The sequence below is a fragment of the Pseudomonas sp. zfem001 genome (genome assembly GCF_032621725.1).
GTDB lineage: Bacteria > Pseudomonadota > Gammaproteobacteria > Pseudomonadales > Pseudomonadaceae > Aquipseudomonas > Aquipseudomonas sediminis.
The window spans coordinates 109,797-167,296 of record NZ_JAVYJI010000004.1 but is presented as its reverse complement, the minus strand read 5'-3'; the positions used below and the strand labels follow the sequence as shown (position 1 = coordinate 167,296).

The 57,500-nt window shown below is 64.3% G+C and carries 50 protein-coding genes (2 of these 50 cut by a window edge); 27 read left to right on the top strand and 23 right to left on the bottom strand.

Going from position 1 to position 57,500, the window contains the following annotated elements; translation table 11 throughout:
• The 8 genes in view from RTH74_RS15135 to tagH are tightly spaced (at most 14 nt apart) and all read right to left on the bottom strand, a layout consistent with a single transcriptional unit that may run on beyond the window.
• Positions 1–1,348, bottom strand: the start of a protein-coding gene (locus tag RTH74_RS15135) for a serine/threonine-protein kinase (RefSeq protein WP_316915194.1). It extends 1,667 nt beyond the left edge of the window; only the first 1,348 of its 3,015 coding nucleotides appear in the window; its start codon is at positions 1,346–1,348; the stop codon falls past the left edge of the window.
• Positions 1,339–2,076: a protein phosphatase 2C domain-containing protein gene (locus RTH74_RS15130; RefSeq protein ID WP_316915193.1), complete on the bottom strand. Its 738-nt coding sequence runs from the start codon at positions 2,074–2,076 to the stop codon at positions 1,339–1,341. The genes RTH74_RS15135 and RTH74_RS15130 overlap by 10 nt, the downstream gene beginning before the upstream one ends.
• Positions 2,073–2,726, bottom strand: a complete 654-nt coding sequence (gene tagF, locus RTH74_RS15125) for a type VI secretion system-associated protein TagF (protein WP_316915192.1) — start codon at positions 2,724–2,726, stop codon at positions 2,073–2,075. Before tagF ends, RTH74_RS15130 begins: the two co-directional genes overlap by 4 nt.
• Positions 2,723–6,223, bottom strand: a complete 3,501-nt coding sequence (tssM, locus tag RTH74_RS15120; protein ID WP_316915191.1) for a type VI secretion system membrane subunit TssM — start codon at positions 6,221–6,223, stop codon at positions 2,723–2,725. Before tssM ends, tagF begins: the two co-directional genes overlap by 4 nt.
• Positions 6,220–7,551 carry a DotU family type VI secretion system protein gene (locus tag RTH74_RS15115; RefSeq protein WP_316915190.1) on the bottom strand — a complete coding sequence of 444 codons (1,332 nt, stop codon included), beginning with the start codon at positions 7,549–7,551 and terminating at the stop codon, positions 6,220–6,222. The genes tssM and RTH74_RS15115 overlap by 4 nt, the downstream gene beginning before the upstream one ends.
• A 3-nt stretch (positions 7,552–7,554) precedes the next feature.
• Positions 7,555–8,889, bottom strand: coding sequence for a type VI secretion system baseplate subunit TssK (gene tssK / locus RTH74_RS15110; RefSeq protein ID WP_316915189.1), 1,335 nt, complete (start codon positions 8,887–8,889; stop codon positions 7,555–7,557).
• Between the two features lie 11 nt (positions 8,890–8,900).
• Entirely contained in the window at positions 8,901–9,425 is a 525-nt protein-coding gene (gene tssJ, locus RTH74_RS15105; protein WP_316915188.1) for a type VI secretion system lipoprotein TssJ, read from the bottom strand.
• Between the two features lie 14 nt (positions 9,426–9,439).
• Entirely contained in the window at positions 9,440–10,846 is a 1,407-nt protein-coding gene (gene tagH / locus RTH74_RS15100) for a type VI secretion system-associated FHA domain protein TagH (RefSeq protein WP_316915187.1), read from the bottom strand.
• A 380-nt stretch (positions 10,847–11,226) separates the two neighbouring features.
• On the opposite strand from tagH, the gene tssA reads away from it, so the two are divergent.
• The 16 genes from tssA to RTH74_RS15020 all read left to right on the top strand — a co-directional run bounded on the left by tssA (position 11,227) and on the right by RTH74_RS15020 (position 30,243).
• Complete coding sequence (gene tssA / locus RTH74_RS15095; protein ID WP_316915186.1) at positions 11,227–12,237, top strand: type VI secretion system protein TssA; 1,011 nt, start codon at positions 11,227–11,229, stop codon at positions 12,235–12,237.
• 91 nt (positions 12,238–12,328) lie between these two features.
• On the top strand, positions 12,329–12,844 hold the full coding sequence (tssB, locus tag RTH74_RS15090) for a type VI secretion system contractile sheath small subunit (protein ID WP_125881424.1): 516 nt from the start codon (positions 12,329–12,331) through the stop codon (positions 12,842–12,844).
• A 14-nt stretch (positions 12,845–12,858) separates the two neighbouring features.
• Positions 12,859–14,352, top strand: coding sequence for a type VI secretion system contractile sheath large subunit (gene tssC / locus RTH74_RS15085; protein ID WP_316915185.1), 1,494 nt, complete (start codon positions 12,859–12,861; stop codon positions 14,350–14,352).
• A 123-nt stretch (positions 14,353–14,475) separates the two neighbouring features.
• On the top strand, positions 14,476–14,964 hold the full coding sequence (locus RTH74_RS15080) for an Hcp family type VI secretion system effector (RefSeq protein WP_125881426.1): 489 nt from the start codon (positions 14,476–14,478) through the stop codon (positions 14,962–14,964).
• An 80-nt stretch (positions 14,965–15,044) separates the two neighbouring features.
• Complete coding sequence (locus RTH74_RS15075; protein ID WP_316915184.1) at positions 15,045–15,503, top strand: T6SS effector amidase Tae4 family protein; 459 nt, start codon at positions 15,045–15,047, stop codon at positions 15,501–15,503.
• Positions 15,500–15,952 carry a hypothetical protein gene (locus tag RTH74_RS15070; RefSeq protein ID WP_316915183.1) on the top strand — a complete coding sequence of 151 codons (453 nt, stop codon included), beginning with the start codon at positions 15,500–15,502 and terminating at the stop codon, positions 15,950–15,952. Before RTH74_RS15075 ends, RTH74_RS15070 begins: the two co-directional genes overlap by 4 nt.
• An 8-nt stretch (positions 15,953–15,960) precedes the next feature.
• Complete coding sequence (gene tssE, locus RTH74_RS15065) at positions 15,961–16,476, top strand: type VI secretion system baseplate subunit TssE (RefSeq protein ID WP_316915182.1); 516 nt, start codon at positions 15,961–15,963, stop codon at positions 16,474–16,476.
• Positions 16,473–18,332: a type VI secretion system baseplate subunit TssF gene (gene tssF, locus RTH74_RS15060; RefSeq protein ID WP_316915181.1), complete on the top strand. Its 1,860-nt coding sequence runs from the start codon at positions 16,473–16,475 to the stop codon at positions 18,330–18,332. Before tssE ends, tssF begins: the two co-directional genes overlap by 4 nt.
• Complete coding sequence (tssG, locus tag RTH74_RS15055) at positions 18,296–19,348, top strand: type VI secretion system baseplate subunit TssG (RefSeq protein WP_316915180.1); 1,053 nt, start codon at positions 18,296–18,298, stop codon at positions 19,346–19,348. Before tssF ends, tssG begins: the two co-directional genes overlap by 37 nt.
• Positions 19,341–22,013: a type VI secretion system ATPase TssH gene (gene tssH, locus RTH74_RS15050; protein ID WP_316915179.1), complete on the top strand. Its 2,673-nt coding sequence runs from the start codon at positions 19,341–19,343 to the stop codon at positions 22,011–22,013. The genes tssG and tssH overlap by 8 nt, the downstream gene beginning before the upstream one ends.
• A gap of 58 nt (positions 22,014–22,071) precedes the next feature.
• Positions 22,072–24,012, top strand: coding sequence for a type VI secretion system tip protein VgrG (locus tag RTH74_RS15045; RefSeq protein ID WP_316915178.1), 1,941 nt, complete (start codon positions 22,072–22,074; stop codon positions 24,010–24,012).
• A complete protein-coding gene (locus tag RTH74_RS15040) occupies positions 24,012–24,440 on the top strand; it encodes a DcrB-related protein (protein ID WP_206418997.1) in 429 nt (142 codons plus the stop codon). Before RTH74_RS15045 ends, RTH74_RS15040 begins: the two co-directional genes overlap by 1 nt.
• A 6-nt stretch (positions 24,441–24,446) precedes the next feature.
• On the top strand, positions 24,447–28,886 hold the full coding sequence (locus tag RTH74_RS15035; protein ID WP_316915177.1) for an RHS repeat-associated core domain-containing protein: 4,440 nt from the start codon (positions 24,447–24,449) through the stop codon (positions 28,884–28,886).
• A 9-nt stretch (positions 28,887–28,895) separates the two neighbouring features.
• Complete coding sequence (locus RTH74_RS15030; RefSeq protein WP_099525045.1) at positions 28,896–29,345, top strand: hypothetical protein; 450 nt, start codon at positions 28,896–28,898, stop codon at positions 29,343–29,345.
• A 167-nt stretch (positions 29,346–29,512) separates the two neighbouring features.
• A complete protein-coding gene (locus tag RTH74_RS15025; protein WP_099525044.1) occupies positions 29,513–29,794 on the top strand; it encodes a hypothetical protein in 282 nt (93 codons plus the stop codon).
• 89 nt (positions 29,795–29,883) lie between these two features.
• The gene (locus tag RTH74_RS15020) at positions 29,884–30,243 is read left to right on the top strand and encodes a hypothetical protein (protein ID WP_316915176.1); all 360 of its coding nucleotides are present in this window, start codon (positions 29,884–29,886) and stop codon (positions 30,241–30,243) included.
• 301 nt (positions 30,244–30,544) lie between these two features.
• Here RTH74_RS15020 and RTH74_RS15015 read toward each other — a convergent pair whose 3' ends face one another.
• The 11 genes from RTH74_RS15015 to glyQ form a co-directional block, all read right to left on the bottom strand.
• Positions 30,545–31,696, bottom strand: a complete 1,152-nt coding sequence (locus tag RTH74_RS15015; protein WP_316915175.1) for a GGDEF domain-containing protein — start codon at positions 31,694–31,696, stop codon at positions 30,545–30,547.
• Between the two features lie 68 nt (positions 31,697–31,764).
• Positions 31,765–32,697, bottom strand: a complete 933-nt coding sequence (locus RTH74_RS15010) for a phosphatidate cytidylyltransferase (RefSeq protein ID WP_074938678.1) — start codon at positions 32,695–32,697, stop codon at positions 31,765–31,767.
• Position 32,698: 1 nt separating this feature from the next.
• Positions 32,699–33,322 carry a lysophospholipid acyltransferase family protein gene (locus tag RTH74_RS15005; protein WP_316915174.1) on the bottom strand — a complete coding sequence of 208 codons (624 nt, stop codon included), beginning with the start codon at positions 33,320–33,322 and terminating at the stop codon, positions 32,699–32,701.
• A gap of 9 nt (positions 33,323–33,331) precedes the next feature.
• Entirely contained in the window at positions 33,332–33,766 is a 435-nt protein-coding gene (locus RTH74_RS15000) for a hypothetical protein (RefSeq protein ID WP_316915173.1), read from the bottom strand.
• On the bottom strand, positions 33,756–35,093 hold the full coding sequence (locus RTH74_RS14995) for a phosphatase PAP2/dual specificity phosphatase family protein (RefSeq protein WP_316915172.1): 1,338 nt from the start codon (positions 35,091–35,093) through the stop codon (positions 33,756–33,758). The genes RTH74_RS15000 and RTH74_RS14995 overlap by 11 nt, the downstream gene beginning before the upstream one ends.
• Positions 35,093–36,847: a bifunctional alpha/beta hydrolase/class I SAM-dependent methyltransferase gene (locus tag RTH74_RS14990; RefSeq protein ID WP_316915171.1), complete on the bottom strand. Its 1,755-nt coding sequence runs from the start codon at positions 36,845–36,847 to the stop codon at positions 35,093–35,095. The genes RTH74_RS14995 and RTH74_RS14990 overlap by 1 nt, the downstream gene beginning before the upstream one ends.
• Before the next feature lie 26 nt (positions 36,848–36,873).
• The gene (locus RTH74_RS14985) at positions 36,874–37,479 is read right to left on the bottom strand and encodes a CDP-alcohol phosphatidyltransferase family protein (RefSeq protein ID WP_279922196.1); all 606 of its coding nucleotides are present in this window, start codon (positions 37,477–37,479) and stop codon (positions 36,874–36,876) included.
• Positions 37,480–37,724: 245 nt separating this feature from the next.
• Positions 37,725–38,492 carry a lysophospholipid acyltransferase family protein gene (locus RTH74_RS14980; RefSeq protein ID WP_316915170.1) on the bottom strand — a complete coding sequence of 256 codons (768 nt, stop codon included), beginning with the start codon at positions 38,490–38,492 and terminating at the stop codon, positions 37,725–37,727.
• Positions 38,493–38,505: 13 nt separating this feature from the next.
• On the bottom strand, positions 38,506–39,036 hold the full coding sequence (gene gmhB, locus RTH74_RS14975; RefSeq protein ID WP_045733571.1) for a D-glycero-beta-D-manno-heptose 1,7-bisphosphate 7-phosphatase: 531 nt from the start codon (positions 39,034–39,036) through the stop codon (positions 38,506–38,508).
• A 69-nt stretch (positions 39,037–39,105) separates the two neighbouring features.
• Positions 39,106–41,160: a glycine--tRNA ligase subunit beta gene (gene glyS, locus RTH74_RS14970; protein WP_316915169.1), complete on the bottom strand. Its 2,055-nt coding sequence runs from the start codon at positions 41,158–41,160 to the stop codon at positions 39,106–39,108.
• Positions 41,157–42,104, bottom strand: a complete 948-nt coding sequence (gene glyQ, locus RTH74_RS14965) for a glycine--tRNA ligase subunit alpha (protein ID WP_037001019.1) — start codon at positions 42,102–42,104, stop codon at positions 41,157–41,159. The genes glyS and glyQ overlap by 4 nt, the downstream gene beginning before the upstream one ends.
• A 172-nt stretch (positions 42,105–42,276) precedes the next feature.
• Between glyQ and RTH74_RS14960 the strand changes: the two genes are divergently transcribed.
• The 6 genes from RTH74_RS14960 to RTH74_RS14935 all read left to right on the top strand — a co-directional run bounded on the left by RTH74_RS14960 (position 42,277) and on the right by RTH74_RS14935 (position 48,835).
• Positions 42,277–42,831: a DNA-3-methyladenine glycosylase I gene (locus RTH74_RS14960; protein ID WP_079785066.1), complete on the top strand. Its 555-nt coding sequence runs from the start codon at positions 42,277–42,279 to the stop codon at positions 42,829–42,831.
• On the top strand, positions 42,828–43,439 hold the full coding sequence (locus tag RTH74_RS14955; RefSeq protein WP_099525034.1) for a pyridoxamine 5'-phosphate oxidase family protein: 612 nt from the start codon (positions 42,828–42,830) through the stop codon (positions 43,437–43,439). The genes RTH74_RS14960 and RTH74_RS14955 overlap by 4 nt, the downstream gene beginning before the upstream one ends.
• A gap of 101 nt (positions 43,440–43,540) precedes the next feature.
• The gene (locus tag RTH74_RS14950; RefSeq protein ID WP_099525033.1) at positions 43,541–44,428 is read left to right on the top strand and encodes a lysophospholipid acyltransferase; all 888 of its coding nucleotides are present in this window, start codon (positions 43,541–43,543) and stop codon (positions 44,426–44,428) included.
• A gap of 128 nt (positions 44,429–44,556) precedes the next feature.
• Positions 44,557–44,823: a PilZ domain-containing protein gene (locus tag RTH74_RS14945; protein ID WP_017676293.1), complete on the top strand. Its 267-nt coding sequence runs from the start codon at positions 44,557–44,559 to the stop codon at positions 44,821–44,823.
• A 120-nt stretch (positions 44,824–44,943) separates the two neighbouring features.
• On the top strand, positions 44,944–47,580 hold the full coding sequence (gene mprF / locus RTH74_RS14940) for a bifunctional lysylphosphatidylglycerol flippase/synthetase MprF (protein ID WP_316915168.1): 2,637 nt from the start codon (positions 44,944–44,946) through the stop codon (positions 47,578–47,580).
• Position 47,581: 1 nt separating this feature from the next.
• The gene (locus tag RTH74_RS14935) at positions 47,582–48,835 is read left to right on the top strand and encodes a virulence factor family protein (RefSeq protein ID WP_420713167.1); all 1,254 of its coding nucleotides are present in this window, start codon (positions 47,582–47,584) and stop codon (positions 48,833–48,835) included.
• 160 nt (positions 48,836–48,995) lie between these two features.
• Here the strand turns inward: RTH74_RS14935 and ehuA are convergent, their stop codons facing one another.
• The 4 genes from ehuA to ehuB all read right to left on the bottom strand — a co-directional run bounded on the left by ehuA (position 48,996) and on the right by ehuB (position 52,044).
• The gene (gene ehuA, locus RTH74_RS14930) at positions 48,996–49,775 is read right to left on the bottom strand and encodes an ectoine/hydroxyectoine ABC transporter ATP-binding protein EhuA (RefSeq protein WP_106734796.1); all 780 of its coding nucleotides are present in this window, start codon (positions 49,773–49,775) and stop codon (positions 48,996–48,998) included.
• 41 nt (positions 49,776–49,816) lie between these two features.
• Positions 49,817–50,479, bottom strand: coding sequence for an ectoine/hydroxyectoine ABC transporter permease subunit EhuD (gene ehuD / locus RTH74_RS14925; RefSeq protein ID WP_017676297.1), 663 nt, complete (start codon positions 50,477–50,479; stop codon positions 49,817–49,819).
• A complete protein-coding gene (gene ehuC, locus RTH74_RS14920; RefSeq protein ID WP_099525029.1) occupies positions 50,476–51,135 on the bottom strand; it encodes an ectoine/hydroxyectoine ABC transporter permease subunit EhuC in 660 nt (219 codons plus the stop codon). Before ehuC ends, ehuD begins: the two co-directional genes overlap by 4 nt.
• Positions 51,136–51,198: 63 nt before the next feature.
• Positions 51,199–52,044 (bottom strand): ectoine/hydroxyectoine ABC transporter substrate-binding protein EhuB, encoded by an 846-nt coding sequence (gene ehuB, locus RTH74_RS14915; protein ID WP_316915167.1) that lies wholly within the window; start codon positions 52,042–52,044, stop codon positions 51,199–51,201.
• Between the two features lie 246 nt (positions 52,045–52,290).
• Here ehuB and RTH74_RS14910 point away from each other — a divergent pair, with 246 nt between their 5' ends.
• The 5 genes from RTH74_RS14910 to doeB form a co-directional block, all read left to right on the top strand.
• Positions 52,291–53,688, top strand: a complete 1,398-nt coding sequence (locus RTH74_RS14910) for a PLP-dependent aminotransferase family protein (RefSeq protein WP_316915166.1) — start codon at positions 52,291–52,293, stop codon at positions 53,686–53,688.
• 269 nt (positions 53,689–53,957) lie between these two features.
• Positions 53,958–54,929 (top strand): hydroxyectoine utilization dehydratase EutB, encoded by a 972-nt coding sequence (gene eutB, locus RTH74_RS14905; protein WP_316915165.1) that lies wholly within the window; start codon positions 53,958–53,960, stop codon positions 54,927–54,929.
• Positions 54,930–54,938: 9 nt separating this feature from the next.
• Positions 54,939–55,916: an ectoine utilization protein EutC gene (gene eutC / locus RTH74_RS14900; protein WP_316915164.1), complete on the top strand. Its 978-nt coding sequence runs from the start codon at positions 54,939–54,941 to the stop codon at positions 55,914–55,916.
• Between the two features lie 57 nt (positions 55,917–55,973).
• Entirely contained in the window at positions 55,974–57,164 is a 1,191-nt protein-coding gene (gene doeA, locus RTH74_RS14895) for an ectoine hydrolase DoeA (RefSeq protein ID WP_316915163.1), read from the top strand.
• Between the two features lie 104 nt (positions 57,165–57,268).
• Positions 57,269–57,500, top strand: partial view of a N(2)-acetyl-L-2,4-diaminobutanoate deacetylase DoeB gene (gene doeB / locus RTH74_RS14890; protein ID WP_316915162.1) — the beginning only. The gene runs 770 nt beyond the window's last position; 232 of the gene's 1,002 nt are visible here — the first part of the coding sequence; the start codon lies at positions 57,269–57,271; its stop codon lies beyond the right edge, outside the window.

The following is a 57,500-nucleotide window of genomic DNA, read 5'->3' as shown; positions in this document are numbered from 1 at the left end:
CCGCGCCGACCTGCAACCAGGATTGGCCGTCCTGGTTGCGCCGGGCATACACGTAGAGCACCGAGAAGGCCGGCAGCGCTTCGCCTGTAGAAGCGCCCGGAGCACTCAGTAACTGTGCCCCAGGCTTGGCCAGGATGCGTTGGTAGAGGGTTGTCTTGCCCGGCATCAGCAGCGGTCGTTCGCCGGCCTCGCCCGTATCGGCTGCCAGTGGCTCGATAGCTGCGTCCTGCCCGGTGCTTTGCGGCGAGCTATCCGCAGCCACCACCGGGGAGGGCTGGGAGAGCCACCAGTAGGCGCCGCCGCCCAGGCCAAGCGCAGCAGCAACGGCTACTGCCAGCAGCGCCATGCGCGGACGCTTGCTGCTGGTGCTCGGTTGTGCCGCCGCACTGTTGGCAGTGGCAGCCGCTGCGGGTGCCACGGTGGGAGCCGATGCCGGCGTACTGCGTGGAATCTCGATGGAGACCGGTTGCAGTTCTCCCAATTCGCTGGCTGAAGGCGCACCCAGCGTGGCTTGGTGGGTGAACGCGGGACGGACCAGAGTGGCGTCCAGGTCCGGCGCTGGTTGGCTATCGAGTGCGGCCAGCAGCTCCGCTGCATTGCTGAAGCGTTCATCCGGATTCTTCGCCAGCAGCCGTTGCAGCAGCGTCTGATAGCGGCTGTGCTGTATCGGCAGTTCCGGTAGCGGCTGGGTCAGATGGGCCAGCGCCGTGGACAGCGCATCGGTGCCCATGTACGGCAGCTCGCCGACCAGAATTTCATAGAGCACCACGCCCAGCGCATAGAGGTCGGCGCGGCCGTCGATATCCAGCCCGCGCGCCTGCTCGGGGCTCATGTAATTGGGCGTGCCGACGGCGAAGCCGACCTGAGTGAACTGAGTCCGGTCATCGAGTGACTTGGCAATACCGAAGTCAGACAGCACAGCGGTACCGTCGGCGCGAAAGAGGATATTGGCCGGTTTCACGTCGCGGTGGATCAAGCCCTGGCTGTGGGCGTAGCCCAGCGCCGAGGCGATCTGGCGGATGTACTGCAGCCCTTGCTCGGGGCTAAGACCGGCGGCGATACGCTCGCCGAGGGTACCGTTGGGCAGGTACTCCATGGCCATGTAGTAATGCTCGCCGGCGTTGCCGATGTCATGCACGGTGACGATGTGCGGGTGCGCCAGGCGCGCCAGGGTTTTGCCCTCACGCAGGAAGCGCTCGCAGAACGAGGCATCGGCCGCCAGTGCCGGAGCCATGATCTTCAAGGCCACCTTGCGCTCGAGTGAGCGTTGCAGTGCCAGGTAGACGGTGGCCATGGCGCCTTCGCCAATCATCCTGTCGATGTCGAAACCGGGAATGTTCAGGTCCATGAGACGGGCTCGCTCGCCTTGATGACGATGGCAGTGATGTTGTCGGGTGCGCCGCGTGTCAGGCCCAGGTGAACCAGGCTGCGCACCACCTGATAGGGGTCGGTATGCGTCAGCACATCGCAGATCTCGTGATCTTCGGCCGTGCGAGTGAGACCGTCGCTGCACAGCAGCCAGGTGTCTCCGGGCTGGATGTCGAAGACGCTGCAGGCGAGCTCCAGCTGGTCCTGCACACCGATGGCGCGGGTGACGATGTTGGCGCGTGGATGCAGACGCGCCTCGGCTTTGCTGAGCAGGCCGCTGTCCTGCAGGTCCTGCACATAGCTGTGGTCACGCGAAACCGCCTGCAGCTCGCCTGCCCGCAGCCGGTAAAGGCGGCTGTCGCCGGCCCACAGGCAGAAGCCCCGGTTGCCGCGGGCGACCATCAGCACCACGGTACTGCCCATCATGGTCACACCGCGCAGGTGGGTTTGTTCGCGCACGGCAGAGTTGACCTGGCTCAGGCTGAGCCGCAGGGCATGCTCGTAGTCACTCAGGGTGTCGCTCGCCTTGATGTTGCGCAGGCTGTCGACGATCAGGCTGCTGACGTAATCGCCGGCCGCGTGCCCGCCCATGCCGTCGGCAACCACCCAGAGACCCGCTTCGGGGCGCTCCAGATAGGCATCTTCGTTGATCTGGCGCACCAGGCCGACATGACTGTAGGCCGCCGACTGGTAAAGCAGTGCATTCATTGCGCGACCACCTCCGGGCCCAGCAGATAAGCCGCGAAGGACTCGGTCGGTGGCAGCCCCTGACAACGGCGCAATCCGGCCGCGATGCGTTGCGAACCACGTCCCCACCACAGGCTGGCACCGCTGCAGGCCTGGGCAGCGAGTGCTGCCAGACGGCCCGGCGCATCGACCACCGGCCAATGCTGCAGGCCATGCGCCTGGTCGTATGCGGGCAGCGTCGTAGCCGGCAGGGGCTCGAGGCTCTGCACCGCTGTCTCGAAGTCTTCGAAGCGGGCGCCCTCTTCCAGGGTACTCAGCAGCAGGTCCTCGATCCGCTCGAACCATGCTTCGCTCGCTTGCAAGGCCTGTAGCGGTTGCCCGCCAGGCATGCGGCAGGCAACCGTCAGGGGGAAGTAGCGGCCGACGCGGTCGATGCTCGGCATCAGCACCCCGGCCATGGTCTCGCTGCCGCACACTCCAGGTGCCAGGGCGAAGCGCCACAGTGGGCTAGTCAGATAGGCATCCAGCCAGTTTTCGCCGAGTTGGCCCTGGCTGGTCTGCAGACCGGCCGACAGCCAGGCGTCCCAGCTGCGCTGGAAGTCCTTCGGCAGATTGCGTTCGATGAAGTCGCCGCGGCTGGCGACCTTGCCGTAAAAACCCATCATCGTCATAGCCGCTCCGGCAGGGTGAAGCCGGCCACTGCGCGACTCTTGAAAGGATTGAAGGCGCTGCTGGCGCGCAGTTCGTAGGCAACGCTGGAGCGATCCAGGCGTACGCGCAGGTTGAATCGATCCGGCGAGGCACCGCCAATCAGCTCGGACTGGTCGAGCAGGCGGAACCAGGCCCACGGCCCTTCCAGGGTCAGGGCCGAGCGTCCGCCCTCCACTGGTGGCGACACCGACAGGCGCACCACACCGATGCTGCTCGGGTTCGGCCATTGCACCGCCACCGGACGGCTCGGGCCGTGGTCGAAACCGATCAGCTGACCGTCGAGGTCGAGCTGCGACTGGCTGATAGTGGCATCCATGCTCACCGGCTTGAGGTCGAAGCGCACGCTGGGCTGCAGGCCGCCGCTGCGGAAGAATTCGTCGCGGATCAGCGCCGCGCGCTGGAAGGTCTGCAGCACGCCGGCGGAGATGCCCAGCTTCTGCGCCGCGCCAGGCTGCCAGCGCCAGTTGCGTGCCGAGGTATCGACGTAGGGCTGCAGGTACTTGCGGAAATAGTTGTCCATCACCCCGCCAACACCGAAAAACTGGCCGAAATCATCCAGCGTGGCGTCGCGCTGGCTGCCCGGTACCATCGGGTAACGACCGCTCAGCGACTGCCGCCAGACGTTGACCACGTCGCTCTGCCAGGCTGCATTGAGCTGGTTGCGCACCCCGCCCATCATGCTGTTGGTGCTGGCGGCGACGACCGAACCTACCAGGCCCTGAACCAGCTTCGGCTGGCGCGCGGCGGTCAGGTTGACCCTTGCTGCGGCAGCACTGGCCTGGTTCTTCGCCTCGCCGAGCAGCGCTTCGCCGCTGGCGCCGACCATGCTGCTGAGCTGCACGTAGAGCTCGTTGAGGTCCGCCAGCAGGCCATCGATGGCCATCGGCGCCGAAGGGTCCTGGCTGACCAGACTGTTGAGTTCAGCGAAATGACTGCTGACCGGATCGATCGCGCTCACCGCCGCCACGGCATTGCCGGCCGGAGTCTGGCCGAGCAGCGAGCCGAGCTTCTGCTTGAGCTGGTCGACACCCTCGTCGGCGGCCTTGGCCACACCTTCGGATTCGGGTGCTTGCTGCAGATCGGTTTCCCGCGCTACCGCGATCAGCAGTTGCTTGAGCGGCGAGGACGGCCCCGAGAGTATCCGCAGCACGTCCGCCGCCTGGGCGACGCTGGTGATCGGCACAAAGTCGAGGTCGGCCAGCAGCGCATCCCACTGTTGCACGTAATCGCGCATGTACAGCTGGCGTACATCGGCGGCCAGGTTCACCGCATCCTGGGTGCTGTCGAGCTGACGGCCCAGCACCCATTGTTCCTCGGCCACGACACTGGCCTGGCCGACACTGGCAAGCAGGAAAGCTTCGCGGTAGCCACGACGGGTGTAGAAACCGCTCAGCGGGTCACTCAGTGCCTTGCCACTCTTGCGTGTGAAGACCAGTGCGGCGTCGCGCCCGGCGGCCTCGCTGATGCGAAAGTCGCTGACCCCGGCTGGCAGCTTCTGCCGTTTGACTCGGTCATACACCCGCTGCGCCAGCGGCAGGCGTTGCAGCTGCATGCGCAGCTCGTCGATCAGACGCTGATCCAGGCGGGCATCCGGCGGGCGCCGCTCGAACAGCGCCTGCAGGTGTTCGTCGAGGGCTTGGCGTTGCTCGCCCGACAGGTCGCGCGGCAGGCTCTGATCCCAGTCCAGAGCGATCCATGCCTTGATGAATTCGGCGTCGTATTGCTCGCCGCCACCGAGCATCAGGTAGGCCTTGAGCCCTTCGTAGAGGTAGTCCGAGCCACCACCCGTGCGCAGCTGTTCCTCCACTCGGCTGAGCAGGCGTGGGGCGAAGGTGGCCACCAGCAAGCGGCGATAGACGCTGGCGGCCTGCTCTTCGAGCATGTCGCCCTGATACAGACCCAGACCTTTGGCCCAGTCCGGCGGGCTACCCGCCAGGTTGCGTACGGCGCTGAGCAGGGGCAGCACCGCCAGTACGTCACGTTGCGCCGGGCTGAGGCTGCGCACCTGCTGCTCCAGCGGCACGGTACGCGCGCCGACCTGGGCGATATGCTCACGGTTGGCGTTGAAGCTGAGCAGCCACAGCGTACTCACCACCAGTACCAGTGCCACGCTGGCGGCCAGCGAGCCGATGGCCAGCCATCTGCGACGGCGCTCGACCTTCTGGTCGACGCCGACCAGGCCGCGCTCGGCGAAGGCGACGCGGCTGAACAGGTGCTGGAGGAAATAGCTGCGGCCGCTGCCGCTCTGCCTGGCCAGGTGCTGGCGGTCGAGGTTCATGCTCTGCGCCATGGCGCCGATCAGGCGGTCGATCGGGCTGCCTTCCTGGGTGCCGCTGGTGAAGTACACACCGCGCAGCAGGCTGCGCTCCTCGTAGGCATTGGGTTTGAACACGCCGTTGAGAAACTCGCCGAGCAGGCTCTTGATCGCCGCGAACTGCTGCGGGAAACCGTAGATGAGGTCGCGTCGTGCCGGATCGCGTTCACGCTGCAGGCGTTCGACCAGGCGCTGGTTGAGGCGCTGTTCGAGGGCGACGAACTCGCTGTCGAAACGCTCCAGCGGGCCGCCGACGCTCTTGCCGTCATCCAGGGCGAAGGTAAAGCCCCAGACCTGGGCACGCTCCTCACGGCTGAGGTCGTCGAAGAACTCCATGAAGCCCGGCACCAGGTCGCACTTGGTGAGCATCACGTAGACCGGGAAACGCACGCCGAGCTGGGTATACAGCTCCTGCACCCGCGAGCGGATCGCCGCCACGTGTGCGGCGCGCTCGCTGTCGCTGCTTTGCAGCAGATCGGACAGGCTGATGGCGATGAAGGCGCCATCGATCGGGCGACGCGCACGCTGGGTCTTGAGCAGGTCGAGAAAACCGAGCCAGGCCGCTTTGTCCACCTGGGCGTGGCTGTCCTGAGTGGTATAGCGCCCGGCGGTGTCGAGCAGCACCGCTTCGTCGGTGAACCACCAGTCGCAGTTGCGCGTACCGCCCACACCGCGAATGGCGCCGGCGCCGAGTTGCGCCGCGAGCGGGAAGTTCAGGCCGGAGTTGACCAGTGCGGTGGTCTTGCCGGAGCCGGGTGGCCCGATGATCACGTACCACGGCAGTTGATACAGGTTGCGCCGCTCATCGCCGCCCAGGCGCGCCTTCTTCAGCAGCGTCAGGGCTTCGTCCATGCGCTGGCGCAGCGTCGCCAGCTCCTCGGCGGTGGCCACGCTGGCGGCGTCCGGCGCGGCCTGTGCTGCCAGGCCGTCGAGCACCTTGCGTTCCTGCTGGCGTTCGCGCAGCAGACAGAACAGGCGCCAGCCGAGCCACAGGGCGAACAGCAGTATGATCAGCGTCCAGCGCGTCCAGGCCGGCTGCAGTGCATTGAGCAGCGGACCGATGAACCAGATGATCAGGCTCAGGGCGATCAGCCCGAGCAGCGGGATGACCCAGCGGGTGATGAATCCGAACAGCGCCTTCACTCCACACCCTCCGCCAGCACGGTGATCTCTACCCGGCGATTCTTCGCCCGTCCTTCGGCCGTGGCATTGGATGCCAGCGGTTCGGTGTCGCTCAGGCCCTCGGCGCTGAAGCGCTCGGCCTGGCCGGTGCGCGCTGCGAGAATCTGCAGCACCTCTTCGGCGCGGGCACGCGACAGTGCCCAGTTGGAGGGGAAGCGCAGCGTGGCGATCGGCTGGTTGTCGCTGTGGCCGGTGATGCGCACCTGGCCCTTGACCTTGGCGACAGCCTCGGCGATGCGCAGCAGCAACGGCTGGAAGTCGTCACGGATGCTGGCGCTGCCGGAGCTGAACAGCTCGTCGCCGCGGATGGTCACCACCGAGCGGTCGACGCCATCCTCGACCGCTACGCGGTTGGCGCGGATGTCGTCGGCGAGGAAGGTGGCCAGGCGCGGGCGCTCCACTACACGCGGCTTCACCACGGCCGGTTCGATGCTCTGCACCGGTACTTCGCCCAGTGCGTGAATCTGCCGGAACACCGGTTCGGCATCGGCTGCCAGTTTCATCCGCAACACCAGCAGCACCAGCAGCAACAGCGCCAGAGCTACGGCCAGGCCGACCCAGGGCGGCAGCAGTCGTGACAAGCGATCCGGGGCCACGTTGACCCCGCGCCAGTGCGGTGACAGCTCGTGTTCGCGCTCGCCACGCACGCTGCGCAGGGTCGCGGCGGTGCGCTCGCGCAGCGCTTCCAGCTGGCTGCGACCGTCATGCATGACCCGATAGCGACCCTCGAAGCCGAGGCTGGTGCACAGGTACAGCAGTTCGAGCAGATCGAGCCGTTCACGTGGGCTTTGCAGGCAGTGTTCGAGCAGCTGGAACACCTTCTCGCCGCCCCAGGCCTCGTTGTGCACGGTGATCAGCAGGCTTTGCTTGCCCCACTCGCTGGTGCTGCCCCAGGGCGTGCTCAGCACGGCCTCGTCGAGCGCGGTGCACAGCGCGTAGCGGGCCAGTAGCACATCGTTGCGCGGCACACCGGCGGCCTCGGCACGTTGCTCGAATTGGCGCAGATAGCCAAGCAGTTGCGCACGCAGGCTGGCCGGTGCGGGATGGGCCAGGGTGCTGCGCAGTCGGGTGAGCATGCTCAACAGCGGGCCGGCGGCCTGCTCCAGTGGGTTCATGCCACGGGCCTGGCCTGCCGGCAGTGGCGCGGCAGGCATCTGCAGTGGGGCAGCCGGCGCCTCGGCGACGGGCTGCGGACCACGGCCGCCCGGGCGCGGCATGAACTGGGTGCGATCATTGTTCTGCGGCTGCGGTGCCGGCGGCTTGTTCAGCCAGTCATCTTGATCCGTCATGGATTAACCCCGTATCGCCCAGAAGGCCAGGTTCAGGCCGGGGTATTCACCCGCCACGTGGAAAGCGAAACCGCCGGAATGTGCCAATTGCTTCCAGTGCTCGCTGCCGCGGTCGAGCTCGTAGTAGGTCGAGCCGGCATGGAACGGAATCTGCCGCGGGGCCACTGGCAGCGGCAGCAGGTTGATGCCTGGCAACTGCAGGTTGACCAGATCGCGGATGTGCTCGACCGAGCCGACTTTGCTCTGCTGGCCGAAGCGGCCACGCAGGGTTTCGGCGGGCATGTCGGCGCGTACCACCAGGACGAAACTGGCGTTGTCCAGCAGGCTGCGGTCGGCCAGCATGGCCACGTGTACGCCATAGGCCTTTTCGACGATGGGAATGGGCACGGCCTTGCTGTCGATCAGCATCGACAGCGCTTCGCGCAGCGCCTGCATCACCGGAGTGAAGCTGGTCTGCAGGTCGTCGTGCAGGTAAGTCGGGAACTCCGAGGGGCGCCGGCCGGAGCTGGAGAAGGTGGCGAACTCACCAGCCAGGGCCAGCAGTTCGCTGTACAGGCGCTCCGGGTGCAAGGGTTGCAGTTGGGCCAGATGGGCGAACAGAGGCTGGGCGCGGTTGACCAGCTGCAGCAGCATGAAGTCGGCGATCTCCGAGGCGCCGCCGGCGCTGGAGGCCACCACGCGCCCGGCCAGGGCTTCGCCGCGCTGATGCAGCAAGCCCAGCAGCTCGCCGCGAAAGGCAGCCAGTGGCGCGCTGGCTGCTACGTCGAGCAGCGGCGGGATGTACTGTTCGTCCAGCACCAGGGCGCGGTCGGCGCGTTTCTCGCGCACGCGCGCTACGCCCAGCACGGCGTATTCCTGCAGGCCATCGGCGGCGGTCAACAGGCGCAGGGCGCGTTCGCCAACCATCACCGGCACACGGCTTTCGAAGGCTGCGTTGTCGTCGCGCACTTCGCGGACCTGGCCGCGATAGCGCGCGCCGCCAAGTGCTTCACCCGCTTCGACGGTGTCTCGCACACCCGCCCGGCGCAGCGGCAGGGCCAGATAGATCACGCCGTCGCGCAGGTCGTCGGGGATATCCAGCGGCTCCGGCGCCACGTCATCCTGGGGAATGTTGAACGGCGTGCCGTCAGGCAACAGGCCACGGGCGCTGACGATGGCCAGCTTGCCCTGTGTCAGCAGGCCGATATCCAGCTGCAGCTCGGCGAAACCCCAGCCGGCGGCTGACAGTGGGCGGCTGCGGGCATCGATCAGAGCCTCCAGGTAGCGATCATGTTGCTGGAAATGCTGGGTGCCGATGAACATACCTTCGGACCAGATCACACGGTTGTTCCAGGACATACGGGCTCCTGTTAGCGAGAGTCGAGGCGGGACGGCGCGGCGAGCTCTGCAGCGCTGGCGGCGTTGATCCCGAGGTCGATACGGTAATGGTTGAGCGCACCCTGCTTCGGCTCCAGGACCACGCGCCACTGCGCCCGGTCAATTTCGCGGTAGCCGACCAGCAGGCCGAGATGACGCGTTTCCGGGGCGAGCGTGCGTTTCAGTTCCCGGGTCTGGCCGGGATGGACCAGCCATTCGTCCTCGGCCACCAGCTCGCCGCCCAGGGTCGCTGCCGCGCGTTCGGCGAGGCTGAAGTAGTCGGTCCGGCTGAATGCGGCGGCGCTGCGCAGCTCCAGCAGGCGCACACGCACCGGGGCGCTGTAGCCTTCGACGGTAGGGTTCAGCTCATCGCCTGCCTGCAGCTGCAGCACGACGCTGGTCGATTCTTGCGTGGCGGCGCTGCCGTCCATCGCATCCTTGCTGCAGCCGCTGCCCAGCCCTGCCAGCACCAGGCCCAGCAGAGCGGGCCGAAGAAGTCGTTGTCGCACGTTGTTCATCCTTGCCCACGCCGTCAGGGGCGTCGTTGACGGGCGATATGTTGCTCATAGGCCCGGCCGAACTCGCGGCCGAACAGGTCCTGAAAATCGTCTTCGGCTTCGCGCGACAAGGTCGCGTACAGCTCCACGAACTGCTGCCAGCACTGAGCCTGGCGCGAGCCCGGCAGCAGGCTGGCCAGCCCGCCTCCCTTGCCCATGCGTGCTTCCAGTGCCTGCGGTTCGAAACGCGCCAGCAGGTGCCGGATGGCAGCCTGTACACCCGCCATGACGGCCAGTTGATGGGCGCGCAGGTCCTCGAAACCGTCCTGCACGGCCTGGTCCGCCGGCATGAACGCCGAGTTACCGCCACGCAGCAGCAGGAGCAGGGCTTCTTCGGCGTTGGGCGCGAACTTCAGCGGGTTGTTTTCCACCGGCTGAACCATGGTCTGCTGCAGGCGGAACTCGCCCTTGAGGCTGCTGCGCGCCCGCAGTACATCGATCAGGCCCTCGACCATCAGGCGGTAACTGCGCCCGATGCTTTCCATCTGCGCGGCTGCCTGCTGGGTATCCAGACGCAAGCGCTCCAGCGTCGCGCCGCGGAGGAAGGCCTGCAGCAGCAGGTCGTCGTTCCGAGCAGCCTGCGACGGGCTGGCGACAGGGGCAGGTGTGGGGGCTGCTGCTGGCGGAGGCGGTAAAGGTGCCGATTCGATCTGCGCCGGCTGCGGGGAAAGGTCCGCAGGTGGCGGTGCTGCCGGGGGTATCGCAGCCGGTGTGATGTTGTCGAGAAGGTCCCAGTCATCGGGGATCAGACCAGGTACGTCAGTTGGCTTCTGCTCGACGGGAGGGTTTTTGATCTCTGGCGGACGGAAGTCATGCTGCTGCGCCGGCACATGGTCGGCAACGGGCGCCGGGGCCGATGTGCTTGGGCCGAGAAAATCGAATAGATCGGGCAAAGTCTCGTGCGGAGCGACGCTCTGCAGGTGAGCGCTGGCCGAGGCATCGAAGGGGTTTGCTGGAGGGCTGAGCGGTACGGGCGGAGCGTCCTGATGACTGGCCATCAGGGCTTCGAAACTATTCCCGGAGGGAGCGGTTGAAAATGGTGCCGAACCTTCTGCAACGGAACTTTCCAGCGCTACCTGAATTTCGTATTCACCGATGCGAATAACTTCGCCGTGATTCAGAAGTTCGCTGTTACCGCGCTGCATGCGTATGCCGGCTTTGACCAGCTCCACGCCGTTGGTGCTGCTGTCGGTGATGTAGTAGCGACCATCCCTGTTCTGTACGAGGCAATGTTTCGATGAAACAAGGCGGGCTGGGTCCGGTAATACCCAGTCATTATCCGGGTTGCGGCCAATTGCCATCGAGCCATATTCCAGGGTTTTCTCGGGGCATTGGCCGGGGGTGATCTTGTGATAGCTGGTGATGGTCAAACGCAGCGCCATGTGGCCTCCCTGCCCGGCTTTCGTGACACCCGCAAAAATCATGAAAGCCTTTATTCATGGGGCTTTCAGGCCGAATGGAGCTCTGCTGGAAACTTCCGTCAAGCGAGCTCTGAATCGCGAGAACACGCGATCTTACCTTCCATTTCGTGATGCAAGTATGCACTTGGTCGCATAACTTACCGAAACTTTGTCATTGTTCACAAAGGTTCTTGGTGAGCGGATTCTACCTTGACTTTAAATATTTTTAAGTTAAAAAATGCGCGACGACATAGAAATTGTGTAGTGGCCAGTTAGTATTAAATAGTGACTGGCAAAGTGCTAGCTAGGACGAAGTTGCTGCACTTTTGTGACACAGTTCAAATCGATAAGGAGATCGAAACGTGGAGACTTCGTTGTTGCTCGCCGCTATTTCAGATGCTTCGCCATGCGGCGAAGATTTGGAATACGACAGTGACTTTCTCCAGCTCGAGCGTGATGCTCTGGGGCGCCCCGAACGTAGCATGGGTGATGCCATCCAGGCCGCCGAGCCACCCGAATGGCGCCAGTTGGAACAGGCCTGTCATGCCCTTCTGCAGCGCAGCAAAGATCTGCGAATCACCCGTTACCTGCTGCAGAGTCGCCTGGCTTTGCACGGGGTCGAAGGCCTTGCCGACAGCCTCGAACTGATCCTCGAACTGCTCTCGCGCTACTGGCCCGAGATTCATCCGCAGCTCGATGCCGATGACGACAACGACCCCACCGTACGCATCAACACCCTCTCTGCGCTGACCTGCGAAACCAATATCGGCCTGCTGCGCAGTGCTGTGCTGGTCCGTTCACGGGTATTCGGCAACATCACCGTGCGTGCGGCGCTGAATGCCGCCGGCCTGCACCTGGCCAGTAGCGAAAGCCTCAGTATCGAAGAACTCGGCGGTGCCCTGCAGGATGCCGACAGCGAAGCCTTGCAGCTCACTCATCAGGCACTGCAGCGTGCGCTGCACAGCTTGAACGCCATAGAACAACTGGTCAGCGAACAGGTCGGCTCCGCTCAAGGCGTGGATTTTCTTGCATTGCAGCAACCGCTCAAGCTTGCCTTGCAGGTGCTCGGCGGCAGCCCGGTGGAGGCCGCTGCAGGGGATCACTCGACAGACGCTGAAGCGGCGCAAGAGCAGCACCTCTCGGCGCCTGCCGCAGCACGTGCCAGCGGCGAAATCGCCAATCGCGACGATGTGCTCAGGAGCCTGGAGCGGATCCTCACCTACTACGCCCGCCACGAGCCATCCAGCCCGTTACCGGTGCTGCTCAACCGGGCTCGCAGCCTGGTCAACGCCGACTTCGCGACCATCGTGCGCAACCTGATTCCCGATGGCATGAGCCAGTTCGAAAACCTGCGCGGCCCCGACGAGTACTAGGCCGACCGGCCCAGGTATGCGGGATCACGCTTTACCGTAGACGGCCGGTGGCCGACACGCCGCGTCGCGTCAGGCGACCAGGAGAGAAAGCATGGCGAACAGCAGTTCTCAGAAATTCATCGCGCGTAACCGCGCGCCACGGGTACAGATCGAGTACGACGTCGAGCTGTACGGCGCCGAGAAGAAGGTGCAACTGCCGTTCGTCATGGGCGTCGTGTCCGACCTGACTGGCAAGCCGGCTGAGCCGTTGGCGCCAGTGGCCGAGCGCAAGTTCCTGGAGATCGACGTCGACAACTTCGACTCGCGTCTCAAGGCGATGAAGCCGCGTGTGGCCTTCAACGTACCCAACGAGCTGACCGGCGAAGGCAACCTGAGCATCGACATGACCTTCCAGAGCATGGACGACTTCAGCCCGGCCGCGGTGGCACGCCAGGTCGACGCCCTCAACCAGTTGCTGGAAGCCCGTACCCAGTTGGCCAACCTGCTGACCTACATGGACGGCAAGACCGGCGCCGAAGACATCATCATGAAGGCGATCAAGGACCCGGCACTGCTGCAGGCCCTGGCTAGCGCGCCGAAACCCCAGGACAACGAGCCCCAGGCCTGATTCGGAAGACGACCATGAGCGAACAGTTGCAACACGACCAGGCCGCACTGGCCAACACCGAGCAGACCAGCGAATTCGCTTCGCTGCTGATGCAGGAATTCAAACCCAAGACCGAGCGTGCCAAGGAGGCGGTGGAAACGGCCGTGCGTACCCTGGCCGAGCAGGCGCTGGCGCAGACCGATCTGATCTCCAACGATGCGATCAAGTCGATCGAGTCGATCATCGCGGCCATCGACGCCAAGCTCACCGCGCAGGTCAACCAGATCATCCACCACAACGATTTCCAGCAGGTGGAGAGTGCCTGGCGTGGCCTGCACTATCTGGTCAACAACACCGAGAGTGACGAGCAGCTCAAGATTCGCGTGCTCAACATCTCCAAGACGGAGTTGCACAAGACTCTGAAGAAATTCAAGGGCACCGCCTGGGACCAGAGCCCGGTGTTCAAGAAGCTCTACGAAGAGGAATACGGCCAGTTCGGTGGCGAGCCCTACGGCTGCCTGGTTGGCGACTACTACTTCGACCAGTCGCCGCCCGATGTCGAGCTGCTCGGCGAGCTGTCCAAGGTTTGCGCGGCGATGCACGCGCCGTTCATTTCCGCGGCCTCGCCCACCGTCATGGGCATGGGCTCCTGGCAGGAGCTGTCCAATCCGCGTGACCTGACCAAGATCTTCACCACGCCGGAATACGCCGGCTGGCGCTCGCTGCGCGAATCCGAGGATTCGCGCTACATCGGCCTGACCATGCCGCGCTTCCTGGCACGCCTGCCGTATGGCGCCAAGACCGATCCGGTGGAGGCCTTCGCTTTCGAGGAAAGCACCGACGGCGCCGACAGCAGCAAGTACACCTGGGCCAACGCCGCCTATGCCATGGCGGTGAACATCAACCGTTCGTTCAAGCACTACGGCTGGTGCTCGCGCATTCGTGGCGTGGAGTCGGGCGGTGAAGTGCCGAACCTGCCGGCGCACACCTTCCCCACCGACGACGGTGGCGTGGACATGAAGTGCCCGACCGAGATCGCCATCTCCGACCGTCGCGAGGCCGAGCTGGCCAAGAACGGCTTCATGCCGCTGCTGCACAAGAAGAACACCGACTTCGCCGCCTTCATCGGTGCGCAGTCGCTGCAAAAACCGGCCGAGTATGACGATCCGGACGCCACCGCCAACGCCAACCTGGCCGCGCGCCTGCCGTACCTGTTCGCCACCTGCCGCTTCGCGCATTACCTCAAGTGCATCGTTCGCGACAAGATCGGCTCGTTCAAGGAGCGCGACGAGATGCAGCTGTGGCTGCAGGACTGGATCCTCAAGTACGTCGACGGTGACCCCGCGCACTCCACCGAGACCACCAAGGCGCAGCATCCGCTCGCCGCTGCCGAAGTCGTGGTCGAGGAGGTCGAGGGCAACCCCGGCTACTACAACTCGAAGTTCTACCTGCGCCCTCACTATCAGCTCGAAGGGCTGACGGTGTCGCTGCGGCTGGTTTCCAAACTGCCGTCGGCCAAGGGCGCCTGAGCCCCGGCAGGCAAGCTGGCCTCACGCGGCTTCGCCGGGTGAGGTCTCTGCCTGATACATGGAAAGCCCCGGGCTTTTCGCATTTCCAGACCCTCGTGGCGATGACCACACCCAGGAGAAAACATGGCTGTCGATATCTTCATCAAAATCGGTGACATCAAGGGCGAGTCTCAGGACAAGACTCACAAGGACGAAATCGAAGTGCTCAACTGGAGCTGGGGCATGTCCCAGTCCGGCAACATGCACACCGGCACTGGCGGTGGCGCGGGCAAGGTCAGCATTCAGGACCTGTCGCTGACCAAGTACGTCGACAAGGCCAGCCCCAACCTGATGATGCATTGCTCCAGTGGCAAGCACGTACCGAAGGTCACCCTGACCGTGCGCAAGGCGGGCGGTGACTCCCAGGTCGAGTACCTGATCATCAACCTCGAAGAAGTACTGATCTCCTCGCTGAGCACGGGTGGCTCGGGCAGCGATGACCGTCTGATCGAGAACGTCACCCTGAACTTCGCCAAGGTCACGGTCGACTACCAGCCGCAGAAAGCCGATGGCACCAAGGACGGCGGCCCGATCAAGTACGGCTGGAACATCCGCTCTAACGTCAAGATCTGATGTCCTTCCGCCCCCGGCGCTTGCGTCGAGGGGCGGCAGCATTGGGACGACTCCGACTCACGCAGTAATGAGACCGTTTCATGGCCAAGCCTTCGTTTATCAATCTGTGGAACGAATATCTCAAGATCTGGGGCGAGTACTCAGACGGCAAGGTCTGTGATGGTCCATGGGAGAACCAGTGCGCCATTCGCATGAGCTACACGCTCAATGCCGACAAGACCATCCAGGTCAACAAGGCCACCTACACCGAACCCAAATGTGCTCACGCACACGCCAGGGGCGCTGAATCATTGGCCAACTGGTTGTGGAAGCATCACCTGGGCCGTCCGCTGATCATCGGGGGCAGTGCACAGGAGCGTCTCAAGCTGGCCGACAAGAGCGGACGGATCTTCTTCAAGGACTGCTTCCAGCAAGCCGGCCAGACCGTCGATGAGCGCACTGGCGATCATATCGATCTGTGGAAGCGCGGTCTCACCGCAGGCCGTTACGCTGATCCGAGGCACATGGCCCGGCAAATCTGGTTTTGGGAGCTGGCATGAGCAAGTGCCTTCGTACACCGTTACTGCTGCTCGGCGTGCTGACCAGCCTCTGTGCATGCGCCGAATCTACTCCACCGCCTGCCGCAGGTAATGCTGGCTACCCGGAGCAAGTGGAGCTTGCAGGGCAAACTTATAGATTGGAGAACGCCGGACAGGCCTGCGTATTGCGCAAGCCAGACCAGAGCGTGCTGCCGCTGGACATTGCCTCGCCGTGTCATTTCAGTGTTGGCGCGGATGGCCAGGCCCATGTCGAAACCTTCCAGAATGTGCCGATCGTCATGGTGCTGCATGTAGCCCCCGTGGCGGACAACAAGCTGGAGTGTCGTTCGCAATACAAGGCCATTCGACTGATCAAGGGCCAGTTGGAGCCATCGGTGCTGGCTCAGAGTGCCAGTTGCCTGCGCGGCGTCGGCGATCAGAAGAGCTACACCGCGATGTTCGACTGGTAAGCCTGCGCATGAGCAGCCCCATGACCCCGCGCGAGCGTCTGCAGCCATCGCTGCTCGACCGCCTGACCGACGATGAGCCCGGCAATCCGCAGGAAAGCGCGGACCGTCGCGTGCTCTCGCTGAACCAGCTCAAGGCCTCGGTGCTGCGCGATCTGACCTGGCTGTTCAACACCATCGCCCTGCTCGATGCCGACAGCACACGGCACACGCCAGCCGGCACTTCGGTAATCAACTATGGGCTGCCAGCGTTGGCCGGCAGCAGTGTGTCCGGGATCGACATCGCCGCCCTGGAGAATCTGATCCAGCGCGCCATCATCACCTTCGAGCCGCGCATCCTCGCCCACAGCGTGCGGGTGCGGGCGCATGTCGGTCACGAACAGATGAACCATAACGCCTTGAGTTTCGAGATTCAGGGTGACCTGTGGGCACAGCCGGTGGCCCTGCCCTTGTTGCTGCGCACCGAGCTGGACCTGGAGTCCGGCCATGTGCAGGTGCTGCCCGCCGAGCAGCGGAGACGCGCATGAATCCCCGTATGCTGGAGCTGTATAACCAGGAACTGCAGCACATCCGCGAAAGTGCCCAGGAGTTTGCCCGCGAATACCCGAAGATCGCCGGGCGTCTGACCCTGGCGGGAATGGAGTGCGCCGACCCCTATGTCGAGCGCCTGCTCGAAGGTTTCGCCTACCTGACCGCCCGTGTGCAATTGAAGCTCGATGCCGAGTACCCGACCTTCACGCATAACCTGTTGGAAGTCGCCTACCCGCATTATCTGGCACCGACGCCCTCGATGACCGTGGTGCAGTTGCATACCGATGCCAACGATGGCGCGCTCAACGGCAGCTTCAACCTGCCGCGCGACAGCGTACTACGCGCCACCCTCGGCAAGGACAGTCAGACTCCCTGCGAGTACCGCACGGCCCACCCGGTGACCCTGTGGCCGTTGCAGGTGGCGGATGCCGAATACATCAGCAACCCCGCTGCTGCGCTGGGCCGTTTGGCCGCCAGCGAGCCGCGGGCCAAGGCTGCGTTGCGTATCACCCTGCGCAGCGGTGCTGAAATGCCTTTCGCCAGCCTGGATCTGGACAATCTGCCGCTGTATCTCAACGGCCTGGATGAATTGCCGTTCCGTCTCTACGAACAACTGCTGGGCAACCGCGTCGCGGTGTTCGCCCGCCAGCCGGGGCGCGACTGGGTGGAAAGGCTGCCGACCGACGCCTTGCGCCCGTGCGGTTTCGATGATGCCGAGGCGGCCCTGCCGGTGGTGCCGCAGGCCTTCCAGGGTTATCGCCTGCTGCAGGAATACTTCGCCCTGCCGCAGCGCTTTTTGTTCGTCGACTTCTGCGGTTTGCGCCGTGCCGTACGCCAGTGCAGCGGCAACGAACTGGAGTTGATCGTGCTGTTCGATCGTTTGGACAGCCACCTGCAGAATCAGGTCGATGCCAACCAGTTCCTGCCGTTTTGCACCCCGGCGATCAACTTGTTCCCACGGCGCCTGGATCGCATCCACCTGAGTGACAAGGTGCACGAGCACCACGCCATCGCCGACCGCACGCGGCCGATGGATTTCGAGATCCACTCACTGCGTGGCGTCACCGGCCATGGCAGTGGCCCGGAGCAGCCCTTCCTGCCCTTCTATGCCGTACGCGACCCCGCTCGCTATGGTCGTGATCAGGCCTACTACATCGTGCGCCGTGAACCGCGCGTGCTGTCGGCCGAGCAGCGCCGCAGCGGCACGCGCTCCAGCTATGTCGGCAGCGAAACCTTCATCAGCCTGGTCGACAGCCACCAGGCGCCGTATCGGCATGATCTGCGTCAGCTGGGGCTCAGTGCCCTGTGCACCAACCGCGATCTGCCGTTGTTCATGACCGTTGGCATCGGCAAGAGCGATTTCACCCTGGCCGATAGCGCGCCGGTGCAGAGCGTGCGCTGCGTCGCGGGGCCGAGCCGGCCACGAGCCAGCCCGGCCCACGACAACCAGGCCTGGCGGCTGATCAGCCAGCTGTCACTCAACTACCTGTCACTGGCCGAGCAGGGCCAGGGCGCTGCTGCCCTGCGCGAGATGCTGCGTCTTTACGGCGATGTGCAGAACCCGGCGCTGCAACTGCAGATCGAAGGCCTGCGCGAAGTCAGTGCCAAACCCTGTACGCGGCGCCTGCCGATGCCCGGCCCGATCGTCTTCGGCCGTGGTCTGGAAATTACCTTGGAGTTCGACGAGAACGCCTTCCGCGGTACCGGGGTCTTCCTCCTCGGCGCGGTTTTCGAGCGTTTCCTGGCGCGCTACGTATCCCTCAACAGCTTTACCGAGACGGTGCTGCGTAGCACCGAGCGCGGCGAGATCATGCGATGGAAAGCCCGGCCCGGCCGTCGTCCGAACCTCTAGACACGCTTGCACAGATGCAGGCGCAGCCCTGGGAGTACGACTTCTTCCAGGCCCTGCGACGCATCGAGAACGAGCACCCGCATCTACCGCGCCTGGGCCGTTCCCGGCGCCTGGCGGACGATCCGCTGCGCCTCGGCCAGCGCCAGGAGGGCAGTTTCGCCCCAGCCACTCTGGCTGCCGTGACGCCTGCCGGCGATGAGCGCCCGGCGCGTCTGGAACAGTACTTCTTTGGCCTGGGCGGGCCCAACGGGCCGCTACCGTTGCACCTGACCGAGTACGTGCGCGAGCGCCAGCGCAACCACGCTGACAGTACCAGCAAGCACTTCCTCGATCTGTTCCATCATCGTCTGCTGACCCTGTTCTATCGCGCATGGGCCGAAGCCCGCCCGACCGTCAGCCACGACCGCCCTGACGACGACTACTGGTCGGCGCGGCTGGCCGCCTTCAGTGGTCGTGGCATGCCCAGCCTGCGTCAGCAGGGCCTGCTGGACGATACGGCGAAGCTGCATTTCAGTGGGCACCTGGCGGCGCAGACGCGTTACCCCGATGGCCTCAAGGCGATCCTCGCTGACTACTTCGGCGTGCCGGTGCAGATCGAGGAATACGCCGGCAGTTGGCTGAGCCTGCCTGAGCGCACCCGCCTGGGCGTGGAGTCCAGCCAGCTGGGCGTGGACTTCTGCCTGGGCAGCCAGGTCTGGGACCGCCAGCACAGCTTCCGTATCTGCTTCGGTCCGCTGACGCTCGAGCAGTACAACGCCATGCTGCCCGATGGCGAGTCCTTCGCCGCGTTGGTGGCCTGGGTCGCCGAGTACCAGGGCGACGAACTCGATTGGCAACTGAATCTGATCCTGCAGCGCGAGGAAGTCCCTGCGCTGCGCCTCAACGGCCAGGCTCGCCTGGGTTACACCACCTGGCTTGGCCAGCCACAGCATGACGCCAGGGATCTGGTGCTGGCCCGCCATCACGCCGCAGCGACTCCGCCGGCGGATCAATCAAGGAGAACTCCACATGGGTGAAATCAGTCGTACCGCGCTGTTCGGCAAGCTCAACAGCGTCGGCTACAAGGCCATCGAGGCCGCCACCGTGTTCTGCAAGCTGCGCGGCAACCCCTACGTCGAACTGGCGCACTGGTTTCACCAGCTCCTGCAACTGCAGGACTCCGATCTGCACCGCATCGTCCGTCAGTTCAGCCTGGAGCCGGCGCGTCTGGCGCGTGACCTGACCGACGCACTCGACCGCCTGCCGCGTGGCTCGACCTCAATCACCGACCTGTCCTCGCACGTCGAGGAAGCGGTCGAGCGTGGCTGGGTCTACGGCAGCCTGATGTTCGGCGAGCATCAGGTGCGTACCGGCTATCTGGTCATCGGCATCCTCAAGACGCCAAGCCTGCGCCAGGTGCTGCTGGGCCTGTCGAGCGAGTTCGCCAAGATCAAGGTGGAGACTCTCAGCGAACGTTTCGACGAATATGTCGGCGATTCGCCGGAGAATAACCTGGCTGCCAACGACGGTTTCGTCGCCGCCGCACCGGGCGAGGCCAGTGGCGCCATGGCGCCGGCGGCGATGGGCAAGCAGGAGGCGCTCAAGCGCTTCACCATCGACCTCACCGAGCAGGCGCGCAAGGGTGAGCTCGACCCCATCGTCGGTCGCGACGAGGAGATCCGTCAGCTGGTCGACATCCTCATGCGTCGCCGCCAGAACAACCCGATCCTTACCGGTGAAGCGGGTGTCGGCAAGACCGCCGTGGTCGAAGGCTTCGCCCTGCGCATCGCCGCCGGTGATGTGCCGCCCTCGCTCAAGGACGTTGAGCTGCGCAGCCTGGATGTCGGCCTGCTGCAGGCCGGTGCCAGCATGAAAGGCGAGTTCGAGCAGCGCCTGCGTCAGGTCATCGAAGACGTGCAGGCCTCGCCCAAGCCGATCATCCTGTTCATCGACGAAGCCCACACCCTGGTCGGCGCCGGTGGTGCGGCTGGCACCGGCGACGCGGCCAACCTGCTCAAGCCGGCGCTGGCGCGCGGCAGTCTGCGTACCGTGGCCGCTACTACCTGGGCCGAGTACAAGAAGCACATCGAGAAAGACCCGGCGCTGACCCGCCGCTTCCAGGTGGTGCAAGTGCCCGAGCCCTCCGAGGACAAGGCGCTGCTGATGATGCGTGGCGTTGCCTCGACCATGGAGAAGCACCATCAGGTGCAGATCCTCGACGAAGCCCTGGACGCCGCGGTCAAGCTCTCGCACCGCTACATCCCGGCGCGCCAACTGCCGGACAAGTCGGTTAGCCTGCTCGACACTGCCTGCGCTCGCGTAGCCATCAGCCTGCATGCCGTGCCGGCCGAGGTGGACGACAGCCGCCGGCGCATCGAAGCGCTGGAAACCGAACTGCAGATCATCGCCCGCGAGCACGCCATCGGCATCGACGTCAGCCTGCGCCAGGCCAACAGCGAGAGCCTGCTGGCCGCCGAGCGCGAGCGCCTGGCCGAGCTGGAAAGCCGCTGGGCCGAAGAGAAGCAACTGGTCGATGAACTGCTGGCCACCCGCGCCAGCCTGCGCGAAAGCGCTGGCGTGGTCGACCAGGACAGCGGTACCGATCACCAGGCCCTGCGCGCCCAGTTGGTCGACCTGCAGCAGCGGCTGAGCCAGCTGCAGGGCGAAGCCCCGCTGATCCTGCCAACCGTCGATTACCAGGCCGTGGCCTCGGTGGTGGCGGACTGGACCGGCATCCCGGTCGGGCGCATGGCGCGCAACGAGGTCGAGACCGTGCTCAACCTCGACAGTCTGTTGGCCAAACGCATCATCGGGCAGGACCACGCGCTGAAGATGATCGCCAAGCGCATCCAGACCTCCCGCGCCGGCCTCGACAACCCCAACAAGCCGATTGGCGTGTTCATGCTCGCCGGCACCTCCGGCGTCGGCAAGACCGAGACCGCGCTGGCGCTGGCCGAGGCGCTGTATGGCGGTGAGCAGAACCTGATCACCATCAACATGAGCGAATTCCAGGAAGCGCACACCGTCTCTACCCTCAAGGGCGCGCCGCCCGGCTACGTTGGCTACGGCGAGGGCGGCGTGCTGACCGAGGCGGTGCGCCGCCGGCCATACAGCGTCGTGCTGCTCGACGAGGTGGAAAAGGCTCACCCGGACGTGCACGAGATCTTCTTCCAGGTGTTCGACAAGGGCGTGATGGAAGACGGCGAAGGGCGCCTGATCGACTTCAAGAACACACTAATCCTGCTCACCACCAACGCCGGCACCGAACAGGTGGCGCAGCTGTGTCAGGACGCGGACAACCTGCCCGACCCGGAAAGCATCGCCCGCGATCTGCGCCAGCCGCTGCTGGAGATCTTCCCGCCGGCGCTGCTCGGCCGTCTGGTGACCATCCCCTATTACCCGCTCAGCGACACCATGCTCAAGGCCATCACCCGCCTGCAACTGGGGCGCATCAAGAAGCGCATCGAAAGCACCCACAAGGTGCCCTTCGACTACGACGAGGCGGTGGTCGACCTAGTGGTTTCGCGCTGCACCGAGAGCGAGAGTGGCGGCCGGCAGATCGACGCCATTCTCACCAACGGCATGCTGCCGGACATGAGCCGCGAGTTCCTCACCCGCATGATGGAAGGCAAACCGCTGGCCGGCGTGCGCATCAGCGTGGCCGACAACGACCTGAACTACAGCTTCGCCGACAACGCCTGAGCCCTAGCGCGGGTCGGCTAGTGCCGGCCCGCGTCATGGCAGGCTGGAACCCCGACCTATGCTATTCGCCCAATCCTCTCGCTTTGCCCGCATCACCAGCCCGCTTGGGCCGGACGTTCTGCTGTTGCGCTCGATGCACGGCAGCGACGAACTGGGCTGCCTGTTCGAGTACGAACTACAGTTGGTGTCCCACGATGCCAACCTCGATCTCAATCAGTTGCTCGGCAAGCCGCTGTCGCTCTCCGTACAGCAGCATGGCGACGGTGAACGGCATTTCCATGGCATCGTCGCCGCTTGCGGGCAGAGCGTCGACGGTGGCCAGTTCGCGGCTTATCGAGTCACCCTGCGGCCCTGGTTGTGGCTGCTCAGCCGCACCTCCGACTGCCGCATCTTCCAGCACATGAGCGTGCCGCAGATCATCAAGCAGGTGTTCCGTGACCTGGGTTTCTCCGACTTCGAAGACGCGTTGAGCCGTCCCTATCGCGAGTGGGAGTACTGCGTGCAGTACCGCGAAACCAGCTTCGATTTCGTCAGCCGGCTGATGGAAAAGGAGGGCATCTACTACTACTTCCGCCACGAGGCTGATCGTCACGTGCTGGTCCTGGCCGATGCCTACGGCGCCCATATGCCGGCCCCCGGTTACGCCAGCGTGCCCTACTACCCGCCGGACGGGCAGCACCGTGAGCGCGACCACATCAACGACTGGCAGCTGGCGCAGCACGTGCAGCCGGGCTCGATGGAGCTCAACGACTACGATTTCCAGCGCCCCAGCGCGCGCATCGACGTACGTTCGGTCATGCCGCGTCCGCACAGCGCCGGCGACTATCCGCTGTACGACTATCCCGGTACCTACGTGCAGAGCAGCGACGGCGAGCAGTACGCGCGCAATCGCATCGAGGCGCTGCAGAGCCTGCACGAGCGTGTCGAAGTTGGCGGCAGCGTGCGCGGCATCGCCTCGGGCAACCTGTTCAGCCTCACCGGCTTCGGCCGCGCCGACCAGAACCGCGAGTACCTGGTGGTCTGCGCGCGTTATCACGTCGCTCAGGAGTCCCTGGAGAGTGGCAGTGGCGGCGGTGGCCAGTTCGAGTGCCAACTCACCTGCACCGACGCGCAGCAGACCTTCCGCCCGCTGTGCGGCACGCCCAAGCCGATGGTGCAGGGGCCGCAGACCGCCGTGGTGGTCGGCCCCGCCGGCGAGGAGATCTGGACTGACCAGTACGGCCGGGTCAAGGTGCACTTCCACTGGGATCGCCACGACCAGTCCAACGAGAACAGCTCCTGCTGGATTCGCGTCTCGCAGAACTGGGCCGGCAAGAACTGGGGCCATATCCAGATTCCACGCATCGGCCAGGAGGTCATCGTCAGCTTCCTCGAAGGTGACCCCGACCAGCCGATCATCACCGGCCGGGTCTACAACGCCGAGCAGACCGTGCCCTACGATCTGCCCGCCAACGCCACCCAGAGCGGCATCAAGAGCCGCTCCAGCAAGGGCGGCACGCCGGCCAACTTCAACGAAATCCGCATGGAGGACAAGAAGGGCGCCGAACAGTTGTACATCCACGCCGAGCGCAACCAGGACATCGTCGTCGAGGTGAATGAAACCCACTCGGTGGGCAGCAATCGGGTCAAGAGCATCGGCATGAACGAGACCGTGACCATCGGCAACAACCGCTTGCGTGCGGTGAAGCTCGACGACGTGCTGCTGGTGGGCTCGACCAAGACCGACAGCATCAGCCAGAGCTACCTCATCGAGGTCGGTCAGAACCTGCGCCTGGTCTGCGGCAAGAGCATTCTAGAGCTCAACGCCAGCGGTCAGATCAACCTCAGCGGCGTGGCGATCAACTTCCACGCCAGCGGCGACGCCGAATTCAACACCGGCGGCGTGCTCAACCTGAACATCGGCGGCGGCCCTGGCGCCACCCCCGATGGCCAGGGTGACCAGGGCAGCATCGATGCGGCCGTCAAATCCCTGTTCGGGCAAGAGAAAGGAAACTCCTGATGAGCTACACCACCCAAGAGCTGAGCCTGCAACTGCCCGGCAAGGACCTGCAGGACAGCAGCATCAACATCCTGCGCCTCAACGATCTCGGCACCTCGCTGGTAATCACCCGTGGTGCCCTCGGCGATGGTGAAACCCTGCGCAGCCACTTCGAAGCTCAGGTCGCCAAGCTGGCGAAACAGGTCAAGGACCTGCGCTGCAGCGCCCTGCAGGATGTCCAGGTCGGCCCGGCCCAGGCGATTGTCGGCGTCGAGCTGCGCAGCCAGTTCAGCAAGGGGCCGGAGCAGGTCTACCAGTTCCAGCTTGGCGTGCTGCTGGCTGATGGGCGCCGCCTGCTTGCACTCAGCTACGTCAAGCCGACGCCGCTCGATGATGCCGACGCCGCGCACTGGGCGCAGATCAAGCACAGCCTCAGCCTCAACGGATGACCTGCGATGTCTGATGCGCTCTGGGCCGCCCGGCTCGGCGACGATCTGCTGCACACCACCTTGCTCGCCGACATCGTCGGCGGCGTGCTGGAGGTGGCGGCTTATGCCGCCATCACCGCGGTCGCCTGCGCCGCCATCGTTGCCGCCACCGGCCTGACCGTCCTCACCGGCGGTCTCGGTGGATTTGCCCTCGCTGCAGTAGTAGGTATCGCCGTGGGGGTCGGCATGAACAAAACCGGCTGGGACAAGGGTCTCACGACCCTCTGCGAAGGCCTGGGCAACGCCATCTCCCCGCCCAATGTTCAGGCCAAGATCGTTACCGGCGCCAACAAGACCAAAACCAACGGCCTGCCTTCCGCGCGCGCCGCTGGCAAGTTGGGCAGCGCCGCTGCGCCGGCCGGCACCGAGCTGGAGCAGCCGCCGCCCGCCGAGGAGCCTGAGCCGAGCTTCCTCGACATGGCCAAGAGCTTCTTCAGTGAGATGTGGCAGCCGACGGTTGCCCAGCCGGCACCTGGCGTCATCCCCTGCCCGCTGGATGCCATCGAGTGCAAGAAGCACTCGCCGATGCCCGTGCAATTGCTCGCCGAAGGCTCGATCAAGGTCAGCATCGAAGGCCAGCCGGCGGTGCGCAGCGGTGATCGCAGTACCTGCGAGGCCACGGTGGTGGAAAGCGGCAACATCTCACCGAACGTGCGCATCGGTGGCGATGCAGTGGTGGTGCAGCCGATCCGCAGCGGCAAGACGCCCGGCATCGGCCTGGCTCTGGCCGTGCTCATGGCGTTGCGTGGCAACCCGCGCAAGCTGTGCAGCAAGCTGCCCTGCCTGGTCGCCGGTTTTGCCGGCAACATGGCTATGGGTGGCGCGACCGCCTACGCCACCAACGCCATCTCCAACGCCCTCGGCTCGGCCAGCAGCGGTGCACCCAACCCGGTGCACGCCAGCACCGGGGCCAAGGTGCTCGGCGAAGACGACGACCTCGACTTCGTCCTGCCGGGGCTGATGCCCATCGAGTGGCAGCGCTTCTACAGCAGCTGCGACGAGCGCCGTGACGGTCTGCTGGGGGCTGGCTGGAGCCTGCCGTTCGAGATCGCCGTGCAGGTGCACGTCCACCCGGAGGGTGGCGAGGCGCTGACCTATATCGACGAGCAGGGCCGCCCCATCGAGATCGGCAGCCTGCCTCCGGGCGATGCCTGCTACAGCCCGGGTGAAGGTCTGAACTTTCGCCGCGATGAAAGCGGTGCGCTGCTGGTGGAAAGTGTCGATGGCCTCTACCGCCTGTTCGAGCCTCTGCCCGAAGCGCCGCATCGGTTGCGCCTGAGCAAGCTGGGCGATCGTAACGACAACCGCCTGCTGCTCGAATACGACGCCACTGGCCGGCTGCGTGCCGTGCGCGATGGCCACAACCTGCTGTGCATCGAGCTGATTGCCGACGCTCAGCACCCGCAGCGCCTGGGCCGGATCGAGCGCCTGTTTGCCGATGAGCGGCGCGAGGTACTGGTCGCCTACGCCTATGACGCACAAGGCGATCTCAGCGAAGTCCGCGACGACAAGGGCCAGTTGCTGCGTCGCTTCGTCTACGACAACGGCCGCCGTCTGATCGAGCATCAGCGTCCCACAGGCCTGCGCTGCTTCTACGAATGGGGCGAGTTTCAGGGTGCCGATGGCCGCGAATGGCGGGTGACACGGCACTGGACCGACGACGGCGACGAATACCAGCTGCATTACGATCTGGATGCGGGAATCACCCGGGTCACCGACGGCCTAGGTCGCACCAGCGAACGCCACTGGAACAGCCAGTACCAGATCACCCGCTATCGCGACGCCCTCGGCCAGCTCTGGTTGTTCGAATGGAATGACGAGCGCCAGTTGCTGGCCGCCGTCGCACCGGACGGTGCGCGTTGGCAATTCGCCTATGACGAGTCCGGCAACCTCTGCGAAACCCTCGACCCGCTGGGGCGTCGCGACTTCACCCAATGGCTCGGTCACTGGTCGCTGCCGGAGGCCGAGACCGACGCCGCCGGCAATGCCTGGCAGTACCGTTATGACAAGCGCGGCAACTGCGTCGCCGAGATCGACCCGCTGGGCCATGTCACCCGTTACCGCTACGACACCAGCGGCCTGCCAGTGGAGATCATCGACGCCAGCGGCAAGCGCAAGACCCTGCGCTGGAACACCCTCGGCCAGCTCACCGAGCAGGTCGACTGTTCCGGCTACCCCACACGCTTCGCCTACGACGAGCGCGGCAATCTGGTGCAGATCACCGACGCCCTCGGCGAGATCACCCGCCACCACTACGACAGCCAGGGACGCCTGTTGCAGACGCAACTCGCCGACGGCCGCTGTGAGGAGTTTCAACGCGACACCATTGGCCAGCTCAGCGCCTACCTCGATCCTGCCGGCAAGCCCGTGAACTACCGCTACGACCGCCGGGGCCAGGTGCGTCAGCGTATCGATGCCCTGGGCCGCAGCGTCGGCTTCGAATACGACGCCTATGGCCGTCTGCTCGCCCTGAGCAACGAGAACGACGAGCGCTACCGCTTCACCTGGGACGTGCTAGACCGCCTCACCGCCCAGCACGATCTCGATGACAGCGCCCGGCATTACCGCTATGACGCGCAAGGCAACCTCATCGCTCTGGCCTATACCCCGGCACCCCACGGTACCGGTCTGGGCAGCGTCCCCGAGACACTGCCGGCACCGATCATCCACCGCTTCGAGCGCGATGCCGTTGGCCGGCTGATCGCCAAGCTCACCGATGATGGCCGCACCGAGTACGCCTACGACCCGCTCGACCGCCTGACCGGCATCGACTTCAGCGCCGTCGACGGCCAGGTGCAGTCGCTGGCCTTCGCCTACGATGCCCTCGGCCAGTTGCTCAGCGAACAGAGCGCTGCTGGCGCCCTGCAGCATGCCTACGACGAACTCGGCAACCTGCTGGAAACGCAACTGCCTGACCAGCGCCGTATCCGCCGCCTGTACTACGGCAGCGGCCACCTGCAGTTGCTCAACCTGGATGATCAACTGGTCAGCCGCTTCGAGCGCGACCGCCTGCACCGCGAGGTGCTGCGCACTCAAGGACAGCTCGTCACCCGCAGCCAGTACGACCGCACCGGACGCCTCACTGCGCGCCTGCGTCGGCGCCTGGAGCAACCCGTGCAGCTGCCGGCCGAAGCCGAGCGGCGCTATGCCTACGACCCCAGCGACAACCTGATCGGCCGTCTCGACCGTGACCCGACCAGCCAGCGCGAACAGAAGCAGCAGCTGCACTACGATGCCAGCGGGCGCATCATCGCCAGCCAGGACCTGATTCGCGGCAATCTGGAAACCTACAGCTACGACGCCGCCGCCAACCTGTTGCACCCGGTCGGCGGTGATGCCGCCAGTGGCGGCTGGGTGCGCCATAACAAGCTGCTGACATACCAGGACAAGCGCTACCGCTACGACGCCTTTGGCCGCCTGGTGGAGAAACGCAGCGGTCGTCACCTGGTGCAGCGGCTGAGCTACGACGCTGAGAATCGCGTGCGGGAAGTCACCAACAACGACGGCAGCCGCGTGGTCATGCATTACGATCCGCTTGGCCGGCGTATCGGCAAAAGCCACTACGATGCCCACGGCGTACTGCTCGGCCAGACCGACTTCACCTGGGACGGCCTGCGCCTGCTCAGCGAAACCCGCAACGGCCGGCACAGCCTCTACCTCTACGACGAAGGCAGCTACGATCCGCTGGCGCGAGTCGATGGCCAGGGCGAACATGCCCGCTTGCGCTACTACCACACGGATCCGAACGGTTTACCGCAGCAACTCACCGAAGATGACGGCCGCTGCATCTGGCAGGCCCGTTATCAGGTCTGGGGCAACACCCTGGCCGAACAGCAGGAAAGCTTCTTTGTCGAAGAACAGAACCTGCGCTTCCAGGGCCAGTACCTGGACCGCGAAACCGGGCTGCACTACAACACCTTCAGATTCTACGATCCGGATATCGGTAGGTTTATCAGCCCGGATCCGATTGGGTTGGCGGGTGGGATCAACCTGTTTCAGTACGCGCCGGAGCCGTATGGGTGGGTGGATCCGTGGGGGTGGAAGTGCTGGAGTTCCTCAAGGCGTAGTTATTGGAAAAACGCGGCTAAAAATTCTCCGCCTGGAAAATTCTCTCCTCGAAACCTAAGCAGAATGCGGAGGGGGCTCGCTCCACGGATGGTCGTAAAAGTAAGGTACAAAGATACGTTGACGAATAGAGTCAAAGGTCGAGTTGGCCAAGAAAGAAACATTACGGTTCCTATTGAGCTAAATCACCAATATATCCCGCAGCGCTCAGGGTCGAGCACAGTTGCACATGAGGGCTGGAACCTTCAGCCGGCTACTCCCTGGGGGCACGCATCAATGGACCCTTATCGAAACCTTGGATGGGATCTGATAAAAATAATTACCCCTGTAAATAAATTTTAGGAGAAGGTTATGGAAAGAGAAGAATTCGAAGATGTCTTGAATGGTTTTCTAAATAAAGAAAAGAAGGCTTGCATTTTTACAGTGGGTGCAGAGGTGTTTGTAGAAGGTCTTTACTTGGAGATATTGCAAGATAAGCCAAAGAATCCAAAAAAGTGGTTAGCTGAGAAGCTACAAAGCAAATTTCTCTGTTTGTCAGAACCTCCAATTTGGAGAGGTGAGCCGGATTGGCCTTTTTATAAAGGTGAGCCGATGATTTTCATGACGCAGACATCTACCTCGCTGGAGAAAAATAAAGAGCTTGCAGAGTACTTTCCGATAGGTGATACCGTTTATGTGTTTTCAAGTAAAAACCCTCCAAAACCCCAAGAAGGTGAGTCATGGAATACGGTTTATAAAATAGTTATTCAGGACAATGAAGGTGGTTATACAGAAGAGGCTAATTACTGCGAGGGGATGTAGGTAAAATTTGTCGCGGCAACGAATACTGGAGTAGACCACGATTAGCTCCATAAAATTTGGAAAAGGAAAAGTGGGGCAGGGTTATTGTCGGCCACTGGTGGTGCGGGCCAGTAAATAAATCCCTTTGTCCACCCTGGTACCAACCTCATTTCCTTCGGAGCCTTCTAATGGAGCTACTGGAGCACGATTATCCTGGCGACGAGACCTGGCACAACTATGTTGACCTCTACCGAGAGGATTACAACGATGCCAAGGCTAGCGTCCTAGCCCAGCGCCTTGATGGTCATGATGACATCGCGGTGGTCATCTATGGGAAAAGGGGTCTAGAAGAAGGGCTATGGTATGTCGAGCAGCAGGTGCCGGCGCTTGATGGCCTACGTCCTGACGCGTGTCTCACCGATCCGATCTTGCTGAAGCGTCTAAAGACCGCGCTAATGCGCATGCCCTAGCGAAGAGTAAAAATGGGAAAGGGGGCAGATTTAATTTCTTCACACCTGTTGTGGGTAAATAAATCTGTCTGCGTTTTTATTAAGGAATCATGAGTAATCCTGTTAAAAAACGACTATTCGATGGCGTTGAAAGCGATTTCTACGTGTTCAGTTCAATATTGGATACGCCAGATTTTGGACCAGTGCACTTCGACAATCGGCAGGTCCAGTATTTATGGGAACTGGGTGAACGGCAGGCCGATGCGCTGGTAGGTCTGATTCCTGGCGCAAGAAAGCATCTGGATTTTCTAGGCGAAACGCCCGCGTACAAGCAAGGAAACCTTGCGCTCTACGTGCAGCGCGTTACTGGTCGAGACGACAACCACTCGGTACTCATCGTCGTAGCTGCAGGCGAATCGCAACCTGCGCGCTTCGTGGTCGATCTGTGTGGCGTGTTTGTGGACGAGTAATAGCGTCAGGCTCAAGTCATGGTCTTTTGCGATTACCGCTATGGCAAAAGGCTTACACGCCGAAGCGCAACGGACTTCTCCCGTCGCTTCCGTGGGCTGGTTAATCTATATACACCTACCGGGAACTGGATGTCCCGAGTCATGGAAGACAGACCGCGCCAAGACGGCAAACGACAGGATGTCGGAAGGTCTTAAAAAACCCGCTTCGGCGGGTTTTTTGTTGCCTGCAGGAAAGTCAGGCGACGCTGAACGCTGGTAGCCAGGCATGACACAGGTCTGCCCGTAAATCCGAGCCCTCCTGTCAGTCCGCCGTGGCCAGAACCTGCGTGTTACGCCCGGCATGCTTGGCGCGATAGAGCGCGGTGTCGGCCTTCAGCAGCATGCCGGTTATGTCCTCGGCGACTGGGCTGGTGCTGCCGTAAACACCGGCGCTGAAGCTCAAGTCGATGGTTTTTTCGTCGACCTGCGCCGGGTGCTGGGTCAGGGATTGGCGGAGCTGATCGACCAGCTCCAGTGCGCCGTTGGCGTCGGTGCCGGGCAGAATCAGCAGAAATTCCTCGCCACCATAGCGGCCGATGCTGTCGTTACGCCGCAGGCGCTGCTGAAGATGGTCCGCGCAGTGCCTGAGCACGCCATCGCCGACCAGGTGTCCGTGGCTGTCGTTGATCTGTTTGAAGTGATCCAGATCGAGCATGGCGATGGACAGCGGCGTGTGTTGGCGGCGGGCGCGCTCCAGCTCGTCGATGAGTCGTTCGAGTATCGCCAGGCGATTGGGCAGCCGGGTAAGCGTGTCGCGCAGAGCGGTCTGGCGCAGCTCCGATTCGATACGCTCGCGTGACAGCAGCACCAGGCCAAAGGAGAACATGATGATGGTGGCGGCGCCGAGGGCGACCGATACCGTCTGCTTCAGATTGCTGACGTCGTAGTGCATCTCCGCTGGCGCACCGCTGAGGATGACCGCCACGCGAATGCCCAGGCCGAACAGGCTGATGCCTGCGCCGATCATCAGGATGCGATGGGCGCGCCCACCCTGCACGGCATGGAGACGGCTCAAACGCAGGATCACTAGGCATTGAGTGAACAGCAACAGGCAGGCCACCAATTGGCGGGGTTCTTCGGTGTGGATCAGCAGGCTGAGCAAAGCGCCCAATAGCAGCGGGAAAGCGAAGGCCAGCCGCCATGGCGGGCGGCGGCCATGGATCAGCGGCAGGCTGACGGTGTAGAACGCCAGCGCGGTGGACAGCAAGCTGTTGGCCAGCACATAGGTCAGCCACATCGAGGCCAGCCCGAACAGGGTAAAGCCGATGTAGGCCAGCGCATGGGAGAGCATGCCCAGCCCAGTGGTGAGCATGCCGTCGCGATGACGCAATTGGCCAACCAGGATCAGACAGCTGCCCATGATCACGGCGACCAGCGCGACGGCTCCGAACAGTGTCTGGGTGTGGGCGACCATATCGGCCTTCTGGTTCTAGGGGGTTGCTTAACTCTAGTGCAATCCCCTGTCACATTGCTCGTGTTCGATCAGGCCCACCAGTAGCGCACCATATGGAAGAACACCGGTGCGGCGAAACATACCGAATCGAGGCGGTCGAGCATGCCGCCGTGGCCTTCGATCATGTGGCCCCAGTCCTTCACACCACGATCGCGCTTGATCGCTGACATCACCAGGCCGCCGGCGAAGCCGAGGATGCATACCAGCAGGGCGAACAGTGCGGCCTGCCAGAAGGCGAACGGCGTGATCCAGCACAGCATGGCGCCGATCAGCGTGGCCAGGGCTACGCCACCGACAAAGCCTTCCACGGTTTTCGAGGGCGAGAGATTCGGCGCGATCTTGTGTTTGCCGGCCAGCTTGCCGCAGACGTACTGCAGCACGTCGGAGAGCTGCACGACGATGATCAGCCAGGCGATCAGCAGCAGATTGCGCCCCTCGTAGCCGGGAATGTCCAGGGTCAGCAGCGCCGGTACCGAAGAGATGCAGTACACGGCGATCATCAACCCCCACTGCACCTTGGCCGCGCGCTCCAGATAGCGCGTGGTGTCGCCGCCCAGCGAGGCGAGGATCGGCAGCAGCAGGAACAGGTAGACCGGGATGAAGATAGCGAACAGGCCATACCAGCCCAGGGCGATCAGCAGGTATTGCATCGGCAGGGCGAAGTAGAAGGCGGCCACCAACGCCGGGTAGTCGCTGCGCCGGGTCGGCGTCAGCGTCATGAACTCGCGCAGCGCATAGAACGACACGAAGTAGAACAGCACGACGACGCCGACGTTGCCGAACAGGAAGGCGATGCCGATTACCAGCACCATCACCCACCAGGCGTTGATCCGCGCGTTGAGGTTGTCGATCACCGGGTTGGGCTGATCGCCACTGCGCCGCTTGAGGACGAAGCCGACCAGGCTGGCCAGCAACAGCAGGGCACCGATACCGGCGAACAGCAGCAAAGTGTTGTTATCCATCTCAGGCCTCCTCGGGTGCTAGTGCCAGCAGGGCGTTACGCGCGCGTTCCAGAAAGGCATCTTTGCCCTCCCCCTCGATGGGCTCCAGTGCCGCACCGAAGCTCAGGGTGCACAGCAGCGGCAGCGGTAGCGCCCTGCCCTTGGGCATCACTCGGTTGAGATTGGCGATCCACACCGGCACCAGCTCCACCTCCGGCCGCGCCTGAGCCAGGTGATAAAGGCCGCTCTTGAACGGCAGCAACGGCTCGTCGCCGAGGTTGCGCGTGCCCTCGGGGAAGATGATCAGCGAGTCGCCGCCATCCAGCGCATCGAGCATCGCCTGTAGCGGGTTGACCCCTTCCTCCTTGCGCTCGCGGTCGACCAAAACGCCGTTGAATACCTTGTTGATCAGGAAGCTGCGTACGCCCGGCTTCTGCCAGTAGTCGGCGCCGGCCACCGGCCGGGTGCGCTTGCGCAGCTCCGGCGGTAGTGAGGCCCAGAGCAGGACGAAGTCGCCGTGGCTGCTGTGGTTGGCGTAGTACAGGCGTTGCGTTGCCTGCGCGGTGCTGCCGAGCCACAGGGCTCGGGCACCGGTCAGCAGGCGAGCTGCCGAGGTGATGGCGAAAGCGGTCAATGCAGCGAGCATGGCGACTCCTTAAGCGAAAACGATGAAGAACCCGAGTACGACGATGACGATCTGTAGCAGCAGGTACAGGGCCTGTTTGCGTAGCAGGCTCAGTGCCCCGCGGCAGCGAAGGTCCCAGGCGCGGCCAGCCTGCTGCGCATTTTGCAGGCCCAGATTCTGTAGCGCCTGATCCAGCGCATGAGTCTGGCTGTCGAGTTGGTCGCCAGCCTCGGCCAGGCGCTGGAACAGTTCGGCATCCAGGGCCACGCGCAGCGCCCAGTATTTTTCGACCAGGCCGGCGATCAGCAGCGACGCGCAGATCAGCGCCAGGATCAGGCTCGCGGCGGCGCCAAGCCATGGCGCCAGGCCGAAGACCACGGCGACCAGGCTCAGCGCGCTGGAGCAATGATCGAGGCTGCGACCACGTCGTAACAGCGCCGCGACCAGCAGCAGATCAGCCTGCATGAGCGACCTCCAGTCCCGCTTGCGCATCGATCATGGATTGCAGCGCGGCCAGATGCTGCGGGCCGAGCACGACCTGTGGCCGAGCCTGGCGGATCAGCTCTACGGCGGACTCGACGTTGTGGCAGCGGCCACTGTGCAGCAGCCAGGCCGCCACGGCAGTGGCACTGCGCGAATAACCCAGGGCACAGCACACCAGCAGCGGGCCGTGATGACGCAGGTGTTCGATGGCCTCGGCGGCGCGTAGACAGGTCAGCGCATCCGGCGCCACCAGGTCCAGCGATGGCAGGCTGCAATAGTGCGGTGGCGTGCGCTGCAGTGGCAGCTCGGCGCAGAGGTCGACCAGGGCCGCATAGTCATCGAGGTCGCCAGTGGCAGGTAGACGGCCCAGGTGGACGCCCTCCACCACCTGGCTCGGCTTTGGCTGGCGATAGGTCCACAGCCGCGAGTTGATCCAGGCGCCGAGCAGATAGGGTGCGAGCAAGACCGTAGCGGCCGGACTGAGGCGACCGTCGGCTTGCTTCTGGAAGCCGCCAGCACCGAACAGCAGGTAGTTGAGCGCGACCATCGTCAGGGCAACGGCCGGCCAGAACAGCCACAGCCAGGCACCACCCAGGTTGACGGCCAGCGCCGTGCACGCCAGTGCAACGAGGCTGTAGCATAGCGCCAGGCGCCAACGCCGTGGATCGCTGCTCAGGTGCATCTGCTGCAGCGGTACATCGCCCTGCAGCGGCAGCAGCCACAGGCAGACGAAGCCGGCCAGCGCCCCGGTGGGCACATCGATGAAGTGATGCTGCCAGGTGGTCAGTACGGAAATACCGATCAATGCCATCCACAGGTGCAGCAGGCCACGCCAGAGCAGCCCACGGGTGTGATTGGCGAACATCGCCCAGATGATCACCAGCAGGGTGATATGCAGCGACGGCGCCTGGTTGAAGGGTTTGTCGAAGCCCATCAGCACATCGAACATCAGGCCGAAGGTGCCATCCAGTGGCGGCCGCTCGAAGGTGAAGCGCAGTGGCCAGAGCAGGAAGCAGGCGACGCAGATCAGCTGCGCGGCAAGCAGGCGCAGGGCGTGGCGATCCATCTCACGGCGGCAGGTCGGCAACAGGAAGGACAGGCCATAGAGCAGGTCGATCGACCAGTACGGCACGATGGTCCAGGGACACAGCGGTATCTGCGGCTCCCAGGCGAAGACCAGGCTGCCGACGTCATCGCGCTGCCCGGTGAACCAGTTGGCGAAGCCGTAGCTGGCGAAGAACAGCGGGCCGAGCAGCAGCAGCCAGAGTACGCCGCGCTTCCACAATCCTTGTTCGCGGGCGTGCTCCATCACTTCACCCGTTGCGCGAGGGACACGCTGAAGATACCCCACTGGTCGATGCGCTGCGCCACCTTGCGAAAGCCTGCGGCCTCGACCAACTGGTCCATTTCCGCCTGGCTGCGCCGGCGCATGACCCAGGCCTGACCGTCACGGTGGCTGGTCAGGGCGCGGGCGATCAGCTCCAGTTGCGGGTGCCAGGGCTGGCCGGTGTAGACCAGGTAACCGCCCTCCTCGACCGCAGCCGCCAGGCCAGCCAGCGAGTCGCCGACCATCTGGTTGCTGCCGAACAGTTCATACAGACCGGAGACCACTGCCAGGGTCGGTTTCGGCTCCAGCACGGCGAGATCCTCGCGGTCGAAGGCATCGCCTTTGACGAAGCGGGCGATGTCGCCCAGGCCCTTCTGCTCGATCAGCGCATTGCCGTCGCGCACGTTGATGTCGCTGTAATCGCGCAGCAGGATCGAGTCGGGGCGCTGCGCCTGGCCTTCCAGCGATTCGAGGATGTAGCGGCCATGGCCGGCAGCGATATCGACAATGCGCACGGCGCTGCCCGTTTCACGCAGGCGCGCCATGGCCAGGCGCAGCAGCTCTTCGGCGTGCAGCTTGCGCTGACGGATGCCACGCCAGCCGATGGAGTCCAGGTAGTTCTGGTCGATAAGGCGGCCCAGCGCGCCCTTGCCGGTCGGCTGGTTGCGGTAGACGTAATCGAGGGTGCTGCCGGAGTCGAAGCCGGTGTCGAAGCCAAGCTTTACCCCGGCCGACAGCGTGCTGCCCAGGCGCATGCCGGCACGGGTGGCGCGCCAGTAGAGATCGCGCAGCGAGTTCTTCGGCAGTGGTGCGGCCAGCTCTTCGGCTTCGGCGCAGGTGGCGCCCAGGCGGTCGGCATCGAGCAGCGAGGGACGAGCCAGCGGCTCCTCGAAGTTGCGCAGGATGAAGCGTCGCGCGCGGCTCAGGGCATGGGCGCGGTCACGTTCACCCAGGGTGTCGTGGAAGAAGCCCGGCAACAGGTGCTTTTCCTTGCGCAGGCTGCCGAGGCGCTCGTAAAAGTCTTCCTGTGGTTTGCGGTGGACGACGAAATCGGCGCCGGAGATCAGTAGCTGGGTCGGCACCTGGATCGCCTGGGCGTCGACGACGATGCGGTCGGCGGCTTCGTACAGGCCGAGCAGCATGGTCACCGAGATCGGCCGGGCGATCAGCGAGTCGTTCTCGAAGGAGGCGATACGCTCGGGATCGTGGCTGAGGAACCTCGCCTTCACGTAACTGTTGACGAAGAAGTTGCCGCGCCAGGCGTGCATCAGCTTCAAGCCGGGGCGGGCGAAGGGCACGTAGAGCTTGACCTTGAACGCCGGCGACGCGAGCACCAGGCAGCGCACCTTGGGCGCGTAGTCGTGGGCCCAGGTGGAGATGATCACCGCGCCGACGCTCTGCGCCACCACCGCCAGGTCCTCTTCGGCGATGGCGTGCTGGCTGCCGATGTGCTCGACGAAGGTCTGCACGTCACGCACGCTGGTGGCGAAGCTCGGGCTGTCGCCGCGTGCACCGGGCGACAGCCCATGGCCACGGGCATCCCAGGCGAAGAAGTCGCAGTGCGGAAGATCCAGTTCGTCCACCAGGTGGGCCATGCGCCCGCCGTGCTCGTGGCCGCGATGAAACAGCACCACGGCCTGGCGTGGGCCATCGGCAGGCGTCGTCGCCGGCCAGTGGCGGTAGCTCAGCTCGACGCCATCATGGGTACTGAACGTGTGCAGTTGTACGGGGCGCATGGAATCTCCTTATTCCGTAGGACAGCTCAGGCCACTTCGGCCAGGCCATGGCGAACGCGGTTGTAGAGGGTGTAGAGCAACAGGGCGAGGATCAGGCCCAGCAACAGATTGATCCACAAGGCTGGCAGCAGGCCTGTGGCGACGCCAGCGCCGATCACGCCGAAGCAGAAGGCGCGGTCGCTCTTGCCCATCGGCCCGTCGTAGCGCCGGGAGGCGCCGACCATGGGCCCGAGTACGCCGGCGTATTCGCTGATCACCGCCAGCAGCACAACAACGATCACCAGCAGCGGCGAGACGCCTGCCAGCAAGGCGAAGGGCAGATACAGGGCGCTGTCGGCGACCACGTCGCAGAGTTCGTTGAGGTAGGCGCCAAGTTTCGACTGCTGGCCGAATTCGCGCGCGAGCATGCCGTCGACGGCATTCAAGGCCATGCGCAGCAGCATCCACAGGGGGATCAGGGCGAATAGCCAAATGATGTGGCTGAATGCAGCGAGCAGGGCGCCGAGCAGCACGGAGACCACGGCCGCGGCCAGGGTCACCTGGTTGGCGGTGACGCCACGAGCATGCAGGCGTTCGACGCCGGGGCGCAGCAGGTTCTGGAAAGCCGGTTTGAGCTGGTAGATCGACGGCATGGCAGCGAATTCCCTTTCTTGTCCCATCTTCGGCCATTGCCGCGGGCGAGACTGTGAACCCGTCGTGGTAGAGGCGGATTTATCGGCGGCATGTAGCCGCCGGAAGGCCAATAGCAGTCAGGCGTGAGCCACAACTTATACCCTGTTACGGGATTTTCCTAGCGCAGTGGATTCGCCAGGAAAATCAGCCAGATACGAGCGATGATGGCGCTTTGCTTGCATTTGACGCACAGCTTATCCACAGATCAGACGGTTTCGCCTAGCCGGCTCAGTTGCGGCTCTTCGCCGCGCAGTTCGGTCTGTTGCTGGCGTACCCACTGGAAGGCGCGCTCGTTGAGCTCGGCGATGGCACGCGGGCCTTCGCCCTCGGCGTACATCGGTGCGCCGATGATCACCTGAACCGTTCCCGAGCGCTTGGACCAACCGACCTTGGGCCAGAACTCGCCGGCGTTGTGCGCGATGGGCAACACCGGCAGGCCGGCATTCACCGCCAGGGCGGTGCCGCCGCGGGAGAACTTGCCGATCTGGCCCGGCGGAATCCGCGTGCCTTCGGGGAACACCAGTACCCAGGCGCCCTGCTTGAGGCGCTCGTCGCCCTGCTTGGCCAGCTGCTTGAGCGCGGCCTTGGGGTTGCTGCGGTCGATGGCGATGGGCTTGAGCAGCGCCATGCCCCAGCCGAAGAACGGCACGCGCAGCAGCTCGCGCTTGACCACCTGCGACAGTGGCTCGAAGAAGCCGCAGAGGAAGAAGGTTTCCCAGGTGCTCTGGTGGTTGGAGAGGATCACGCAGGGGCGCTCGGGGATGTTCTCCACCCCGCGCACTTCATAGCGGATACCGACGATCACCTTGGCCAGCCACACGGCGCAGTTGCACCAGGCCTGGACGACGAAGCGGTAGCGCTGGCGGAACGGCAGCAGCGGTGCGACCACCAGGCTGATCAGGCACCAGAAGAACGAGCTGGACGACAGCAGCAGGTAGAAAAGCGTGACTCTGAATGCCTGCACTAGCGCCATGAACCTTCACACCTTATGAGAGCAGTTGATCGGCGACAGCCGCCAGATCATCGAATACCAGGGTTCCTGGCGGCAGGGGCTTGGCCAGGGTTCGCTCGCCCTTGCCGGTTTTCACCAGCACAGGCTGACAATCGACGGCCAGCGCGGCCTGCAGGTCACCGCTGGTATCGCCGACGAACCAGATTCCCGCCAGTTCCGTGGCGTAGTGCGCAGCGATCTGCTCGAGCATGCCCGGTTTCGGTTTGCGGCAGTCGCAGCCGTCGTCCGGCCCGTGCGGGCAATGCACGATCAGACCGACCTCACCGCCCTGCTCGGCCACCAGCTGGCGCAGGCGCGCGTGCATCGACTCCAGGGTCGCCAGGTCGTAATAGCCACGGGCGATACCGGACTGGTTGGTGGCCACGGCCACCGTCCAGCCCGCTTTCGACAGGCGTGCGATGGCGGTGATCGACGACGGGATCGGAATCCACTCGTCGAGCGTCTTGATATAGGCGTCGGAGTCTTCGTTGATGACACCGTCGCGGTCGAGGATCAGCAGTTTCATGCAGCCACGCCAGAAGCAGAGATGGAAACGAACGCTGGCCGCGAAAATCTTCGCGGCCAGCGCCTGGCGTCAGCCCAGTACCGAGATGTCCGCCACACCGAGGAACAGCCCGCGCAGGCGGGCCAGCAAGGCGTAACGGTTGGCGCGCACGCGCGCGTCTTCGGCATTGACCAGCACCGCCTCGAAGAAGGCGTCCACCGGCTCACGCAGGCTGGCCAGCTTGGCCAGGGCCTCGTTGTACTGACGGGCAGCGGCCAGCGGTTGCACCGCGTGGTCGGCCTGCTGGATGGCGGCGTGCAGGGCGAACTCGCTGGGGTTGTCGAAGTAGTGCGCTTCGACCTGGGCGGCGACGCCACCTTCGGCCTTGCTCAGCAGGTTCGACACGCGCTTGTTGGCGGCGGCCAGGGCAGCGGCTTGCGGCAGCTTGCGGAAGGCCTGCACGGCCTGCACGCGTTGGTCGAAGTCCAGTGGCGAGGTCGGGCCCACCGCACGCACGGCCTGGTACACGGCGACTTCGATGCCTTCGTCTTCGTAGCGCGCACGCAGGCGGTCGAAGATGAACTCCAGCACCTGAGCTGCCAGACCGTCGGTTTTGATCTTGCCGGCGTACTGGGCGACGGCGAAGTCGACCGCAGTGGCCAGGTCCAGATCCAGGCCCTTCTCGATCAGGATGCGCAGCACGCCGAGGGCGGCGCGACGCAGAGCGTAGGGGTCTTTAGAGCCGGTCGGCAGCATGCCGATGCCGAAGATGCCGACCAGGGTGTCGAGCTTGTCGGCCACCGCCACCGCGGCACCGGTCAAAGTGCTCGGCAGTTCGGCGCCGGCACCGCGCGGCATGTACTGCTCGTTCAGGGCCAGGGCGACGTCCTGCGGCTCACCGTCGTTGAGCGCGTAGTAGTAACCGGCGATGCCCTGCATCTCGGGGAATTCGCCGACCATCTCGGTGGCCAGGTCGCACTTGCTCAGCAGGCCGGCACGGGCGGCGCGCTGGGCGTCGCCACCGACTTCGCGGGCGATGAAACCGGCGAGCGCCGAGACACGCTGAGCCTTGTCGAACACCGAACCCAGCTGGGCCTGGAACACCACGTTGGCCAGGCGCTGGTTGAAGCCTTCGAGCTTCTGCTTCTTGTCCTGCTTGAAGAAGAACTCGGCGTCGGTCAGACGTGGACGCACGACCTTCTCGTTACCGGAGACGATCTGCGCCGGGTCCTTGGACTCGACGTTGGCCACGGTGATGAAGCGCGGCAGCAGCTTGCCGTTCGCATCGAGCAGGCAGAAGTACTTCTGGTTGTCCTGCATGGTGCTGATCAGTGCTTCCTGCGGCACCTCGAGGAAGCGTTCCTCGAACGAGCAGACCAGCGGCACCGGCCATTCGACCAGGGCGGTGACTTCATCCAGCAGCGCTGGCGGCACGATGGCGCTGCCCTGCTCGGCGGCAGCCAGTTCGTCGACGCGGCGGCTGATGATCTCGCGGCGTTCGGCAAAGTCGGCCAGCACATAGGCGCTGCGCAGATCTTCGGCGTAGTTGGCCGGGCTGCTGATGCGCACGTCGTGGTTGGCGTGGAAGCGGTGGCCGCGGGAGACGCGACCGGCTTTCTGCGCGAGGATCTCGCAGTCGACCACGGCGTCGCCGAACAGCATCACCAGCCACTGGGTCGGACGCACGAACTCGTCGCGGCGTGCGGCCCAGCGCATGCGCTTGGGAATCGGCAGGTCGTTCAGCGAGTCCTGCACGATGGTCGGCAGCAGGTTCAGCGCCGGCTGGCCGGGGATGTGCTGGGCGAAACGCAGTTTCGCGCCACTGCGGTCGATCTCGGCGATGTCCACGCCACACTTGCGGGCGAAGCCCAGGGCGGCCTGAGTCGGGTTGCCGTCGGCATCGAAGGCGGCCTGGATGGGCGGGCCGTCGAGGTTCATGCTGCGGTCGGCCTGCTGCTCTTCGAGCTGCTCGATCAGCACCGCCAGGCGGCGCGGCGCGGCATACACACGGCTGGCGGTGTAGCCCAGGCCGGCGCCCTTGAGGCCTTTCTCGATACCGGCGAGGAAGGCATCACCGAGGCTCTTCAGGGCTTTCGGTGGCAGCTCTTCGGTGCCCAGTTCGACCAGGAAATCGTGTGCACTCATGCTTGCGCCTCCAGCTTGGCCAGTACTTCATCACGCAGTTCGGGGGTGGCCATGGGGAAGCCGAGCTTGGCGCGCGCTTGCAGGTAGCTTTGCGCCACGGCGCGGGCCAGGGTGCGCACGCGAAGGATGTACTGCTGGCGCGCGGTTACCGAGATGGCGCGGCGGGCGTCGAGCAGGTTGAAGGTGTGCGAGGCCTTGAGCACCATCTCGTAGGTCGGCAGCGGCAGCTGAAGCTCGATCAGGCGGTTGGCTTCGCTCTCGTAGAAGTCGAACAGCTCGAACAGCTTCTCGACGTTGGCGTGCTCGAAGTTGTAGGTGGACTGCTCCACTTCGTTCTGGTGGAACACGTCGCCGTAGGTCACGGTGCCGAACGGGCCGTCAGTCCAGATCAGGTCATAGACCGAGTCGACGCCCTGCAGGTACATGGCCAGGCGCTCCAGGCCGTAGGTGATCTCGCCGGTCACCGGATAGCACTCGATGCCACCGACCTGCTGGAAGTAGGTGAACTGGGTGACTTCCATGCCGTTGAGCCAGATTTCCCAGCCCAGACCCCAGGCGCCGAGAGTCGGCGATTCCCAGTTGTCTTCGACGAAGCGGATGTCATGCACTTCCGGGTCGAGGCCGATGGCCTTAAGCGAACCCAGGTACAGCTCCTGAAAGTTCTCTGGGTTGGGCTTCAAGACCACCTGGAACTGGTAGTAGTGCTGCAGGCGGTTGGGGTTTTCGCCATAGCGGCCGTCGGTGGGGCGACGCGAAGGCTGCACGTAGGCGGCGTTCCAGGTCTCCGGGCCGATGGCGCGCAGGAAGGTGGCGGTGTGGAAGGTGCCGGCGCCTACTTCCATGTCGTAGGGTTGCAGCACCACGCAGCCCTGCTCGGCCCAGTAGTTCTGCAGGGCCAGGATCAGGTCCTGGAAGGTGCGCACGGCAGGCTTGGTCTGGCTCACGAAAAAATCACCTGTGGAGGCTTGCGAGGGAAAGCCGGGGAGTATATCGAAACTCGGCGCAGGCCGCAGGGTACGGCACATCGGCATCATTCAAGTCGTATGAAACTGTATTTATATCCAGTTATTTTGCCGCTATAGTCGTCGCTTCGACCCCTAACCGAGGCCTACGATCATGCCGCGCTGCTTCTGGTGTACCGACGATCCGCTGTACCAGGCCTATCACGACGAGGAATGGGGCGTGCCGCAGCGCGATGCTGGCCATCTGTTCGAGATGCTGCTGCTCGAAGGCGCGCAGGCCGGCCTGTCGTGGATCACCGTGTTGAAGAAGCGCGAGCGCTATCGCCAGGTGCTGCACGGCTTCGACCCCGAGCGTCTGGCGCGCTTGAGCGATGAAGAGATCGAAGTGCTGATGCAGGACCCCGGCATCATCCGCAACCGCCTCAAGCTCAAGGCCGTGCGGCAGAACGCTCAGGCCTGGCTGAAGCTGGACGACCCGGTAACGCTGCTCTGGTCTTTCGTGGGCGGTGTGCCGAAGATCAACCACTTCAGCGACCGTAGCCAGATGCTGGCGGTGACGCCCGAGGCCGAAGCGATGAGCAAGGCGTTGAAGAAGCTCGGCTTTACCTTCGTCGGGCCGACCATCTGCTATGCCTTCATGCAGGCCACGGGTATGGTGATGGACCACACCACTGACTGCGATCGCTATGCGCAACTGAGGGCGCCATGACCACTACCATCACCACGCTGGACCAACTGCAGGCGCTGTATGGGGAAAGCCACGAGCGCTCGCGGCGCAAGGAGCTGCCGCGACTGATCGAACCCTACCGCGCATTGATCGAGGCGTCGCCCTTCGTGGTGCTGGCGAGCGTCGGCCTGGATGGCCTGGATTGCTCGCCGCGTGGTGATGCGCCGGGGTTCGTGCACATCCTCGATGACCAGACCCTGCTGCTGCCGGATCGCCCCGGCAACAACCGCATCGACAGCCTGCGCAATATCCTGCTCAACCCGCAGGTGGCGCTGCTGTTCCTGATTCCGGGCGTGGGCGAGAGTCTGCGGGTCAACGGCCGTGCCGAAATATCCCTCGACCCCGAGCTGCTGGAATTGGGCCGTGCCCAGGACAAGCTGCCGCGCAGCGTACTGCGCATCCATATCGACAGCTGCTACTTCCAGTGCTCCAAGGCGGCAGTGCGTTCCGGTCTGTGGGATGCATCGCGCCAGGTGGAGCGCGCCAGCCTGCCGAGCGCGGGCGATATCTTCCGCTGCATCTATGAGGAATTCGACGTCGAGGCCTACGAGCGCGATCTGCAACGGCGGCTGCGGACGAGCCTTTACTGACTGAGCTGGTCCTGGCCGTTACGCCTTGTCTTGCCTGCCTCACCAACGTTTTTGAACGTCCTGTTAAACTGGGCGCTTTGCAGAAACGCTTGGAGTCTCTCGTGGAAAAACTCAAGGGCGCCCTGGTGGTCGGGTTCCTGCGTCTGTTCGCACTGCTGCCCTGGCGTGCCGTGCAGGCCGTGGGCAATGCCATCGGCTGGCTGATGTGGAAGCTGCCGAACGGTTCGCGTGACGTGGTGCGCATCAACCTGAGCAAGTGCTTCCCGGAGCTGAATCAGGCCGAACTGGACAAACTGGTCGGGCAAAGCCTCAAGGACATCGGCAAGACCCTGACCGAAAGCGCCTGCGCCTGGATCTGGCCGGCGCAGAAATCGCTCAAGCTGGTGCGCGAAGTCGAGGGCCTGGAGGTGCTGCAACAGGCTCTGGTATCCGGCAAGGGCGTGGTCGGCATCACCAGCCACCTAGGCAACTGGGAAGTGCTCAACCACTTTTACTGCAACCAGTGCAAACCAATCATTTTCTACCGCCCGCCCAAGCTCAAGGCCGTCGATGAGCTGCTCCAGCAGCAGCGCGTGCAGATGGGTAACCGCGTCGCGCCGTCGACCAAGGAAGGCATCCTCAGCGTCATCAAGGAAGTGCGCAAAGGCGGCGCCGTGGGTATTCCGGCCGACCCGGAGCCAAGCCGTTCGTCGGGTGTTTTCGTACCCTTCCTCGGCACCACCGCGCTGACCAGCAAGTTCGTGCCGAGCATGCTCACTGGTGGCAAGGCGGTCGGCGTGTTCCTGCATGCGCTGCGCCTGCCGGATGGCAGCGGCTACAAGGTTATCCTCGAGGCGGCCCCCGAAGGCATGTACAGCGAGAACGTCGAAGAAGGCGTGGCGGCGATGAGCGAAGTGGTATCGCGTTACGTGCGTAACTACCCGAGCCAGTACATGTGGAGCATGAAGCGCTTCAAGAAACGCCCCGAGGGCGAGGCCAAGTGGTACTGACGTACTGCCACTGAGCACGATGATGAACGAAGGCGCCTCGATGGCGCCTTTTTTCTGTCGAGCGTTGGGAATTGCTTCGATTTTGCGTTATTAAAGGCTGCATCGCCCGCCTATCCCCCGGAGCCGTCATGCCGAACCAGCGCCAGCAGGTGCGTACCCCGATGAAGTGCCGGATCAAGATCAGCCACCCCAGCTTCGGCGAGCTGTTGGCGCAGACTCGTGACCTGTCCGATAGCGGTGTTTACGTGAAGCACCCGGACATGGCCAGCTTGTCGGTCGGCACCGAAGTTATCGGCCAGGTGCAGGATTTGCCCTTCCCTGCGCCGGTATTGAAGATGGAAGTGATGCGCGTGGATGCTGAAGGGGCGGGCTTGCGTTTTCTCGGCGAGGCCTGAGCCGCGCCAGCCAATCTGGACTTGCGTCAGGAATGTTTCGAAGCTGCGGAACATTTTGTTACATCTACACTCTGATCTAGGCCTCACTCCGAGGTGGCGTCCATCAGAGGCGTTTTCGACATGAGTCGAGCGGTACCCGAACTTCCCGCTGAAAGCGCAGGCGCGCCAGATCTTCCTCCCTCTCCCCAATCCGGCTGGCTGCAACGCAACCGACACCTGATCGGCCTCGGCCTTTCGCTGCTGTTGTTCGGTCTGGCGCTGGTCGCCTGCTGGCACCTGGTGCGCGAGATCAATCCGGATCAGGTGCGTGAATCCCTGGCGGCTGTGCCGCCGCAGGCCTTGCTCGGCGCCTTGCTGGCCACCGTGCTGGGCTTTTTGGTGATGCTCGCCTACGAGTGGTCAGCCAGCCGCTATGCAAACGTCGATCTGCCGCCGCCGACCCTGGCGCTCGGCGGTTTCTGCGCTTTTGCCATCGGCAATGCCGTGGGCCTGTCGGCGTTGTCCGGTGGTTCGGTGCGCTACCGCCTGTACGGGCGCAATGGGCTGAGCGCGGGCGATGTGGCGCGCATGAGCCTGTTCGCCAGCCTGTCGCTCGGTGTCAGCCTGCCGATTCTCGCGGCGCTGGCGGCCCTGTTCGATCTTGAGGATGCCTCGGCCGCGTTGCGCCTGTCCGAGCCTGTGCTGGCAGTGCTGGCTGTTGCGATATTGCTCGTGGCGCTGGTGGTGGGGCTACTGGTCAGCCGTAAACGCCTTGCCGAGCGACCCGCACCCGGTTGCTGGCAGGTGGATCTCGGGCGTTTCAGCCTGCGCTTGCCGGGCCTGCGCATGAGTCTGACGCAACTGTTGATCAGCAGCCTGGATGTGCTGATTGCCGCCAGCGTGCTGTACCTGTTGCTGCCCGAGGCACCACCTTTTTCCTCCTTCGTGCTGATCTACATGCTGGCGCTGGCAGCCGGTGTGCTCAGCCATGTGCCGGGTGGCGTCGGGGTGTTCGAGGCGGTGCTGCTGGCAGCTTTCTCCTCGCGCATCGATCCGGCCGGATTGGTCGCGGCGATGCTGCTCTATCGGCTGCTCTACGTGATTTTGCCGCTGGTGGCGGCTGGGCTCCTGCTGCTGGCCGCCGAGGCGCGTCGTCTGTGGTTCCCGCGGCAGGTGGCGCGCATGGCCAGTGGTATGGCGGTACCCCTGCTGGCGCTGCTGGTGTTCTGCGCCGGTGCGGTGTTGCTGTTCTCCGGGGTGACGCCGACCATGGACGAACGCCTGGAGGCATTGGGTTTCCTCATGCCGCCGCAACTGGTGGCGGCCTCGCACCTGGCGGCCAGCCTGGTCGGCACGCTTTGCCTGCTGCTGGCGCAAGGGTTGCGTCGGCGCCTGTCGGCGGCCTGGGCACTGACCCTGGTGCTGCTCTGCCTGGGCGTGGTGTTGTCGCTGCTCAAGGGCTTCGACTGGCCGGAGGCCCTGGCCCTTGCGGCCATCGCCGGCTTGCTGGCGCTGTTTCGCCGCGAGTTCTACCGGCGTAGTCGGTTGATGGATGTGCCGGCCTCTGGCCTGGTACTGGCGGCCACGGCCGGGGTGATCGGCGCTTCGGTCTGGCTACTGTTGTTCGCTTATCAGGATGTTGCCTACAGCCATCAGCTGTGGTGGCAGTTCGAGCTGGATGCCAATGCCCCGCGCGGTCTGCGTGCGGCGTTGGGCAGTGCGCTGGTGCTGCTGGCAGTCGGCCTGACCTGGCTGCTGCGCGCCACGCCGCCAAGTATCAGCCTGCCAGACGGGGAGGCGTTGCTGCGCGCCCGTGCCATCGTCCAGGCCTCGCGTCAGCCGGAAGGTGGCCTGGCGCTGAGCGGTGACAAGGCGCTGCTGTTCCATCCAGATAGCGAAGCCTTCCTCATGTACGCCCGTCGCGGGCGCAGCCTGGTGGCACTGTTCGACCCGATCGGTCCGCCGGCTGCGCGTGCCGAGCTGATCTGGCAGTTCCGTGACCTCTGCGACCGCCACCATGCGCGGCCGGTGTTCTATCAGGTGCGCGCGGAGAACCTGCCCGGCTATATCGACATCGGCCTGACTGCGCTGAAGCTCGGTGAAGAGGCACTGGTGGATCTGAAAACCTTCGATCTGGCCAGCAACGGCAAGGAGATGAAAGCGCTGCGCTACACCTGGAATCGTGGTCAACGCGATGGCTTGAGCCTGGAATTCCACGCCCCCGGTCAGGTGCCGATGGAGGAGCTGCAGGCGATTTCCGATGCCTGGTTGCAGGGCAAGAACGTGCGCGAGAAGGGGTTTTCCCTGGGCCGCTTCAGCCCCGAATACCTGGCGCATTTTCGTGTCGTGGTGGTGCGCTTCGAGGGCCGCGCGGTGGCCTTCGCCAACTTGCTGGAATGCGAGACGCGTGCTGTGGCCAGCCTCGATCTGATGCGCGTGCTGCCGGATGCGCCGAAGTCGACCATGGAATTTCTCATGCTTGGCCTGATCCAGCAGTTTCAGAGCGAGGGCTATGCGCGCTTCAGCCTCGGCATGGTGCCGCTGGCCGGCCTGCAGACGCGCAAGGGCGCGCCGCTGCCGCTACGTCTCGGCGCGCTGGTGTTTGACCGTGGCGAGAACTTCTACAACTTCCAGGGCCTGCGCCGCTTCAAGGACAAGTTCCTGCCGCAGTGGGAGCCGCGTTACCTGGCCGTGCCGGCCGGGCTCGACCCTTGGGTGGCATTGGCCGACACCGCCACGTTGATCGCGGGCGGCCTGGGTGGACTGGTGAGGCGTTGAGATGAGCGGGACGACAAGGACGCTGGGTGGCGTGTTGATGGTGGTTGCCCTGGCGGCAGGCGCGGCGGGTTGGTGGTGGTCGATGCGTGGCACCACGCAGTTCGAGACGCTGCAGATTCAGGGTACCTCGGCGCAACTGCTGAGCCAGGGCGAGGCGCGTCAGCGTGTGCTGCTGCTCGCGCCGACCGACCAGGCGCTGGACGAAACCACGCTACGGCGCTTTGCCGAAGTGGGCGATCTGCGTTTGCTGCAATTGCCCTTCGTTGCGGGCGACTGCAAGGCGCAACAGCAACTGATCAGCCAGGCTAGCGAGGCGCTGGGCGGCGCGCCGACACTGGTCGCCGGTATCGGCCCGGCAGCAGCCTCGGCCTGGCGCTGGCTGGCGGCGCAGCAGAGTGACGAGGCTCAGGCGCTGTCGGTCGGCTTCGATCTGGCCAAATCCGATTGCGTCGAGCCGCTGCCACAAAGGGCGGAGCATGGTCACTGGATCGCCCTGTGGAACGACAATCCGGGTGATGACAACGCCCGCTTCCTGCGTGAGCAGCAAAACGGCGAGCCGCGCATCGGTACGTTGGGCACGCCGCTGCCAACGCTGCTGGCCGATCAGTTGCAGCACCTGCTCGCCGGCCAGGGCGCGGCGATGCCAGTGATCGAGCATCCCTCGGCGCAACCGGCCGATACCCTGACCCTGTTCTATTCCGGTGATGGTGGCTGGCGCGATCTGGACCGTGCCTCGGCCGAACACATGGCGGCTGCCGGTTATCCGGTGGTGGGCATCGACACCCTGCGTTACTACTGGCAGCACAAGAGCCCGGAACAGAGCGCCGCCGACCTGTCGCGACTGATGCAGCAGTACCGCGACAACTGGCATATCAAGCGCTTCGTGCTCGCCGGCTATTCCTTCGGTGCCGACGTGTTGCCGGCTACCTACAACCGCCTGCCGGCCAGTGATCAGCAGCAGATCGACGCCATGTTGCTGCTGGCCTTCGCCCGCAGTGGCAGCTTCGAGATCGCCGTCAGCGGCTGGCTCGGCAAGGATGGCGCGGAAGCGGCCACTGGCCCCGAACTGCGCAAGGTGCCGGCGGCCAAGGTGTACTGCATCTACGGCAGCGAGGAAGCAGCCGAGAGCGGCTGCACCGAAGCCGGTGCCCCGGGCGAGCACCTGATGATCAAGGGTGGGCACCACTTCGATGGTGATTACGCTGCGCTGGCGCAGAAGATGCTGGCGGCGATAAAGGCGCGGCAGCCGCGTTAGTCTCGCTGACGCATGCCAATGGATTGCCCTGATTCTGTAGGAGCGGATTCATCCGCGAAAAATCGCGGCTAAAGCCGCTCCTACGGAAACGGCAGAGCGCTCTGAGAGCCGCGACAGCCTTGCTACCCCGTCGCCGCTGAAGCGCCTCCCACAGTCCGTCTCAGTGCGCCTCGTTCACCGCGCTGAGAAACGCCTTCGTCCGTTCCTGCTGCGGGTTGCCGAATAGTTGATCCGGCGTGCCCTGCTCATGGATGCAGCCCTGGTGGAAGAAGCACACGCGGTCGGCGAACTCGCGCGCGAAGCCCATCTGGTGAGTGACCATCAGCATGGTCAGGTTGTGCTCGCTGCCCAGGCGGCGAATCACGTTGAGCACCTCGCCGCACAGTTCCGGGTCGAGTGCCGAGGTCACCTCGTCGAACAGCATCACCTTGGGCCGCATCGCCAGCGCGCGGGCGATGGCCACGCGTTGCTGCTGACCGCCGGAGAGCTGTGAGGGAAAATGGCGCAGCTTTTCGCCCAGACCGACCATCGCCAGCAGGTCCTCGGCGCGTTCGGTGGCTTCTTTCCTGCCCATGCCGAGCACCTGCATCGGCGCCTCGATCACGTTCTGCAGCGCGCACATGTGCGGGAACAGGTTGAAGCTCTGGAACACCATGCCGATCTTGCCGCGTACCTTGCGCTGGTGGCTGGCGCTGGCCGGCACCAGGCGGCCGTCGCGGCCGGGCATGTGGGTCAGCGGCTCGTCATCGACGGCGATCACGCCTTCGTCGATGCTCTCCAGGGTCATCAACGCGCGCAGCAGGGTGGACTTGCCCGAGCCGCTGGGGCCGATGATCGCCACCTTCTCGCCGGGAGCGACATCCAGATTGAGCTTGTTGAGTACGGTGAGGTTGCCGTAACGCTTGGTCACGTCGGTGAAGCGAACGATGGGCTGGGGCATGGAGGAACTCCCTGCAGCGTTTGTAGAGTTTAGAAAAGCAGTCATCGGGCAGTGACCTCCAGGCGATCTTCCACGCGCCGCACGCACCAGGCCAGGGCCAGGCTGAGCAGCAGGAAGAAGAGACCGACCATGGTGATGGGCTCGAGGTAGCGGAAGCTCTCCGAGCCGATGTTCTTGGCTTGTTGCATGATTTCCACCACGGTGATGGCCGACAGCACCGGGGTGTCCTTGAGCATGGCCACCAGGTAGTTGCCCAGCGCCGGCAGGATCGGCCGCAGTGCCTGCGGCAGGATGATCTGCCGATAGGCCGATAGCGGCGACATGTTCAGCGCCGTCACCGCCTCCCACTGGCCACGCGGCACGGCATCCAATCCGGCGCGATACACCTCGGCGGTGTAGCAGGCGTAGTGCAGGGCGATGCCGAGGATGCCTGCCTGCAGCGCGGTGAGGTTCAGTCCGTAGTTGGGGAACACGTAGAACAGGAAGTACACCTGGATCAGCAGCGGCGTGCTGCGGATGAACTCGATCAGCCCGGCCACCGGCCAGGACAGCCACAGGTGCTTGCTGCGTCGGGCGATGGCCAGCAGCAGGCCGAGCACGATGGCAATGGCGAAGCCGGCGAAGGTGATCAGCAGGGTATTGAGCGAGGCCTTGAGCAAATCCGGGAGGATGCTCAGGGCGAAATCCCAGTCGAAGAAATTCATTGCAGGCCTCCGCGCATCCGGCCACGGCTCAGGCGTTTTTCCAGCAGGCGCATGCCGAGGTTGATCACCTGGGCCATGAGGAAATACAGCACCAGGGCCAGAGCGAAGATCTCCAGGGTCATGAAGGTCGCCTGATCCAGCTGACGGGCGCGGAAGGCCAGGTCAGACAGGGTGATCAGCGACACCAGCGAGGTGTTCTTCAGCAACTCGATCAGCAGGTTGGTGCCTGGCGGGATCGCTGCCAGCAGTGCCTGCGGCAGGATGATGCGCAGGAAACGCTTCGACGGTCGCATGTTCAGCGCCGTGCAGGCCTCGTACTGACCTTTGGCTACCGAGCGGATGGCGCCGCGCATCACTTCCGCGCCATAGGCGCCGATATGCAGGCCGAGGCCGACGATGGCCACGGTGAAGGCGCTCATCTCGACGTTGAACGGTGGCATTGGCAGCACGAAGTACAGCCAGAACAGCTGCACCAGCAGCGAGGTGCCACGGAAGATCTCGATGTAGGTGATCGCCAGCCAGCGCAGCGGGGCGATGGGCGACAGCCGGCCGAGGGCGGCGATGACAGCCGAGACGATGGCCAGCAGCGAGCCCCAGAAGGTGACTTGCACGGTGACCCAGGCGCCTTGCAGCAGCAGGGGAAGAAGATCGGTCATGAATGTCTACCGCTCTATGCACGAAAGCGCGCCGCGCACCGTAGTGCGCGGCGTGTCCGTTCATTACTGGCCGCAGAGTTCGGCGGCGGTCTTGTCGGTGATGTTGGACTGGTCGAAACCGAAGGGCTTGACCGTGGTCAGGTGCTCTTCGCTGCCGATCCATTTCTTCAGCTCGGCATTCACCGCATCGCGCAGGTCCTTGTCTTCCGGACGGAAGGCCAGGGCGCCATAGCCGGTGTGGGCTGGATCGTCCTTGAATTCGGCGATGGCTTCGACGCTGTCGCCGCCCTTGTCGGCCAGGCCCTTCATGGTCAGCTGAGTGCCGACTGCAGCGTCGGCGCGACCGGCGCGCACGGCCTGCAGCTGCGCGGTGGTGTCCGGTACCTGGAGGATCTGGTCATCGGTGATGCCAGCGCTGCGGGCATAACCGAGGTTCACCGTGCCGGACATGATCGCCACCTTGGCGCCGCTCTTGGCGATGTCCTCGTAGCTGTGCAGGTCCTTCGGGTTGCCGGTTTTCACCAGCAGGGTATCGGGCAACTGGTAGTGCGGGTCGGTGAACAGCACCTGCTTGCAGCGCTCGGGTGTGATGTACATGCCGGCGGCGATCAGGTCGAAGCGGCTGGCGCGCAGGCCGGGGATCAGCGAACCCCACTCGGTGAGCACCGGGTTGATCTTCTCGACGCCCATGCGTTCGAAGATCTTCTTGACGATCTCTGGCGACTCGCCGGTGACGCTGCCATCGAGGGCGGTGTAGGCGAACGGCGTTTCATTGGCGTAGCCGATACGCACGCTGCTGCTGTCCTTGACCTTGTCCAGGGTCGAGGCCTGGGCACCGGCAGCGAGACCGGTGAGCAGGGCGCAGGCCAGTGCGAGGCGGCCGAAGCGGGAGGGGATAACGCTACTCATCTTGGTGTTCTCCTGTTTCTTGTAGTCCGCCAACGGCGGCGTGCTGTGTTAGGAGGCAGGTAAATCAAGAGCGTTGGTGCGCAGTAGGCCTGCGCCGGGTGGTGTTCTTTTGAGTTGCCTGAGGCACTGTTTTCCACCCTTGGGCCGAGCATACAAAGGCTTTTTTGGCTACGGCATTGCACTAGGACAATTGAATCGTAACGCTTCACGCGGGATGCTTGAACGCAGTCGCCGGAGGAGCCATCGATGCACAACTGGAAGAAGGCCCTGGCCAACGCTCGCCCGGGCGAATCGAAATACAAGCTGCTGGTCCAGGCGGTCGCCGCCGATATCGAACAGGGTACCCTGATCGACGGTCAACGGTTGCCGCCGCAACGTCAGGTTTCAGATGCGCTGGGCATCAGCGTGCAGACCGTGACCAACGCCTACAAGGAGCTGGAACGCCAGGGCCGCGTGCGTTGCGAGGTGGGCCGTGGCAGCTTCGTCTCGCGGCGCACCAGCGAGCGCGTGGCCACCAGCATGCTCGATCAAACCGAGCAGGCGCTGATGGACTTTTCCAACGCGCGCATCCTGCATACGGCCGATCACGACCGCCTGTGGCGGCAGACCTGCATGGAGCTGGCGCAGGAGCCGGACCAGCCGTGGATTCACGCCTTCCGCCCGATTGCCGGCATGCAGCACCAGCGCGAGGCCGCGGTGCGCTGGCTGGCGCGCCTGGGTATGGATGTCGGCATCGAGGATGTGCTGCTGACCAGCGGCGCCGCCCACGGTATTTTCCTCGCCCTGGCCACCCTGGCCGGCCCGGATGACGTGGTGCTCTGCGAAGGCCTGACCGACCACGGCGCCATCGGCAGTTCGCAGGTGCTCGGCTTCACCCTCAAGGGCCTGGAGATGGATCGCTACGGCCTCAACCCCGAGCACTTCGAGGACATGTGCGGCAACGAGCGGATTACCGCGTTGGTCTGCACGCCCAATCTGAACAACCCGACCAGCGCACTGATGCCCGACGAGCGTCGCCGCGAGATCGCCGAGATCGCCCGACGCTATGGCGTGTACATCATCGAGGACGACGTCTACGGCCCGCTGCTGGCCGGACAGCAGGCCACGCGGCCGCTCAGCCATTACGCGCCGGAGCTGTCGTTCTACTGCACCAGCATGACCAAGTCGGTGCTCACCGGCCTGCGCATCGGCTACCTGGTGATGCCCAAGCGCCTGGCCCTGCGCACCGAGAGCATCCTGCGGGTCAACAGCTGGATGGCGCCGTCGTTGCTCGGTGAGATCGCCACGCGCTGGATCGACTCGGGCGAGGCTGAGGATCTGGTGCAGTTGCAGCGGCAATTGCTGGCCAACCGGCAGGCGCTGGTGGAGCAGGAGCTGGGTGAGCACCTGATCGGCAACCACCCCTATTCGCTCAACAGCTGGCTGCGTGTGCCCGAAGGATGGGAAACCGACGGCCTGCTGCGCGAACTGCGCCGGCGCAACGTCGCGCTGACCTTGCCCGATCCCTTCGTCCCGCCCGGTATGCCACGGCCGCGCGCGGTGCGCCTGTGCGTCGGCGCCGAATGCAGCGAAGCGAAGATGCGCCAGGGCGTGCAGATCGTGCGTGACGTCTTCGAGCAGTACCCTAAGGTGCATGATTTTTAGCGCTGTTGAAGAGCTTCGCGGCTGAAGCGGAATGCCGCCCAGCCGCCCCTACAATTTTGCCCATCATGCCGATCAGCCCCTCCCGCTTGCGGGAGAGGGCTACAAGCTGTTGCGCGCGGCGCACCCTACGGTCGACGGGGCTGTAGGGTGCGCCGTGCGCACCGATTTCCACACGGTACAAACGCCCAGATAAAAAATCGTCCTAGTACATTCAGCCACTCAATTTCCCGCTCATACACTCGGCCGCACACCTTCTCGGAACGTGCGCCATGTCTTCCATCACCGCCGATGATCTACTCAAGGCCCGCCAGCGCATTGCCGGCCTGGTGCGCCAGACGCCGCTGGAACATTCGCCCAGCCTGAGTCGCCTGGCCGGTGTGCCGGTGTGGTTGAAGCTGGAGTCGCAGCAGGCCACCGGCAGTTTCAAGCTGCGCGGCGCGAGCAACGCGGTCGCGCAGCTGGATGCCGAGCAGAAGCGCCTCGGCGTGGTTACGGCCTCCACCGGCAACCATGGCCGTGCGCTTGCCTTCGCCGCCTCGCAGCAGGGCGTGAAGGCCATTGTCTGCCTCTCCGAGCTTGTGCCGCAGAACAAGGTGCGTGCCATTCGCGAGTTGGGCGCCGAGGTGGTTATCAAAGGCCGCAGCCAGGACGATGCCCAGCTCGAAGCCCTGCGTATCGCCCGCGAGCAGGGCGCCGCATTTATCCCGCCCTTCGACCACCCGCATGTGATCACCGGCCAGGGCAGCCTGGGCCTGGAGATTCTCGAGCAGTGTCCCGACGTTTGCGAAGTGCTGGTGCCGCTGTCCGGCGGCGGCTTGTTCGCCGGGGTGGCGCTGGCGATCAAGACGGCCAGCCCGGCCATTCGTACCCACGGCATCAGCATGCAACTGGGTGCGGCGATGCACGCCAGCCTCGAGGCTGGTGAGCCAGTCGAAGTGGAGGAACTGCCAACCCTGGCCGACTCGCTCGGCGGCGGCATCGGCCTGGACAACCGCTTCACCTATTCCATCACCCGCGAGCTGTGCGACCAGGTTCACCTGCTCGACGAAGCTTCCATCGCCCGTGGCATTCGTCACGCCTACCGCGAAGAAAGGCTGGTGGTCGAGGGCGCGGCGGCGGTCGGTATCGCCGCCCTGCTCGACGGCCTGATCGAGCCGCGTGGCCCGGTGGTGGTAGTGATCAGCGGCCGCAATATCGATATCGATCAGCACCTGCGCGTGCTCAATGGCGCAGACGCCTGAGGAGTCCCCATGGCCAAGACCCTGATTCTCAACCAGGCCGACCTGCGCGACTGCGTCGGCCTCGACAGCGACAGCCTCGAAGTGGTGGAAAACGCCTTCCGCCTGCTGGCCACTGCCGCCGTGGCGATGCCGCCGATCCTGCGTCTGGACGTGCCCGAGCATAACGGCGAGGTAGACGTGAAGACCGCTTACCTGCCCGGCGTGGCGCACTTCGCGATCAAGGTCAGCCCCGGTTTCTTCGACAACCCCAAGCTTGGCCTGCCCAGCCTCAATGGCCTGATGATGCTGTTCTCGGCACAGACCGGCCTGGCCGATGCGCTGCTGCTGGATAACGGCTACCTCACTGCCGTGCGCACTGCCGCCGCCGGCGCCATTGCCGCCAAATGGCTGGCCCGCGAAGATGCCAAGGTGGTCGCCATCCTCGGTGCCGGTGAGCAGGCGCGCCTGCAGTTGCAAGCCCTGCGCCTGGTGCGCGAGGTGCGCGAGGTACGTATCTGGGCGCGCGATCCCGCCAAGGCCCAGGCCATGGCCGCCGAGCTGGACGATACGCGCGCGGTAGACAGCGTCGACGCGGCGCTGGATGGCGCCGATATCGCCATCACCACCACGCCTAGTCGCGAGCCGCTGATCCAGCCGCAACACCTGCGCTCCGGCCTGCATATCACCGCCATGGGCTCGGATGCCGAGCACAAGAACGAGATCGCTCCGGCCGTGCTGGCGCGGGTCGATGCCTACGTGGCCGACCGCCTGAGTCAGACCCGCGTGCTCGGTGAGCTCAATCACGCCATCGCCGCCGGCCTGGTGCATGCCGAGGATGACTTCGCCGAGCTCGGCCAGGTCATCGCCGGCCAGCGTCCCGGTCGCACCGCGCCCGAGCAGATCACCCTGTGCGACCTGACCGGCACCGGCGCTCAGGACACCGCCATCGCCAGTCTTGCCTACCAGCGCGCCGTCGCGGCCGGCAAAGGCCTCAGTTTCGATTCCTGAAACCTGCGGGCGCGGCACGCCGCGCCTGAATAACCGTTCCATCACGAGGGCAACGCAATGTCCGAAATCGTCGTCAACCTCCCCTTCAGCCGGGAGGAATATGCCCAGCGCCTGGCCAAGACGCGCAACGCCATGCAGGCCAGGGGCATCGAGCTGCTGATCGTCACCGATCCGTCCAACATGGCCTGGCTCACCGGTTATGACGGCTGGTCGTTCTACGTGCACCAGTGCGTGCTGCTGGCGCTCGATGGCGAGCCGGTCTGGTACGGTCGCGGCCAGGACGCCAACGGTGCCAAGCGCACGGTATTCATGCAGCCGAGCAACATCGTCGGCTACCCCGACCACTACGTGCAGTCCACCGAGCGCCACCCGATGGACTACCTGTCCAAGGAAGTCATCGCCGCGCGTGGCTGGGATAAGCTCGCCATCGGCGTCGAGCTGGACAACTACTACTTCAGCGCCGCCGCCTATGGCTCGCTGCAGCGCAATCTGCCCAACGCGCGTTTTGTCGACTCCACCGCCTTGGTCAACTGGCAGCGGGCGATCAAGTCGCCCACCGAGATTGCTTACATGCGCGTCGCGGCGAAGATCGTCGAGAAAATGCATGCGGCGATCTTCGACAAGATCGAGCCGGGCCTGCGCAAGAACGAGCTGGTCGCCGAGATCTACCGCACCGGTATCCTTGGTGCAGACGGCCATGGCGGCGACTATCCGGCCATCGTCCCGTTGCTGCCCACCGGCGCCGATGCCAGCGCGCCGCACCTGACCTGGGACGACTCGCCGATGATCAGCGGCGCCGGCACCTTCTTCGAGATCGCCGGCTGCTACAAGCGCTATCACTGCCCGCTGTCGCGCACCATCTACCTGGGCAAGCCGCCGCAGCATTTCCTCGACGGCGAGAAGGCCGTGGTCGAAGGCATCGCCGCCGGCCTGGAAGCAGCCAAGCCGGGCAACACCACCGGCGACATCGCCCGCGCCTTCTTCAAGGTGCTGGAGAAGTTCGGCATCCACAAGGACAGCCGCTGCGGCTACCCCATCGGTATCAGTTATCCACCGGACTGGGGCGAGCGCACCATGAGCCTGCGCCCGAGTGACGAGAGCGTGCTGCAGCCGGGGATGACCTTCCACTTCATGCCCGGCCTGTGGCTGGACGACTGGGGCCTGGAAATCACCGAATCGATCCTGATCACCGACAGCGGCGTGGAAACCTTCTGCGGCGTGCCGCGCAAGCTGTTCGTGAAGGATTGATCTCTGTGGGAGCGGCTTCAGCCGCGAAAGCGTTTTCCACTCCACCCATTCACCTCAACGGTGGACAAGCCTTCGGCATGTCCACCCTACGTGGAATGTCGTAAATGACCTCTTTACGCGACAACCCCATCAGCCCCACGGTCGATTTCGACCGTGATGGCGTGCAACACGGCTTCCTCAAGCTGCCCTATTCCCGCGATGATTCGGCCTGGGGCGCGGTGATGATCCCGGTGACCGTGGTGAAGAACGGCAGCGGCCCCACCGCGCTGCTAACCGGCGGCAACCATGGCGACGAATACGAAGGCCCGCTGGCGTTGAGCAAGCTGGCCCAGCGCC

Bases quoted from the DNA above. Each gene is read 5' to 3' on its own strand.
- RTH74_RS15080 (WP_125881426.1), top strand. From the start codon at position 14,476: ATGGCTGTCGATATCTTCATCAAAATCGGTGACATCAAGGGCGAGTCT.
- eutC (WP_316915164.1), top strand. From the start codon at position 54,939: ATGGCCAAGACCCTGATTCTCAACCAGGCCGACCTGCGCGACTGCGTC.
- RTH74_RS15030 (WP_099525045.1), top strand. From the start codon at position 28,896: ATGGAAAGAGAAGAATTCGAAGATGTCTTGAATGGTTTTCTAAATAAA.
- RTH74_RS14995 (WP_316915172.1), bottom strand. From the start codon at position 35,093: ATGGAGCACGCCCGCGAACAAGGATTGTGGAAGCGCGGCGTACTCTGG.
- RTH74_RS15005 (WP_316915174.1), bottom strand. From the start codon at position 33,322: ATGCTCGCTGCATTGACCGCTTTCGCCATCACCTCGGCAGCTCGCCTG.
- tssK (WP_316915189.1), bottom strand. From the start codon at position 8,889: ATGTCCTGGAACAACCGTGTGATCTGGTCCGAAGGTATGTTCATCGGC.
- RTH74_RS15035 (WP_316915177.1), top strand. From the start codon at position 24,447: ATGTCTGATGCGCTCTGGGCCGCCCGGCTCGGCGACGATCTGCTGCAC.
- tagH (WP_316915187.1), bottom strand. From the start codon at position 10,846: ATGGCGCTGCGTTTGACCATCACCAGCTATCACAAGATCACCCCCGGC.
- RTH74_RS15040 (WP_206418997.1), top strand. From the start codon at position 24,012: ATGAGCTACACCACCCAAGAGCTGAGCCTGCAACTGCCCGGCAAGGAC.
- glyS (WP_316915169.1), bottom strand. From the start codon at position 41,160: ATGAGTGCACACGATTTCCTGGTCGAACTGGGCACCGAAGAGCTGCCA.
- RTH74_RS14945 (WP_017676293.1), top strand. From the start codon at position 44,557: ATGCCGAACCAGCGCCAGCAGGTGCGTACCCCGATGAAGTGCCGGATC.
- ehuA (WP_106734796.1), bottom strand. From the start codon at position 49,775: ATGCCCCAGCCCATCGTTCGCTTCACCGACGTGACCAAGCGTTACGGC.
- tssB (WP_125881424.1), top strand. From the start codon at position 12,329: ATGGCGAACAGCAGTTCTCAGAAATTCATCGCGCGTAACCGCGCGCCA.
- RTH74_RS15045 (WP_316915178.1), top strand. From the start codon at position 22,072: ATGCTATTCGCCCAATCCTCTCGCTTTGCCCGCATCACCAGCCCGCTT.
- gmhB (WP_045733571.1), bottom strand. From the start codon at position 39,036: ATGAAACTGCTGATCCTCGACCGCGACGGTGTCATCAACGAAGACTCC.
- RTH74_RS15070 (WP_316915183.1), top strand. From the start codon at position 15,500: ATGAGCAAGTGCCTTCGTACACCGTTACTGCTGCTCGGCGTGCTGACC.
- RTH74_RS15020 (WP_316915176.1), top strand. From the start codon at position 29,884: ATGAGTAATCCTGTTAAAAAACGACTATTCGATGGCGTTGAAAGCGAT.
- RTH74_RS15130 (WP_316915193.1), bottom strand. From the start codon at position 2,076: ATGAATGCACTGCTTTACCAGTCGGCGGCCTACAGTCATGTCGGCCTG.
- ehuD (WP_017676297.1), bottom strand. From the start codon at position 50,479: ATGAATTTCTTCGACTGGGATTTCGCCCTGAGCATCCTCCCGGATTTG.
- RTH74_RS15010 (WP_074938678.1), bottom strand. From the start codon at position 32,697: ATGGATAACAACACTTTGCTGCTGTTCGCCGGTATCGGTGCCCTGCTG.
- eutB (WP_316915165.1), top strand. From the start codon at position 53,958: ATGTCTTCCATCACCGCCGATGATCTACTCAAGGCCCGCCAGCGCATT.
- ehuB (WP_316915167.1), bottom strand. From the start codon at position 52,044: ATGAGTAGCGTTATCCCCTCCCGCTTCGGCCGCCTCGCACTGGCCTGC.
- tssJ (WP_316915188.1), bottom strand. From the start codon at position 9,425: ATGAACAACGTGCGACAACGACTTCTTCGGCCCGCTCTGCTGGGCCTG.
- ehuC (WP_099525029.1), bottom strand. From the start codon at position 51,135: ATGACCGATCTTCTTCCCCTGCTGCTGCAAGGCGCCTGGGTCACCGTG.
- RTH74_RS15115 (WP_316915190.1), bottom strand. From the start codon at position 7,551: ATGACGGATCAAGATGACTGGCTGAACAAGCCGCCGGCACCGCAGCCG.
- tssH (WP_316915179.1), top strand. From the start codon at position 19,341: ATGGGTGAAATCAGTCGTACCGCGCTGTTCGGCAAGCTCAACAGCGTC.
- RTH74_RS15075 (WP_316915184.1), top strand. From the start codon at position 15,045: ATGGCCAAGCCTTCGTTTATCAATCTGTGGAACGAATATCTCAAGATC.
- RTH74_RS14985 (WP_279922196.1), bottom strand. From the start codon at position 37,479: ATGCCGTCGATCTACCAGCTCAAACCGGCTTTCCAGAACCTGCTGCGC.
- doeA (WP_316915163.1), top strand. From the start codon at position 55,974: ATGTCCGAAATCGTCGTCAACCTCCCCTTCAGCCGGGAGGAATATGCC.
- RTH74_RS15025 (WP_099525044.1), top strand. From the start codon at position 29,513: ATGGAGCTACTGGAGCACGATTATCCTGGCGACGAGACCTGGCACAAC.
- mprF (WP_316915168.1), top strand. From the start codon at position 44,944: ATGAGTCGAGCGGTACCCGAACTTCCCGCTGAAAGCGCAGGCGCGCCA.
- tagF (WP_316915192.1), bottom strand. From the start codon at position 2,726: ATGACGATGATGGGTTTTTACGGCAAGGTCGCCAGCCGCGGCGACTTC.
- tssF (WP_316915181.1), top strand. From the start codon at position 16,473: ATGAATCCCCGTATGCTGGAGCTGTATAACCAGGAACTGCAGCACATC.
- RTH74_RS14955 (WP_099525034.1), top strand. From the start codon at position 42,828: ATGACCACTACCATCACCACGCTGGACCAACTGCAGGCGCTGTATGGG.
- RTH74_RS14935 (WP_420713167.1), top strand. From the start codon at position 47,582: ATGAGCGGGACGACAAGGACGCTGGGTGGCGTGTTGATGGTGGTTGCC.
- tssG (WP_316915180.1), top strand. From the start codon at position 18,296: ATGGAAAGCCCGGCCCGGCCGTCGTCCGAACCTCTAGACACGCTTGCA.
- RTH74_RS15000 (WP_316915173.1), bottom strand. From the start codon at position 33,766: ATGCAGGCTGATCTGCTGCTGGTCGCGGCGCTGTTACGACGTGGTCGC.
- RTH74_RS14990 (WP_316915171.1), bottom strand. From the start codon at position 36,847: ATGCGCCCCGTACAACTGCACACGTTCAGTACCCATGATGGCGTCGAG.
- tssE (WP_316915182.1), top strand. From the start codon at position 15,961: ATGAGCAGCCCCATGACCCCGCGCGAGCGTCTGCAGCCATCGCTGCTC.
- tssC (WP_316915185.1), top strand. From the start codon at position 12,859: ATGAGCGAACAGTTGCAACACGACCAGGCCGCACTGGCCAACACCGAG.
- RTH74_RS14980 (WP_316915170.1), bottom strand. From the start codon at position 38,492: ATGGCGCTAGTGCAGGCATTCAGAGTCACGCTTTTCTACCTGCTGCTG.
- RTH74_RS15015 (WP_316915175.1), bottom strand. From the start codon at position 31,696: ATGGTCGCCCACACCCAGACACTGTTCGGAGCCGTCGCGCTGGTCGCC.
- RTH74_RS14910 (WP_316915166.1), top strand. From the start codon at position 52,291: ATGCACAACTGGAAGAAGGCCCTGGCCAACGCTCGCCCGGGCGAATCG.
- RTH74_RS14960 (WP_079785066.1), top strand. From the start codon at position 42,277: ATGCCGCGCTGCTTCTGGTGTACCGACGATCCGCTGTACCAGGCCTAT.